The 57671-nt window shown below is 32.6% G+C and carries 64 protein-coding genes and 1 tRNA gene; 31 read left to right on the forward strand and 34 right to left on the reverse strand.

Going from position 1 to position 57671, the window contains the following annotated elements; genetic code table 11:
• Both ACRBBL_RS15055 and ACRBBL_RS15060 read left to right on the forward strand, forming a co-directional pair.
• The coding region (locus ACRBBL_RS15055) for a helix-turn-helix domain-containing protein (RefSeq protein ID WP_431369895.1) at positions 1–1599 on the forward strand (1599 nt) is incomplete at its 5' end.
• 104 nt (positions 1600–1703) lie between these two features.
• Positions 1704–1970, forward strand: coding sequence for a hypothetical protein (locus tag ACRBBL_RS15060; RefSeq protein ID WP_431369896.1), 267 nt, complete (start codon positions 1704–1706; stop codon positions 1968–1970).
• Positions 1971–2105: 135 nt separating this feature from the next.
• Here ACRBBL_RS15060 and ACRBBL_RS15065 read toward each other — a convergent pair whose 3' ends face one another.
• Entirely contained in the window at positions 2106–2276 is a 171-nt protein-coding gene (locus ACRBBL_RS15065; RefSeq protein WP_431369897.1) for a hypothetical protein, read from the reverse strand.
• A gap of 159 nt (positions 2277–2435) precedes the next feature.
• On the opposite strand from ACRBBL_RS15065, the gene ACRBBL_RS15070 reads away from it, so the two are divergent.
• The gene (locus ACRBBL_RS15070) at positions 2436–2687 is read left to right on the forward strand and encodes a hypothetical protein (RefSeq protein WP_431369898.1); all 252 of its coding nucleotides are present in this window, start codon (positions 2436–2438) and stop codon (positions 2685–2687) included.
• 73 nt (positions 2688–2760) lie between these two features.
• Here the strand turns inward: ACRBBL_RS15070 and ACRBBL_RS15075 are convergent, their stop codons facing one another.
• The 4 genes from ACRBBL_RS15075 to ACRBBL_RS15090 all read right to left on the reverse strand — a co-directional run bounded on the left by ACRBBL_RS15075 (position 2761) and on the right by ACRBBL_RS15090 (position 7202).
• Positions 2761–3012 (reverse strand): hypothetical protein, encoded by a 252-nt coding sequence (locus ACRBBL_RS15075; RefSeq protein ID WP_431369899.1) that lies wholly within the window; start codon positions 3010–3012, stop codon positions 2761–2763.
• 158 nt (positions 3013–3170) lie between these two features.
• On the reverse strand, positions 3171–3335 hold the full coding sequence (locus tag ACRBBL_RS15080; RefSeq protein ID WP_431369900.1) for a hypothetical protein: 165 nt from the start codon (positions 3333–3335) through the stop codon (positions 3171–3173).
• A 290-nt stretch (positions 3336–3625) separates the two neighbouring features.
• The gene (locus ACRBBL_RS15085; RefSeq protein WP_431369901.1) at positions 3626–6148 is read right to left on the reverse strand and encodes a DUF5686 family protein; all 2523 of its coding nucleotides are present in this window, start codon (positions 6146–6148) and stop codon (positions 3626–3628) included.
• A gap of 76 nt (positions 6149–6224) precedes the next feature.
• Positions 6225–7202, reverse strand: a complete 978-nt coding sequence (locus ACRBBL_RS15090) for a pyruvate dehydrogenase complex E1 component subunit beta (protein ID WP_431369902.1) — start codon at positions 7200–7202, stop codon at positions 6225–6227.
• 432 nt (positions 7203–7634) lie between these two features.
• Between ACRBBL_RS15090 and ACRBBL_RS15095 the strand changes: the two genes are divergently transcribed.
• From ACRBBL_RS15095 to lspA, 13 genes are all read left to right on the forward strand, one after another.
• Entirely contained in the window at positions 7635–8381 is a 747-nt protein-coding gene (locus ACRBBL_RS15095) for an electron transfer flavoprotein subunit beta/FixA family protein (protein ID WP_431369903.1), read from the forward strand.
• Between the two features lie 71 nt (positions 8382–8452).
• On the forward strand, positions 8453–9421 hold the full coding sequence (locus tag ACRBBL_RS15100; RefSeq protein ID WP_431369904.1) for an electron transfer flavoprotein subunit alpha/FixB family protein: 969 nt from the start codon (positions 8453–8455) through the stop codon (positions 9419–9421).
• A 92-nt stretch (positions 9422–9513) separates the two neighbouring features.
• Positions 9514–10164, forward strand: a complete 651-nt coding sequence (locus ACRBBL_RS15105) for a bifunctional nuclease domain-containing protein (protein ID WP_431369905.1) — start codon at positions 9514–9516, stop codon at positions 10162–10164.
• 13 nt (positions 10165–10177) lie between these two features.
• Entirely contained in the window at positions 10178–12214 is a 2037-nt protein-coding gene (locus ACRBBL_RS15110; RefSeq protein WP_431369906.1) for a NupC/NupG family nucleoside CNT transporter, read from the forward strand.
• Between the two features lie 137 nt (positions 12215–12351).
• Entirely contained in the window at positions 12352–13176 is an 825-nt protein-coding gene (locus ACRBBL_RS15115) for a thymidylate synthase (RefSeq protein WP_431369907.1), read from the forward strand.
• Between the two features lie 37 nt (positions 13177–13213).
• Complete coding sequence (locus ACRBBL_RS15120; protein WP_431369908.1) at positions 13214–14053, forward strand: energy transducer TonB; 840 nt, start codon at positions 13214–13216, stop codon at positions 14051–14053.
• Between the two features lie 155 nt (positions 14054–14208).
• Positions 14209–14952: a hypothetical protein gene (locus ACRBBL_RS15125; RefSeq protein WP_431369909.1), complete on the forward strand. Its 744-nt coding sequence runs from the start codon at positions 14209–14211 to the stop codon at positions 14950–14952.
• 111 nt (positions 14953–15063) lie between these two features.
• Entirely contained in the window at positions 15064–15657 is a 594-nt protein-coding gene (locus ACRBBL_RS15130; protein ID WP_431369910.1) for a GNAT family N-acetyltransferase, read from the forward strand.
• A 199-nt stretch (positions 15658–15856) separates the two neighbouring features.
• Positions 15857–16339, forward strand: a complete 483-nt coding sequence (locus ACRBBL_RS15135; RefSeq protein ID WP_431369911.1) for an energy transducer TonB — start codon at positions 15857–15859, stop codon at positions 16337–16339.
• 13 nt (positions 16340–16352) lie between these two features.
• Positions 16353–17285: a dihydrofolate reductase gene (locus ACRBBL_RS15140; protein WP_431369912.1), complete on the forward strand. Its 933-nt coding sequence runs from the start codon at positions 16353–16355 to the stop codon at positions 17283–17285.
• A 22-nt stretch (positions 17286–17307) separates the two neighbouring features.
• A complete protein-coding gene (locus tag ACRBBL_RS15145) occupies positions 17308–18459 on the forward strand; it encodes a DinB family protein (protein ID WP_431369913.1) in 1152 nt (383 codons plus the stop codon).
• A gap of 119 nt (positions 18460–18578) precedes the next feature.
• Positions 18579–19469, forward strand: coding sequence for an ACP S-malonyltransferase (gene fabD / locus ACRBBL_RS15150; RefSeq protein ID WP_431369914.1), 891 nt, complete (start codon positions 18579–18581; stop codon positions 19467–19469).
• A gap of 10 nt (positions 19470–19479) precedes the next feature.
• Positions 19480–19986 carry a signal peptidase II gene (gene lspA, locus ACRBBL_RS15155; protein ID WP_431369915.1) on the forward strand — a complete coding sequence of 169 codons (507 nt, stop codon included), beginning with the start codon at positions 19480–19482 and terminating at the stop codon, positions 19984–19986.
• 48 nt (positions 19987–20034) lie between these two features.
• On the opposite strand, the gene ACRBBL_RS15160 is transcribed toward lspA, so the two are convergent.
• Complete coding sequence (locus tag ACRBBL_RS15160) at positions 20035–20967, reverse strand: hypothetical protein (protein ID WP_431369916.1); 933 nt, start codon at positions 20965–20967, stop codon at positions 20035–20037.
• 168 nt (positions 20968–21135) lie between these two features.
• On the opposite strand from ACRBBL_RS15160, the gene ACRBBL_RS15165 reads away from it, so the two are divergent.
• Positions 21136–21336, forward strand: coding sequence for a hypothetical protein (locus ACRBBL_RS15165; RefSeq protein WP_431369917.1), 201 nt, complete (start codon positions 21136–21138; stop codon positions 21334–21336).
• Positions 21337–21366: 30 nt separating this feature from the next.
• Positions 21367–21624 (forward strand): hypothetical protein, encoded by a 258-nt coding sequence (locus ACRBBL_RS15170; protein WP_431369918.1) that lies wholly within the window; start codon positions 21367–21369, stop codon positions 21622–21624.
• 97 nt (positions 21625–21721) lie between these two features.
• Here ACRBBL_RS15170 and ACRBBL_RS15175 read toward each other — a convergent pair whose 3' ends face one another.
• From ACRBBL_RS15175 to ACRBBL_RS15185, 3 genes are all read right to left on the reverse strand, one after another.
• On the reverse strand, positions 21722–23002 hold the full coding sequence (locus ACRBBL_RS15175) for an amidohydrolase family protein (RefSeq protein ID WP_431369919.1): 1281 nt from the start codon (positions 23000–23002) through the stop codon (positions 21722–21724).
• A gap of 11 nt (positions 23003–23013) precedes the next feature.
• On the reverse strand, positions 23014–24039 hold the full coding sequence (gene galE / locus ACRBBL_RS15180) for a UDP-glucose 4-epimerase GalE (RefSeq protein ID WP_431369920.1): 1026 nt from the start codon (positions 24037–24039) through the stop codon (positions 23014–23016).
• 174 nt (positions 24040–24213) lie between these two features.
• Positions 24214–25371 (reverse strand): DegT/DnrJ/EryC1/StrS family aminotransferase, encoded by a 1158-nt coding sequence (locus tag ACRBBL_RS15185; RefSeq protein ID WP_431369921.1) that lies wholly within the window; start codon positions 25369–25371, stop codon positions 24214–24216.
• 98 nt (positions 25372–25469) lie between these two features.
• On the opposite strand from ACRBBL_RS15185, the gene ACRBBL_RS15190 reads away from it, so the two are divergent.
• Both ACRBBL_RS15190 and ACRBBL_RS15195 read left to right on the forward strand, forming a co-directional pair.
• Positions 25470–26708 carry a 3-deoxy-D-manno-octulosonic acid transferase gene (locus tag ACRBBL_RS15190; protein WP_431369922.1) on the forward strand — a complete coding sequence of 413 codons (1239 nt, stop codon included), beginning with the start codon at positions 25470–25472 and terminating at the stop codon, positions 26706–26708.
• 137 nt (positions 26709–26845) lie between these two features.
• Positions 26846–27280, forward strand: coding sequence for a hypothetical protein (locus ACRBBL_RS15195; protein ID WP_431369923.1), 435 nt, complete (start codon positions 26846–26848; stop codon positions 27278–27280).
• Between the two features lie 79 nt (positions 27281–27359).
• Here the strand turns inward: ACRBBL_RS15195 and ACRBBL_RS15200 are convergent, their stop codons facing one another.
• The 3 genes from ACRBBL_RS15200 to ACRBBL_RS15210 form a co-directional block, all read right to left on the reverse strand.
• On the reverse strand, positions 27360–27593 hold the full coding sequence (locus ACRBBL_RS15200; RefSeq protein ID WP_431369924.1) for a class I lanthipeptide: 234 nt from the start codon (positions 27591–27593) through the stop codon (positions 27360–27362).
• A gap of 357 nt (positions 27594–27950) precedes the next feature.
• Positions 27951–29447 (reverse strand): tail fiber domain-containing protein, encoded by a 1497-nt coding sequence (locus ACRBBL_RS15205; RefSeq protein ID WP_431369925.1) that lies wholly within the window; start codon positions 29445–29447, stop codon positions 27951–27953.
• A gap of 209 nt (positions 29448–29656) precedes the next feature.
• Positions 29657–29738 (reverse strand) — tRNA-Leu (locus ACRBBL_RS15210).
• Between the two features lie 108 nt (positions 29739–29846).
• Here ACRBBL_RS15210 and ACRBBL_RS15215 point away from each other — a divergent pair.
• Complete coding sequence (locus ACRBBL_RS15215) at positions 29847–31235, forward strand: dipeptidase (protein WP_431369926.1); 1389 nt, start codon at positions 29847–29849, stop codon at positions 31233–31235.
• Positions 31236–31284: 49 nt separating this feature from the next.
• Here the strand turns inward: ACRBBL_RS15215 and ACRBBL_RS15220 are convergent, their stop codons facing one another.
• On the reverse strand, positions 31285–32820 hold the full coding sequence (locus ACRBBL_RS15220; RefSeq protein ID WP_431369927.1) for a family 16 glycosylhydrolase: 1536 nt from the start codon (positions 32818–32820) through the stop codon (positions 31285–31287).
• 334 nt (positions 32821–33154) lie between these two features.
• On the opposite strand from ACRBBL_RS15220, the gene ACRBBL_RS15225 reads away from it, so the two are divergent.
• The 3 genes from ACRBBL_RS15225 to ACRBBL_RS15235 all read left to right on the forward strand — a co-directional run bounded on the left by ACRBBL_RS15225 (position 33155) and on the right by ACRBBL_RS15235 (position 36915).
• Positions 33155–33526, forward strand: a complete 372-nt coding sequence (locus tag ACRBBL_RS15225) for a BlaI/MecI/CopY family transcriptional regulator (protein ID WP_431369928.1) — start codon at positions 33155–33157, stop codon at positions 33524–33526.
• Positions 33523–35646 carry a M56 family metallopeptidase gene (locus tag ACRBBL_RS15230; protein WP_431369929.1) on the forward strand — a complete coding sequence of 708 codons (2124 nt, stop codon included), beginning with the start codon at positions 33523–33525 and terminating at the stop codon, positions 35644–35646. Before ACRBBL_RS15225 ends, ACRBBL_RS15230 begins: the two co-directional genes overlap by 4 nt.
• A 168-nt stretch (positions 35647–35814) precedes the next feature.
• Entirely contained in the window at positions 35815–36915 is a 1101-nt protein-coding gene (locus ACRBBL_RS15235) for a DUF4407 domain-containing protein (RefSeq protein ID WP_431369930.1), read from the forward strand.
• Here ACRBBL_RS15235 and ACRBBL_RS15240 read toward each other — a convergent pair.
• From ACRBBL_RS15240 to ACRBBL_RS15285, 10 genes are all read right to left on the reverse strand, one after another.
• Positions 36912–37136, reverse strand: a complete 225-nt coding sequence (locus tag ACRBBL_RS15240) for a hypothetical protein (RefSeq protein ID WP_431369931.1) — start codon at positions 37134–37136, stop codon at positions 36912–36914. The genes ACRBBL_RS15235 and ACRBBL_RS15240 overlap by 4 nt on opposite strands.
• Positions 37137–37261: 125 nt before the next feature.
• Complete coding sequence (locus tag ACRBBL_RS15245; RefSeq protein ID WP_431369932.1) at positions 37262–37984, reverse strand: LytR/AlgR family response regulator transcription factor; 723 nt, start codon at positions 37982–37984, stop codon at positions 37262–37264.
• A 12-nt stretch (positions 37985–37996) separates the two neighbouring features.
• Complete coding sequence (locus ACRBBL_RS15250) at positions 37997–38320, reverse strand: Hpt domain-containing protein (protein WP_431369933.1); 324 nt, start codon at positions 38318–38320, stop codon at positions 37997–37999.
• 1 nt (position 38321) lies between these two features.
• A complete protein-coding gene (locus tag ACRBBL_RS15255; protein ID WP_431369934.1) occupies positions 38322–40385 on the reverse strand; it encodes a PAS domain-containing sensor histidine kinase in 2064 nt (687 codons plus the stop codon).
• A gap of 138 nt (positions 40386–40523) precedes the next feature.
• Entirely contained in the window at positions 40524–40937 is a 414-nt protein-coding gene (locus tag ACRBBL_RS15260) for a response regulator (RefSeq protein WP_431369935.1), read from the reverse strand.
• A 118-nt stretch (positions 40938–41055) separates the two neighbouring features.
• Complete coding sequence (locus ACRBBL_RS15265) at positions 41056–41364, reverse strand: DUF1272 domain-containing protein (protein ID WP_431369936.1); 309 nt, start codon at positions 41362–41364, stop codon at positions 41056–41058.
• A 9-nt stretch (positions 41365–41373) separates the two neighbouring features.
• Positions 41374–41745 (reverse strand): MmcQ/YjbR family DNA-binding protein, encoded by a 372-nt coding sequence (locus tag ACRBBL_RS15270; protein WP_431369937.1) that lies wholly within the window; start codon positions 41743–41745, stop codon positions 41374–41376.
• A gap of 68 nt (positions 41746–41813) precedes the next feature.
• The gene (locus ACRBBL_RS15275) at positions 41814–41951 is read right to left on the reverse strand and encodes a hypothetical protein (RefSeq protein ID WP_431369938.1); all 138 of its coding nucleotides are present in this window, start codon (positions 41949–41951) and stop codon (positions 41814–41816) included.
• 192 nt (positions 41952–42143) lie between these two features.
• Complete coding sequence (locus tag ACRBBL_RS15280) at positions 42144–42758, reverse strand: DUF4230 domain-containing protein (protein ID WP_431369939.1); 615 nt, start codon at positions 42756–42758, stop codon at positions 42144–42146.
• 116 nt (positions 42759–42874) lie between these two features.
• The gene (locus ACRBBL_RS15285; RefSeq protein ID WP_431369940.1) at positions 42875–43135 is read right to left on the reverse strand and encodes a hypothetical protein; all 261 of its coding nucleotides are present in this window, start codon (positions 43133–43135) and stop codon (positions 42875–42877) included.
• A gap of 138 nt (positions 43136–43273) precedes the next feature.
• Between ACRBBL_RS15285 and ACRBBL_RS15290 the strand changes: the two genes are divergently transcribed.
• Positions 43274–43684, forward strand: coding sequence for a hypothetical protein (locus tag ACRBBL_RS15290; RefSeq protein WP_431369941.1), 411 nt, complete (start codon positions 43274–43276; stop codon positions 43682–43684).
• 248 nt (positions 43685–43932) lie between these two features.
• Positions 43933–44325: a hypothetical protein gene (locus tag ACRBBL_RS15295; RefSeq protein WP_431369942.1), complete on the forward strand. Its 393-nt coding sequence runs from the start codon at positions 43933–43935 to the stop codon at positions 44323–44325.
• On the opposite strand, the gene ACRBBL_RS15300 is transcribed toward ACRBBL_RS15295, so the two are convergent.
• Positions 44326–45078: a cyclase family protein gene (locus tag ACRBBL_RS15300; protein WP_431369943.1), complete on the reverse strand. Its 753-nt coding sequence runs from the start codon at positions 45076–45078 to the stop codon at positions 44326–44328.
• Positions 45079–45178: 100 nt separating this feature from the next.
• Here ACRBBL_RS15300 and ACRBBL_RS15305 point away from each other — a divergent pair, with 100 nt between their 5' ends.
• Positions 45179–45307, forward strand: coding sequence for a hypothetical protein (locus tag ACRBBL_RS15305; RefSeq protein ID WP_431369944.1), 129 nt, complete (start codon positions 45179–45181; stop codon positions 45305–45307).
• Here the strand turns inward: ACRBBL_RS15305 and hemW are convergent.
• The 4 genes from hemW to ruvC are packed head-to-tail and all read right to left on the reverse strand — an operon-like array spanning position 45304 to position 49011.
• A complete protein-coding gene (gene hemW / locus ACRBBL_RS15310) occupies positions 45304–46428 on the reverse strand; it encodes a radical SAM family heme chaperone HemW (protein ID WP_431369958.1) in 1125 nt (374 codons plus the stop codon). The two genes, ACRBBL_RS15305 and hemW, sit on opposite strands and share 4 nt — an antisense overlap.
• A gap of 12 nt (positions 46429–46440) precedes the next feature.
• The gene (locus tag ACRBBL_RS15315; protein WP_431369945.1) at positions 46441–46731 is read right to left on the reverse strand and encodes a hypothetical protein; all 291 of its coding nucleotides are present in this window, start codon (positions 46729–46731) and stop codon (positions 46441–46443) included.
• Positions 46732–46754: 23 nt separating this feature from the next.
• Positions 46755–48455, reverse strand: a complete 1701-nt coding sequence (locus ACRBBL_RS15320; protein WP_431369946.1) for a leucine-rich repeat domain-containing protein — start codon at positions 48453–48455, stop codon at positions 46755–46757.
• 1 nt (position 48456) lies between these two features.
• Positions 48457–49011, reverse strand: coding sequence for a crossover junction endodeoxyribonuclease RuvC (gene ruvC, locus ACRBBL_RS15325; RefSeq protein WP_431369959.1), 555 nt, complete (start codon positions 49009–49011; stop codon positions 48457–48459).
• Positions 49012–49108: 97 nt separating this feature from the next.
• Here ruvC and ACRBBL_RS15330 point away from each other — a divergent pair, with 97 nt between their 5' ends.
• The 3 genes from ACRBBL_RS15330 (at position 49109) to ACRBBL_RS15340 (ending at position 52581) form a co-directional block, all read left to right on the forward strand.
• The gene (locus tag ACRBBL_RS15330; protein ID WP_431369947.1) at positions 49109–50092 is read left to right on the forward strand and encodes a lysylphosphatidylglycerol synthase domain-containing protein; all 984 of its coding nucleotides are present in this window, start codon (positions 49109–49111) and stop codon (positions 50090–50092) included.
• Entirely contained in the window at positions 50089–51216 is a 1128-nt protein-coding gene (locus tag ACRBBL_RS15335) for a glycosyltransferase family 2 protein (RefSeq protein WP_431369948.1), read from the forward strand. The genes ACRBBL_RS15330 and ACRBBL_RS15335 overlap by 4 nt, the downstream gene beginning before the upstream one ends.
• An 84-nt stretch (positions 51217–51300) precedes the next feature.
• On the forward strand, positions 51301–52581 hold the full coding sequence (locus tag ACRBBL_RS15340) for a hypothetical protein (protein WP_431369949.1): 1281 nt from the start codon (positions 51301–51303) through the stop codon (positions 52579–52581).
• Positions 52582–52625: 44 nt separating this feature from the next.
• On the opposite strand, the gene ACRBBL_RS15345 is transcribed toward ACRBBL_RS15340, so the two are convergent.
• From ACRBBL_RS15345 to parS, 3 genes are all read right to left on the reverse strand, one after another.
• Positions 52626–52787, reverse strand: coding sequence for a hypothetical protein (locus tag ACRBBL_RS15345; RefSeq protein ID WP_431369950.1), 162 nt, complete (start codon positions 52785–52787; stop codon positions 52626–52628).
• 108 nt (positions 52788–52895) lie between these two features.
• Positions 52896–53360, reverse strand: coding sequence for an RES family NAD+ phosphorylase (locus tag ACRBBL_RS15350; RefSeq protein WP_431369951.1), 465 nt, complete (start codon positions 53358–53360; stop codon positions 52896–52898).
• The gene (gene parS / locus ACRBBL_RS15355; RefSeq protein ID WP_431369952.1) at positions 53360–53773 is read right to left on the reverse strand and encodes a type II RES/Xre toxin-antitoxin system antitoxin; all 414 of its coding nucleotides are present in this window, start codon (positions 53771–53773) and stop codon (positions 53360–53362) included. The genes ACRBBL_RS15350 and parS overlap by 1 nt, the downstream gene beginning before the upstream one ends.
• 102 nt (positions 53774–53875) lie before the next feature.
• Between parS and ACRBBL_RS15360 the strand changes: the two genes are divergently transcribed.
• Positions 53876–54622: a Bax inhibitor-1/YccA family protein gene (locus ACRBBL_RS15360; protein ID WP_431369953.1), complete on the forward strand. Its 747-nt coding sequence runs from the start codon at positions 53876–53878 to the stop codon at positions 54620–54622.
• A 6-nt stretch (positions 54623–54628) separates the two neighbouring features.
• Here the strand turns inward: ACRBBL_RS15360 and ACRBBL_RS15365 are convergent, their stop codons facing one another.
• From ACRBBL_RS15365 to ACRBBL_RS15375, 3 genes are read right to left on the reverse strand one after another with little or no spacing between them, the layout of a single operon-like run.
• A complete protein-coding gene (locus ACRBBL_RS15365) occupies positions 54629–55123 on the reverse strand; it encodes a hypothetical protein (protein ID WP_431369954.1) in 495 nt (164 codons plus the stop codon).
• A 59-nt stretch (positions 55124–55182) separates the two neighbouring features.
• Positions 55183–56325 (reverse strand): tetratricopeptide repeat protein, encoded by a 1143-nt coding sequence (locus ACRBBL_RS15370; RefSeq protein ID WP_431369955.1) that lies wholly within the window; start codon positions 56323–56325, stop codon positions 55183–55185.
• 6 nt (positions 56326–56331) lie between these two features.
• Positions 56332–57648: a M56 family metallopeptidase gene (locus ACRBBL_RS15375; RefSeq protein WP_431369956.1), complete on the reverse strand. Its 1317-nt coding sequence runs from the start codon at positions 57646–57648 to the stop codon at positions 56332–56334.
• Positions 57649–57671 lie beyond the last annotated feature (23 nt).

Genomic DNA, 57671 nt, shown 5'->3' on the forward strand with positions numbered 1-57671 from the left:
CGTTCTTCAGATATAAAAGAAACTAAAAAAATAGCAGCAGCATACTATAAAAAGGCTATTGCAGAGCAAAATGAGAAGGAAATAACACTTGGAGCATTTTTTAATGCTATTGTATATGATGCGATGAGTCAACAAGATAGCGCACACCATTTTATAGACACTTATATTTCAAAATCCGCTAAAATCAATGATTCTGCAAGTTATGCAAGCGGAATGTATAAGAAAGGTGTTATTTTTTATAATTCAAGAAAATTTCATCAAGCCATAGCTTGTTATACAAAAGCATATGAACTTATTAAAAACACTGATAAAAAATATAAATTAGTTGCTATTTCAAACGCTGTCGGATTAGTTAAAAATCAAATTGGACAACGAAAACAAGCGCTCGATCATTTTAAAGAAAATCATGCTTTTTTTGAACAAAATAATAATGCAAAAATCAAGCACAAACTTAATTATCTAAATACGCTTAACAATCTTGGCAGTGCGTATACACATCTATCAGAAGACTATCCCAAGTTTAAAGAAGCATATTTAGATTCTGCCACTTTTTATAATGAAAGAGGCTTAAAGGGAAGTACGAAAGAAAATGATTTAGAAATTAATACTTCTTTTTTAACAAGAAAAGGCATTATTCTTCAAAAGCAAGGAAATTACCATGAGGCTTATCAATATTTAACGATGGCCAAAAAGCAACTTAAGAAGTCTTCTTCCCTTAACCAATTGCCAATACTTCAAATATATACAGGGAAAAATTTTTATTTAACCAAAAAGTATGACAGAGCCATTGAATACTTACTTAAAGCAGATTCACTTGCTGAAAAAGAAAAAATATCAACTCCTTTTTTTGAAGAAACTTACATTTTACTAGCAAAATGCTATGAGGAAAAAAATGATCCGAAGAATGCTATAAAATATTATAATCGTCTTAGAGAAAAGAACATTAAAAACGATCAAACGGCTCGTGAAATTTTAGAAATATTATCCAAACAATACGACATTCCTTCTTTAAAAGATAAAATTAATCAACTTAAAAACCAATCAACAAAGCAGAAGCAATTATCAAAGACCTTACTTTTTATAAGTATAGGCTTAATTGCGTTATTGATTTTAAGCATTTTCTTGTATAGAAGACGCATCCAAAAAAACAAAAAGAGTTTCGATACTATTTTAGAAGAATTAAAAAAAGAAGAAAACACAGTTGAAGAAAAGCGTACTGCAAAACCTACTACTATTAATGACGAAACTGTTGAGAAAATTTTACTTGGTTTACAGAAGTTTGAAGAGAAAAAACTGTTTCTACATAAAAATTGCAATATTAATTTTGTTGCTAAGAAAACACACACAAACAAAACGTATTTATCCAAAACACTACAAGTTCATAAGAAGAAAAAGTTTGTACAATATATTACAGATCTAAGAATTGATTATGCCTTGGTACAATTAAAAAATGATTCTAAATTTAGAGCATACGATATTAAATCAATTGCAGAAGAGTTAGGATTCAATACTTCCGAATCTTTCGCTAAAGCTTTTAAAAAACGCACAGGCATTTACCCTTCTTTTTATATCAAAAACTTAAATAAATTAAATAGTTAACAACTTAGTTTACAAGTCGTATTTGCGCAATTACGACTTATAATATTTTGTGTCGCTTAATATTTAAAGCTAGTTTTAAAGTATATAAACTGTAAATATATTATATGAAAAAGCATAAAAAATTAAACCTTAAAAAACTAAGTATTGTCAAACTTACAGACACCGTACATCTTATAGGAGGCATTATAACAACAAATGTTAGTTGTGAATTTCTTAATACAGAAGGAACTCCATGTATAACTATTGGTTTGTATTCATGTGATAATGGAGTATGTAATAATCAAACTTACGAATTTGAGACTTGTCAAAATCAAGGTACTATAGAAACACGTACTGGTGATTCATTAATAAGATTCACTGATAATACGTAAAACAAAATCTCTATTAGTTAAGTTAGAATGAATAAATTCTACTCTTGTACACATATTACTAATTCTAATCTATTTTTCAAATTTGAAAAAAAGGTCGAAAAGAATTCCGACCTTAGTTAAGCTTTAATTTATTTTTTAACAAACTGGAAACATTGTACACCTTCCAAAACAATTCATTGTCATATTCCACGGGCATTCATCTCCCCAAGAATCTCCTGGATATGAAACCCAACCTCCGTTTACTTCTTTTTGTTCAGACTTGTCAAGTGTTTTTACACCTTTGATGTTCGAAATACTTTTTAACATAATGATTAAATTTTAGAATTAATAATGATTCAAATGAAGAAAAAAGCACTAATAAAAACAATGAAAGTAAGTCGTGATTGCGCAAAGACGATATAGAAACCTATGTATCACGCACTATTTAAAATTAATTTTTAATCACATAAATTATACATATCACTCATGAAAAAATATAAAAAATTAGATCTTAAAAAGTTTAAAGTTGCAAAATTGGCACATACACTTAGCATTAAAGGTGGTGTTATTACAAATGATAACGCTTGTGGAGTAGTTACTACTGAAATCAATGATGTAACTATAGGTCCTAATTCGTGTGCCAATACTGAATGTTATAATCGAACTGACGAATTTAACACTTGCACACCAACTAATACTGTAGAAACACGTACAGGCGATTCACTACAAAATAATTAGTAATATAAAATAAAGAGACTGAATCTAAATAGCAGTCATTAGATTCAGTCTCTTTTACTTTTTTATTGAGTTACTACTGACAAAACACACAAGTTTCTCCACAAGTGTTTTTTTGAGACGCTCCACATTGCCCTAATATATCTGTTGGACAAATGTTACTTGCACCTCCACATTCTACATCACAAGATTGTGAACCTGTATCACAATTTGTATCATTAGTTCCTGGGCAGAAATATGAAAACCAACCACCTGTTACTTCATTTCTACTTAAGTTAGAAACCATCTTCTTGTTTAACGACAATGCATTTACTTTTCTTTTCTTCATAATGTTTAAATTTCAAATTAATAATGATCCAAATGTATCAGTCAAATCATGCTTTTCCAACAATGAAAAGTCGTGATTGCGCAAAAACGACTTCTGTTTCAATAAAAAAACCATTTCAATGAGTTTTGAAATGGCTTCTTAAAATATGCAGGATTTTTTTACCCCCAACATTCAACATAACATACAGTTTGTATATCAAATCCGCTTACACATCCTCCTCCACATGAAGGAGCTTCATTTGTTTGTGCTAGAGGACGACCTCCTTTAAGGTTAGAAATCGGTTTCTTGTTAAGCTTTAAACTTTTAAGGTTTCTTTTCTTCATAATGTTTAAATTTTAAAATTAATAATGATCCAAATGTATCAGTCAAATCATGCTTTTCCAACAGTAAAAAGTCGTGATTGCGCAAAAACGACTTCAATCTAACCAAAAGAACACAACTCAAAACACTTAGTTTTCAATCAATTAAACCTCTATTCTTCTTTCCTAGTTTAAAATAGATCATTTGTAGTTTTCAGTCTCTTTAGTATGAAACGTTTCATACTAAAAACCAAAAAACGGTCATAATTTTACAATTATGACCGTTTAAATATTTTATAAATGTATTGTAGTATCTAAAAATGGAATCCGAATGCGCCTGTGACTCCAAATTGTCGCGCGTCTATATTATTTTTGTAGTTTCCTCTAAAGTTAAAATCAATTCTAAAGACTTTAAAAATATTTCCTATACCAAGTGAATATTCCCAATAGATTTCTTTATTAGGCGCAATTCCATTTGGTGTAATACTACTAAATGGCAGGCTTTGAAATGCGGGTACATTTAAAGCTACATTTTCATTAGAGATTTCTCCCCAAACACCACGAATTCCAACAATTTCTCTTAAATTAAGTTTACGTAATAATGGAATTCTTGAAAAGATCCGTCCGTTAAAATTATGTTCAATATGAAGTGATGCATACGTATCAGTAACAAACTCATAATAGTTTAATTGCGAGAATGCATTATAAATAGAAAAATACGCTTGATTTCCTGGTACTACACTCAATAAACTAAGAGGAACATCGCCATAAGTTTTTCCTGCTTCTAAGGTTGCAAATGTGCGTCCAAAACCACCTAACTGAAATGGTTGTCTGTAGAATAACTGAACTCTTGAATAATTGAAATCACTACTCAATAATCCTTCTACACCTCTACTGTATTTTAAGAAAATTCGAGGGAAATCATCATTTACAATTTTACGTTCTACACCATGGCGAATCGTTTTTCTACCTGGTGTAATATCAATTGCAAAATTTATTTCCGACTGTCGTAATTCATCTGCAATTCCTGTTGGAGATTCTGGATCAATATATGATAAACTAAATGTATTTGGAGAAGCAGATCTTGTTGTTTTATATGAACTTCCTAAACTTAAGGTTACATTTTTCCAAGGCTCCATTTGCAAGCCAAATGTGGTTAAGTTTATGTTTGTTAATCGATCACTATTTCCATTAGCAAATAATGCCGATGAAGCAAAACTTCTCCCTAAAACGTCATCATTGGTTGTTAAGCTTACACCTGTTTGTTCAACATCCCTACGGTTTCCTGCAGAGATAATTAATCTATTTTTGGGATTGAGTAACCACTTTCCAGAGATTCCATATTTGAACTTGTTGTCTTTAAAACCATATGCTCCATAACCTTCAACACGCCATTTATCGTTTGGTCCAAAATACGTTCTTCCACCTGCACGAAGTCTAATACCTTCTACATCATTAAATCCGAACGTAGAAAAAATTGGTCCGTAGTCAATATTGTATTTATCAAATTCTACATAACCAGAAGCCAAGATAGACGCTAAACTATACAAACGTTTAAACTTTGGAACCGTTTTAAGTGTATCCAACATTTTATAGACACCTTTCTCGTCCTTGTTCAGCTTTTCCATTCGGTTTGCATCCCAAAATTCATCGTCGCGTTCATAAATTTCTTCATTAAACGGATTGATCTCTTTGCTATAAAAATCAGAAGGTTTCTCTTCGTCAAATACATAATTATCATAAAGTGTTGTTCGTTTTCCGTAAACACCTTTCGATTTTTCTTTTTTGTTTAGAGCAAAATCAGATAACATATAATCACGTTTCAGCAAGAAAACTGAATCATTTAACACGTCAAACTCTTGTTCTATATAAATTTCTTTTACCCAGTTAATATTGGCGCTTTTACTAGCTTGAAGGTTTATTTTTTTAATAGCAAATGTAGAATCGTTCACCCAAAAATCACCTTTAAAAGTCAGTTCGTTTTTTCGCCTTGGGTAGTAAATAATATTATAACAAAGTTTGTTATCAATATAAGCTGTATCTGCTAAAACATAGTTGTATGTATTAATTCCTGTACGCGATAATGGACTTGTAAAACTCTTATCAAAGAACTTTAAATAGTTATCATAAATATCATACTCAGCATATAAATCTTTGATAAAAGAAGTAATGGTTTCGTTGCTACTAAAACCAGAATTTCTATTTCCTATTAAATCTTCTTTTTGCTTATTTCTGACGTTATCTCCGTATACTTTTGAAACTGCTTCATTGATAAAAATTGGCAAATACGTCTTTCCTGTAATTCTTGAAGTATCAATTTCTTTGAAGATGAATTCCATACCTCTAAATAGCCTACTTTTCATCATAGCGCTATCAATTGTATTTAAATCAAACTCTACTTTTTCGTACTTATCGTACGCATATTGTTTGAATTGTCGAACACCATTGAACCGCTTTCGTTTCCAAATTTTACGAAGAATATCGATTGCAGGATTGTTCTTTTTGGGTTGCTTCCCTGAAACAATTACAACAGCTTTCAACTTCTCACCTTCTTCTAAGGTGATTTCCATTTTATAATTGACCTTTTTGGTCAGATTCACTTCTTTTGTGGCATATCCTACAAAAGAAAAGACGACTACTTTATAAGTTTTGTCTGACTCTAAATAAAATCGACCGTCTTCATTACTTATAGTTCCTTCAATGGAATTTTTAAATACCACATTGGCGAAAGGTACTGGCTCGCCTGATGAATCTTTAATTACTCCGCTTACTTTAGTTTGGGCAAAACCTGTGTAACAGAATAAAATGGCTAAAAAACAATATACTGTAGTCTTCAAATTTTTATCTTTTTAAAAACAAAAACTTCATCAACAAACATGCCGATGAAGTTTTTATGATGTTAAATGTACAAATTTACTTGTACATAACTTTCTTTACAGCGTTGATAACATCATTTTTATTTGGCAACCATTCTTCCAATAATACTGGAGAATATGGCGCTGGTGTATCTGCTGTATTTATTTTTTGAATTGGTGCATCTAAGTAGTCAAACGCTTGCGCTTGTACTTGGTATACAATTTCTGTAGAAACATTTCCAAACGGCCATGCTTCTTCTAAGATTACCAATCTATTTGTTTTCTTTACTGAATTTATAATGGCGTCGTGATCCATTGGACGAATCGTACGTAAATCAATAACTTCACAAGAAATTCCTACTTTTGCTAATTCGTCTGCTGCTTTGTAAGCTTCTTTGATAATTTTCCCAAAAGAAACAACTGTTACATCTGTTCCTTCTCTCTTAATATCTGCAACACCTAATGGAATGGTATATTCTCCTTCTGGTACTTCACCTTTATCTCCATACATTTGCTCAGACTCCATAAAAATTACTGGATCGTCATCTCTAATTGCAGTTTTTAATAATCCTTTTGCATCGTATACATTTGAAGGAACAACAACTTTTAGACCTGGGCAATTTGCAAACCAGCTTTCAAATGCTTGTGAATGCGTTGCTGCTAATTGTCCAGCAGAAGCTGTAGGCCCACGAAATACAATTGGAATATTTAATTGTCCTCCAGACATTTGACGCATTTTCGCAGCATTATTTATGATTTGATCTATTCCTACCAATGCAAAGTTAAAGGTCATGAATTCAATAATTGGTCTGTTTCCTCCCATAGCAGAACCCACACCAATACCAGCAAAACCTAGCTCTGCAATTGGAGTATCGATAACTCTATCAGCTCCAAACTCATCAAGCATACCTTTTGAAGCTTTGTATGCTCCATTATATTCGGCAACTTCTTCTCCCATTAAGTAAATGCTTTCGTCTGTTCGCATTTCCTCGCTCATAGCTTCAGCTACCGCTTCTCTAAACTGTATTGTTTTCATACAATTATTATTATTTTAAAAAAGTGAAAAACAAAAATAACAATTAATTCTAAAAATGAGGTTTACAGTATCAAACATTTCATAAAGACGTCCTTTTTTATGATTTCTTTAGCAAAACCATGAACTCTTTGAAAATCTTCTATGTTTTCAACACGAAAAAAGTTATTGCTTTTCAACTTTTATTTATGGATAAAATTGAATCAAAATTATGTCTGAAAGAAATTTCAATCAAATTAAAAAAAGACATTAGCACTGTTTATTATAAAAATGTGAATAATTATACTTCAAAACGCTTTTAGATTATGAATAATTCAAGAAAATAATCAAAAAATAAAAAATAATTAAATTTTACTATGCATGCATAGTACTTTTATAGAAATTATATGTATCTTCGTAAAAAATTTAAAAAAACACTAAAAATATATAATACCGATGAAGATATTAGTATGTATTAGTCATGTTCCTGACACTACTTCAAAGATCAATTTTACTGAAGGAGATACTAAGTTTGATACCACTGGTGTACAATTTGTAATTAACCCAAATGATGAGTTTGGATTAACACGTGCTATGTGGTTCAAAGAAAAGCAAGGCGCATCTGTAGATGTAGTAAATGTAGGAGGCGCAGAAACTGAACCAACATTACGTAAAGCATTAGCTATTGGAGCTGATAAAGCAATCCGTGTGAACGCAGAAGCAACAGACGGATTTTTTGTTGCTAAACAATTGGCTGCTGTTGTAGAAAGTGGTGGATACGATTTAGTGATTGCAGGAAGAGAATCTATTGATTATAATGGAGGAATGGTTCCTGGAATGTTAGCAGAATTAACAAGCGCTAATTTTATTAATAATTGTATCGGTCTAGAAATTGAAGGAACTGCTGCAACCGCTATGCGAGAAATTGATGGTGGAAAAGAAACTTCAAAAACAGTACTTCCATTAGTGATTGCTGGACAAAAAGGTTTGGTAGAAGAAAGTGATCTTCGTATTCCAAACATGAGAGGAATTATGATGGCGCGTAAAAAACCGCTAAATGTAATTGACGCTGTAGATGCAGCTAAAGAAACTTCGGCTGTAAAATTTGAAAAACCTGCACCAAAAGGAGCTGTTAAGTTAGTAGATGCAGGAAATATTGATGAACTAGTTAACTTATTGCACAACGAAGCAAAAGTAATTTAATCATCTATTAATATTTCAATTATTTAATTCAGATCCTGAATCAAATTCAGGAAAAATTTTAAAGAAAAATTATGTCAGTTTTAGTATATACAGAATCAGATCAAGGAAAATTTAAAAAAACAGCTTTTGAAGTTGCTTCGTATGCAAAAGAAGTTGCAAATCAATTAGGAACAACAGTAACAGCTGTTGCTATTAACGCAGATGATACTGCCGAGTTAGGAAACTATGGAGTTGATAAGGTATTAAATGTATCTGCAGATTCTCTAAAAGATTTCAACGCAAAAGCGTATGCATCTACACTACATCAAGCAGCAACTAACGAAGAAGCTAAAGTTATTATTGTAAGCTCAAGCGCAGATAGCAAAACATTAGCGCCAATTTTGGCTGTAAACTTACAGGCAGGTTATGCTTCTAATGTTGTAACTGCTCCAACAAGCACAAGTCCTTTTACAGTAAAAAGAACAGCTTTTACAAACAAAGCATTCAATATGACAGAAATCAACTCAGACGTAAAAGTTGTGGGTGTTTCTAATAATGCATTCGGATTGGTTGAAAATTCTGGTGCCGCTGCTGCAGAAGCTTTTGCTCCAAATTTAGACGATTCATTATTTGGTGTAAAAGTAGATTCAGTTGATAAAGTAACTGGAAAAGTAACAATCGCCGATGCAGATGTAGTAGTTTCTGCTGGTAGAGGATTAAAAGGTCCAGAAAACTGGGGAATGGTAGAAGAGTTAGCAGATGTTTTAGGCGCTGCAACTGCATGTTCTAAACCAGTTTCTGACTTAGGGTGGAGACCACATGCAGAACACGTTGGACAAACAGGAAAGCCAGTAGCATCTAACTTATATATTGCTATCGGAATCTCTGGAGCTATTCAGCATTTAGCTGGAATCAACGCTTCTAAAGTAAAAGTTGTTATCAATACAGATCCAGAAGCTCCTTTCTTCAAAGCAGCAGATTACGGTGTTGTAGGAGACGCTTTTGAAGTAGTTCCACAGCTAATCGAAAAATTGAAAGAATTTAAAGCAAATAACGCATAATTTTTGCTAAATTGTGCCCAACTAAGGGCTGTCTAAAATCGGTAAACCCTTTTTAGACAGCCTTTTTTTATGTGAATGCATTTCAGAAACAAATGAGTTTAGTAAAACTAAATATAAAGGGGATTTCATACAGCCAAACACAAAACGGAGCCTACGCGTTGATTTTGAATGAAGTTGATGGAGACCGTAAATTACCAATAGTAATTGGCGCTTTTGAAGCACAATCAATTGCCATTGCACTCGAAAAAGAGATCAAACCACCAAGACCATTAACGCACGATCTTTTCAAAAATTTCGCCGATCGGTTTGATGTGGTTGTAAAACAAGTCATTATCCACAAACTTGTGGATGGCGTATTTTACTCAAGTATTATCTGCGAACGCGATAAAATAGAAGAAATTATTGATGCACGTACTTCCGATGCCATAGCTTTAGCACTTCGTTTTGACGCACCTATTTTTACGTATAAAACGATTCTAGACAAAGCAGGTATTTTCTTGAAATTGACTTCAAAAGAAGAGGAAGAAGAAACCGAAAAAGAAAGTATTGTAGTAGACGAATTGTTTACAGATGATACTGACGAAGATATGGACATGGTCGAAAGTCCTGCTGATAATACGTTAACATCGCTGTCGCTTCAAGAACTATACAATATGCTAGATGGTGCTGTGGCGGATGAAGATTACGAAAAAGCAGCCAGACTTCGAGATGAAATCTCTAACAGAGAGGAAGACAAAAAATAAAACACCTATTAAAATGCAGAAATTTGTAGCAAGTATTATCGCAGTATTTTGTGTGCTTTTTAGTTTAAGCGCTCAAGAGACTGGAATTGATGGACAATGGAATTTTAGCAGCATCCAAAATGCGCAAAGCAACAGTATTATTCCCATCACAAATGCTGACAAACTTACGTTACATGCAGGAGAGTTTCAATATCAACTTGCAGCAAAAAATAACTTAAACGCCAGCGGAGATTATATTCATCAAAACAATTTATTGGTTTTTTATTACAATCAGCCAACAGACACGATTCGTAAATACAAAATTACTTCGCTTACCGATTCTACATTAGTTTTTAAAGAAAAAGGTATTTCATATCATTTTACAAAAGAAACAGTCGAAAAAACTACAGGTGCTAATTGGCAACTTTCTAGCAATACAATTTATGAAGACCTTGCAAAGTTTCCTGACAGCATCAAGCAAGTAGTAGAATTTACCAAAGGAAAAGACTTTCTATCTTTAAATGATAATGGATCGTATGAGAATATCTTTGATGGTAATTACAACAAAGGATATTGGTTACGAAACAATAATTTAATTGTATTTAAACAAAAAGCTCCTCAAAATATTGATGTTTACTTTGAGGTTATTGAAGAAACACCTCAAGTACTCACACTAAAAAAAGGCGGAAATCAAATCTATAAATTCATCAACTCAACGCATCCAGACTACGTTTCGCTAGACAAAGTAAAAAGTGAAATTAAAGCCAGTCAAGGATTTTCATTTTCAAGTATTTGGCGTGGAATTTTAGGAATGCTTTCACTTATTTTAATTTCATTTTTATTTAGTAACAATAGAAAAGCCATCAATTGGAAAACCGTTGGTATTGGATTGGCGGTTCAATTATTAATTGCCATTGCGGTACTAAAAGTTGGTTTTGTACAAACCGTTTTTGAAAGTGTTGGACAAGTATTCATCAACATTCTCGACTATACAAGAGCTGGAAGTGAATTTCTATTCAGCGGTGTGATGGACGTAAGTTCGTACGGATTCATCTTTGCGTTTCAAGTATTGCCAACCATCATATTTTTCTCTGCTTTATCTTCTGTATTATTCTACTTAGGAATCATTCAAAAGATTGTAAAAGGAATGGCAATGGTGTTGACTAAAATCTTAGGAATTTCTGGTGCAGAAAGTTTATCCGTTGCCGGAAATATCTTTTTAGGACAAACAGAAGCTCCATTATTAATAAAAGCCTATTTAGAAAAAATGACGCGTTCGGAAATTTTACTCGTCATGGTTGGTGGAATGGCAACTGTTGCCGGTGCCGTATTAGCTGCGTATATTGGCTTTTTAGGTGGTGATGATCCTGTAGAACGACTTTTCTATGCAAAACACTTGTTGGCAGCTTCTGTAATGGCAGCACCAGGCGCGATTGTAATTTCTAAAATACTATATCCGCAAACAGAAAAAATTAACAATGACGTTGAAGTATCACAAGAAAAGATTGGTTCTAATATTTTAGATGCTATTTCTAACGGAACGACAGAAGGTTTAAAACTAGCTGTAAATGTTGGTGCCATGTTATTGGTATTTGTAGCGTTTATCGCTATGATTAATGGAATCTTTGGATGGATTGGCGATGTAACTTCATTGAATAGTTGGATGGCTGAACATACATCATACACACGATTTTCATTAGAAGCCATACTAGGAACTATATTTTCACCATTAATGTGGTTGATTGGTGTTGCTACGGAAGATATGATGCAAATGGGACAACTATTAGGTGTAAAACTAGCCGCAAGTGAATTTATAGGATACATTCAGTTATCTGGCATGATAAACCCTGAAAATGCAGGACACTTAGTATATAACAAATCTATTATTATGGCAACCTATATGTTATGTGGTTTTGCTAACTTTGCTTCTATTGGAATTCAAATTGGTGGAATTGGTTCGCTCGCTCCAGGGCAACGGAAAACATTGTCCGAATTTGGAATGAAAGCTTTAATTGGAGGAACAATTGCTTCACTAATTTCCGCAACAATAGCAGGAATGATTATTGGCTAAGTATAGTTAATAACCTATTGATAAAATACAAACGCTTTGGTGTAGAATCAAAGCGTTTTTTTTATTTTTACAATCCAAACTCGTTTACACGAGTTCACTACAAATTTGTATAGCATCACTATAAAACAGAAATCATCATGAGACAATATTTAGATCTTGTAAAGCACGTATTAGCAGAAGGAAATGAAAAAGGAGATCGTACAGGAACTGGAACAAAAAGTGTGTTTGGCTATCAAATGCGTTTCGACCTCAGCGAAGGTTTTCCTATGGTGACTACGAAGAAACTGCACTTAAAGTCAATCATTCATGAATTGTTATGGTTTATAAAAGGTGATACAAACATCAAATATCTTCAAGATAATGGCGTACGTATTTGGAATGAATGGGCAGATGAAAATGGCGATTTAGGTCCTGTATACGGGCATCAATGGCGTAATTGGAATAGTGAAAGTATCGATCAACTCTCAGAAGTGATTGAAACTTTAAAAAACAATCCAAATAGCAGACGTATGATGGTTTCTGCATGGAATCCAAGTGTGCTACCAAATACCAAAATTTCATTCAGTGAAAACGTAGCAAATGGAAAAGCAGCTTTGCCTCCATGTCATGCTTTTTTTCAATTTTATGTAGCTGACGGGAAATTATCATGTCAATTATACCAACGAAGTGCCGATGTATTTTTAGGTGTTCCTTTTAATATTGCTTCGTATGCGTTATTAACGATGATGATGGCAAAAGTTTGCGGATACGAATACGGAGACTTTATACATACGTTTGGTGATGCGCATATTTACAGCAATCATTTTGAGCAAGTAGAATTACAATTGACGCGTGAACCGCATCCGCTTCCGACCATGAAAATAAATCCAGAAATTAAGAGTATTTTCGACTTTACTTTTGAAGATTTCGAATTGGTGAATTATAAGCATCATCCGCGTATTAAAGGTGCCGTTGCGATTTAATTTTCATTCTCAAATTATACGAAAATCCATAAACAATATGAAAAAAGTTTTTTTCACAGCATTAGTATGTGTGACAACATTTATTTGTAAAGCCCAAGATGGCGAACTCATTTATACTCAACAATCAATGGCAACTCCAGATTCTGAGTATGCTGAAGGTTGCGAAGATGCCGAAAGTCGTTATAAATGTTCGAATGAAAAGCTACTAAATGCTGCTTTTGAAGCGTTATCAACTTCCGATATAGAAAAGGTAATGCAGCATACCAAACAAGATATTATCTTCATGGATACTAAATTATTTTTTCGAGATAGAAATCTGGACACAGAAAAATCTTTTTTAAAATTTCACGAAACAGAATTGAAGTTTTTTGAGATAGATTTGAGTTTTTCGTTGGAAGACTTACCTTTTAAACCAAGTCCAAAATTAACTCGTAATAAATCTATTTTCAATGACTATTTATATTTAAAGATTGACAGAGATAACAAAAAATTAATTCCCTTACCAAATTACGAACCTAAAAGAATTCCTTTTAGTGGTCCAGAAAAATATATTGTATATCCAGGGTGTGAATCTAAAACTACCAATAAAGACTTAAAAAAATGTATGTCAACCAACATCAGTAAGCATGTTGGCGAAAACTTTAACGCTGAACTTGCGACTACACTAAACTTACGTGGAGTTCAAAAAATTTATGTGGTATTTACTATTAGCAAAGATGGAAATGTTACCAAAACAAGAGTTAGAGCTCCACATCAAAAACTCACTGAAGAAGCAAAAAGAGTAATAAAATTACTTCCTAACATGAAACCTGGAGAAATAGAAAATACTCCGATAGATATAAATTACACGCTTCCTATTGTTTTTAAAGTTCGATAACTTATATTTCTATCTAAATACGATATTCTTTACAAGAATGATTTGTATTTTATAAAAAGTAATATATATCTATGATTATACTAAACTTCAAAAAGAATTACATTTTAATAAGCTTCATTTTGCTCGTTTGCAATGGCTTTTCTCAGAATGTAAACATGTCAAATGTAGTCGCTGTTGGTTGTCAAGATACTTCCGATAAGGAATGCACAAAAAAGAAAATACACGAAGCACTTTTAACCATATTAGATAAAACTGACATAGAAAAGTTTGTAAATGATGCTAAGAATGACTTGATTTTTGCACGTATTAGTTTAATATATCATCAAACAGGAAAACCAAAATTTTTAGCATCTTCTATTCGTTTTTACGAAGATGAAAACACTCCATTAAGACTAAATTTATATGGTAAAATTCCACAACTTGACTTTACAATAGAAAAGCCTACAAGAAAGAATACTTCACCAGCGCTTAAAGAAATTGTATACTTCAAAATTAATAGATCAAAAAAAACGCTAGAACCATTGTACAACCATGTTCCTAGTGTGTTACCATTTAGCAAACCTGATTCGTATGTTATTTTCCCAGGATGTGAAGAAATGACCACACGCCAAGATCAAATGCGTTGTTTTGAAAAAAAAATGATACTCCATCTTTCTAAATATTTTAATAGAGATAGACTAATCGATTTAGGTTTAAAAGAAAAGTTTAATATTAAAATTAACTTTTCAGTAGCAAAAAATGGTTCTATAAAAAATTTACGCATCACAACACCAAATCCACAGCTTGTAAAAAGCATAGAACATGCATTAAAATTAGTACCCAATTTAAAGCCTTCTATTGTAGACGGAATGCCAAAAAATACTCCAGTACGGATTCCTTTTAATTTCATTGTTGAATAACAATCTTATCGTAGCTATTTTCAATAAAATAGCTATACAAACTCTAATAGATTTGTGTACATTTACAGGAATAAATATTTGCTTGAAGCAGCAAGAAAGAGAGAATGGAATATGATTTTACTAGACTTCAAAAAAAATTACGTATTAGACAATGGATTTGTACAATTACGACCTTTACAAGCTGACGATTTTAAACATTTATTATCGTATTCAGTAAAAGAACCTGAATTGTGGAAATATTCGTTAACACCTGCAAATGGAGAAAATAATCTAAGAAAATATATTGCGCAAGCTACCGAAGGAAGAGTCGAAGAAACTGCTTATCCTTTTATTGTCTTTGACAAACGTTTTAACACCTACGCAGGTTCTACCCGATTTTACGATTTTAGTCAAACACATCAAACAGTTTCGCTAGGATATACTTGGTACGGAACAGATTTTCAAGGAACTGGTATAAATAAAAATTGCAAGTTTTTGATGCTTCAATTTGCTTTTGAACACATGAAAGTTCAACGTGTAGAGTTTAGAGCAGACAACAATAATAAACGAAGTATTGCCGCTATGAAAAGTATTGGTTGTACTGAGGAAGGTGTTTTACGTAGTAATTGCGCTGCCGTAGATGGTAGACGCGACAGTATTGTACTGAGCATACTACGCTATGAATGGTTTAGTCGTGTGAAACGTGAATTGATGAAGAAGTTGTAAAGAATTATTACCACCTTCTCATATCTTTCAAGCCTGATTATCAACTACATTCACTGCTATTTTTAAAAATTTCACATTACAAAACAAACTACATTCATCTAAAAAAAATGCATTTCATGGTAAAACTGTATTTTTTTTATGAACAGAATGTACTATTCAAAAAAGAAAAGTATCTTTAGGTCATTAAAATAATTTGAAAATGAAAAAAATTATTATACCTGCATTATTTTGCTTGATTGTACAGTTTGGTTTTTCTCAAAAAGCTACTGATACGTCTACTTTAAAAGTTTCTCCAAACGGAACAATTAACTTTGCTGTCATGGACAACGCACCACAATTTTCTGGTTGCGAAAATACTGGTACTATAAAGCAACAAAATAAATGTACTTCTGAGAAAATAGAAGCATTCATACAGCAAGCATTCAACAAAGATGTTGCACGCTCAATATCTAACAATAGTGCCAATAACTCAGTGTATATTCGTTTCATCGTAAATACTCAAGGAGCTATAGAAAATGTTGGTGTTCGTACAAACAATACTGCTATGAAAAAAGAAGTAGAGAGAATTGTAAAAACATTGCCTTCTTTTTCTCGTGGAACCTATCAAGGAACACCTGTAAATGTTTCGTATGCAGTAATGCTTCAAGCAGACAGATTACTTAGAAATGCTGTAAAGAACTAGAAAATTCGCATACATGTTCGGTAAAAAAAATCAACCTACTACACAAATCGACCAAGAACAATTAGCAATTATTGAAACTGCGCAAAAACGTATCAAACAAAAAAAACGTTTATACTATCATCTTGTAGTTTTCATAATTGGGTCTGCATTACTCGTGCTTATAAATGTTGTATTGGGTCTTGGAGAAGACGTTACCTTATTTGGCACAAAATGGTTTGTTTGGGCTGTATTCTTATGGTTATTCGCCTTTCTATTTCATGCCTTTGATGTATATGTTACAAACAAATTCATGGGCAAAGAATGGGAAGCCAAACAACTGGAAACCCTAGTTGCACAACAAGAAGAACGCATTGCTACATTAAAACAAAAATTTTTAGATCAGGAAACGAAAGTTGCTGAAGTAAAAGCCAAAGCAGAAATAGCAAATGAACCAGAACCTGAAGTTATTGATCGTAGTTGCTTAACAATTATTGTGGCTGCTTCAGAAAATAATGTGATTGGAAAAGACAACCAATTAATTTGGCATTTGAGTGATGACTTGAAACGCTTTAAAAAGCTTACCTCGGGACATCATATCATCATGGGACGTAAAACCTTTGAAAGCTTTCCAAAACCACTTCCAAACAGAACACATATTGTCATCACACGACAAAAAAATTACAAAGCACCTAGAGGTGTTATTGTGGTACACACAATGAAAGAAGCGGTAAGCGTTGCTACGATTGCTGATGCAGAACCGTATGTAATTGGTGGTGGCGAAATATACAAACAAGCCATTCCGTTTGCGACAAAAATTGAATTAACACGTGTGCATCACGAATTTGAAGGCGATACTCATTTTCCAGAAATTGAAATGAAAGACTGGAAAGAAATTGCGAATAAATTCCACAAAAAAGACGACAAACACGAATACGAGTTCTCTTTCCTTACGTATGAAAGAGTTTAAATTCACAGCAATAACCTAATCAATGAATTTCCTTAATTTCTTTTCAAGAAAGCATACAATGTGCTTTTTAATCATAGGCTTTCTTACAATCAACAACTTGTACTCACAAGATCAAAAATGGACATTATTCGCAAAGTCTATTAAAATGACTACAGATGTAAAATTAAAATTTAAACTCACTGCTTCGATGAAAACGGTGACGGATGATCAGTCTGCTTGGTCTGGTATATGGGTAAGAGTTGATAATAACAATGAAGAATATGGCTTTGTCGATAATATGGGAAATCGACCTGTGTTATCTGATGAATGGAAAACGTATGAAATCAATGGCTTTATTGATAAAAATACAGAATCAATAAATTTTGGTGGACTTTGCGTATATAATGGTAAATTTTATTTTGATAATATTAAATTATATGTTGAAAATAAGAACTCAAAAGAATTAGAAGAAATAGAACTAGAGAACTACGATTTTGAAAAAGAGATTGTAGATGGAAAGGTTCCAGGCTGGGATTATAATGGTCCTAATCTATATAATCCTGTAAATGATAAATATAATTTTAAACTAGTAAAAGACGATCCTTCTAAAAATCGTTCACTTTGTATTACAGGAAAAAATATTGAACTTGACAAAACCAATATTATAGGTGAGCGAGAAGACTATACATTACAAGTAGGAACTCTAGTTTCTATGCTAAACAATTTAAGTTCACGTGTAGAAAACGCTGTAAAATATTTAGACCAAAGAGAGCTAGACCATTTACACGATGAAAAAGCAAACTCTATTGGAGCACTTATTATGCACTTAGCTGCTGCTGAAAAATATTATCAATTATACACTTTTGAAAACAGAGGCTTTAACGAAGAAGAAGAAAAATATTGGGGACCAGCTCTGAATCTTGATGATGCTGGAAGAGAAACCTACAAAGGTCATGATGTCGAACACTATTTGAAGATTTATAAAGAAGTTAGAGCTAAAACACTTGAAGAGCTAAAAAAACGAGATGATAATTGGCTTGCTGAAATACGCCCAGGAACATCTGACAACAATCATTCTCACTGGTTTCATGTGATGGAACATCAATCAAGTCATTTGGGACAAATATTATTTCTTAAAAAGAGAATTCCACCAGAACCAAACATACAGCTAGAGAAGAAAAAGAAAATTGATTAAGTAAACAATACAGAAAATTTAGGAACAAATTCCTGTTCTCGGAAAATTCTTTACTTTTGCCAAACATTAATTTATAACACTTTTTCTTAATTTATAAGAAAGTTTTAAAGACTTATATAATGAAAGCATACATATTTCCAGGGCAAGGCGCTCAATTTACAGGAATGGGATTAGATCTTTACGAAAGTTCTGATGTAGCACAACACCTTTTTGAAGATGCCAATAGCATTCTAGGATTTCATATTACAGATGTAATGTTTGAAGGTTCTGCGGAAGATTTAAAACAAACGAAAGTAACGCAACCAGCCATCTTTTTACATTCTGTTATCTTAAGTAAGGTTCTTGGAGACAAATTTCAACCAGAAATGGTAGCAGGACACTCATTAGGAGAACTTTCTGCTTTAGTTGCCAATGGAACATTAACTTTTGAAGATGGTTTAAGATTGGTTTCACAACGTGCTTTAGCAATGCAAAAGGCATGTGAAATTCAACCAAGTACAATGGCTGCTGTTTTAGGGTTAGACAACGAAGTAGTTGAAAAAGTATGTAATGAAACTGCCGGAATTGTAGTTGCTGCTAATTATAACTGTCCAGGACAAATTGTAATTTCTGGAGAAGTTAAGGCAATTAATACTGCTTGTGAAACGTTAAAAGAAGCAGGTGCAAGACGCGCATTGGTATTACCTGTTGGTGGAGCTTTTCATTCTCCTTTGATGGAACCTGCACGTGAAGAATTGGCTGCTGCTATTGAAAGTACAGTATTTAGCACGCCAAATTGCCCAATTTATCAAAATGTAACAACTACTGCGGTAACAGATCCAAGTGAAATTAAAAAGAACTTAATTTCTCAATTGACTGCTCCAGTAAAATGGACGCAATCTGTACAACAAATGATTGCAGATGGTGCTACACATTTTACAGAAGTTGGACCTGGAAAAGTATTACAAGGATTGTTGCGTAAAATTGACCGTTCTGTAACTGCTGAAGGTGCTACTTTCGGAAACGAATAATAAACACAAAATGAAGATATCCAATTCACTGCGAATGCTATTAATCTTTGGGCTAATTTTGATAAACGTTGGTTGCGATCAAGTTTCAAAATCAGTTGCAAGGAATCATATTGATGAAACTGAACGTATTTCAGTAATTGGTGAATATGTAGTATTGATGAAGACTGAAAACAAAGGTGCTTTTTTAGGATTTATGTCTTCTATGGAAAATCCGATTTTAAAAAGTATCTTCTTAATCATACTTCCAATTGCTGTATTATTCTTTATTCTGCGAATGATTATTATAGATAAAAACCTAGATCGCTATATGATTTTTGGTTTATGCTGCATTATTGGTGGCGGAATTGGAAACCTATACGATCGTATCTTATATCGCTCTGTAACCGATTTTATGCATATAGATTTGGGCGGAGTATTTAAAACAGGAATTTTCAATATGGCAGATGTCTCCGTCATGCTCGGAACAGGATTGCTGATTCTATCCTTTATCAAGCGAAAAGAAATTTCTTTATCATAAATAAAAAACCTAGTGAACGCTAGGTTTTTTTTATTCAGCAAAAGTTTATTATGGTACAAATGTTAAAATCAGCACAGTATTTCCTTTAGGTATTATATTTTTTTCTAATATCCCTTTTTCTAATTCTCCTTTATTCACCCATTTAATCAAACTTGAATACTTTTTATTTCTATAATAAATTAAACTGATTTCATCCCATTTAGTATCCTCTGATACAACATAAGTTGTCAAAACTGGGCTGAATTCATATTCATTTTTGAAATAACTATTTAACTCTTCAAAGGCTTTGTCATTAAATTCACGCGATTCTGAATATTTAAGTAAGTACTCATATCCAGCGTTTAAATCATTTCCTCTAACTTGTACAAACTTCTCCTTTGAAGTATTTGGTGTATTATATTTTGATGCAATAAAATACTCTATAAAAACACCTGTCTTTAAAATCGTATTTTCAGAAATAGAGTCATAATTATAATAACCTCTACCCCTATTCACTAATGCTATTAACTGCCAATATTTTGGATTATTATAAAATTCTTCTGACAAACTTAACAAAGTCCTATCTGACTTCAACTGATACATCTTACTTTTCACATTATCATCTTCAAACAACTTGAAAACAATGTCTGTGTAATAATCAGATTTATTTATTTTTTTTACATTATCTAGCCATTTTTCTTCTATATTATTATTACTAGTTGTAGTAATTATTTCTTTTGACGATGCACCTGAGTTTAATGCCCAATAAATTATTAAGGCACCAATCATTATTACAATAGCTCCTGGTGCTACATTAACCATCTTTGCATTTATTTTATCATTTCCAATTTCGAAATCTATTTTCCCTCGTATTCCTTTTAGGAATAAAAGATAACCTATATAGATTGTACCTGCCCCTACGAGAGTTGCTAGTATCATTTGAATTAATTTTAAGGTCATTGGATCGCTCATTTCGCTAATAATAAGTTGAAAAATACTCATATAAATATAAGGATTTACTTTCTTTATTAAAAATATTTATATTAAACAACAATAATTAAGCTGAATACATTACATAATCATAAAAATGTTAACTACGGTATTCCCATACCAAAATTCTTTATTGTTTTTATAATTTAAGGTTATTCTTAACCAGAAAAACTTAAAATCATGAAAAAAAGAAACGTAAAATCATTGAAACTTCACAAAAGTTCTGTTTCAAATTTAAGTAATGAAAATGTGAAAGGTGGAGCAAATTCCTTCTTTAAATGTCCGACATTACAAAATCCACCATGCACATCATTTATTGATGCCTGTCCATCAGCTTGGGTATGTCCAACAGACGTTCCAACATTATGTGTGTTACCTTAATAATTTTCACAAACTAAAAAACCTAAAGTCATGAAAAAAAAGAATTTAAAATCATTGAAGCTTCGTAAGAGTTCAATTTCAAACTTAAGTGAAGGTACTAAAGGAGGAATCGCTATTCCAATTACAAGAATTAATCAGTGTGGCTCACAAATTGACGCATGTCCATCTGCACTAGCATGCACATTTCAAGCAAATTGCCCAATAACATTTGAAGTCAATTGTCAGACATTAAACAACAAATGCGAAACATTTAACTATCCTTGTCAATCATTAATTGGATGCGTATAATACCATTTATCATTTGAATTTATAACTAAAAAAAGCGGGATTTTATTCCCGCTTTTGAAAACTTATGTTTTTTTAAATCTAATTGTAAGAAATTCAATTATTGCTTGTATATCTTTCCGTTTTTCATCACAAACGTAACATTTTCCATCGTATTGATATTTTTTGTAGGATCTTGATCAACCGCTACAATATCTGCTAAGAAACCTTCTTTCAATTGTCCTAATTGATCTTCCATGCCTAAAATTTTAGCATTCGTTACTGTAGCAGCTTGAATGGTTTCCATCGCTGGCATTCCACCTTCTACCATAAAACCAAATTCTTTTCCGTTTTGACCATGTGCATACACTCCTGCGTCTGTTCCAAAAGCAATACCAACACCTTTTTTATATGCTCTTGCAAATGTTCCTTGAATTTTTGGTCCAACTGCTAATGCCTTTGGAACAATAATCTCTGGATAATATCCTTTAATTTTCGCTTTAGAAACTACTTCTTTTCCAGCTGTAATCGTTGGCACTAAATATGCATCGTGCTTTTTCATGAGTTCCATCGTTTCGTCACTCATATACGTTCCATGTTCAATGGTTTTTACACCACCAATTATAGCTCGTTGCATTCCTTCGTCACCATGTGCGTGCGCTGCTACATGCATTCCATAATCTTTAGCTGTCTCACAAATTACTTTTACTTCTTCAATCGTAAATTGTGGATTACTTCCACTTTTTGCAACACTCAAAACTCCACCAGTGGCTGTAATTTTAATTACATCTGCGCCATTTTTATAACGTTGACGTACTGCTTTTTTTGCATCGCTCACATTATTTACAACACCTTCTTTTGGTCCTGGATCGCCACTAATTTCTTTGCGATTTCCGTTTGTCGGATCGGCATGTCCGCCAGTAGTTGCCAATGCTTTCCCAGCTGTAAATATTCTTGGACCATCCACTTTTCCTTGATTAATAGCATTTCGCAAAGAGATATTTACACCAGATCCACCTAAATCGCGTACTGTTGTAAATCCTGCTTGCAAGGTTGCATCTGCAAAACCTACAGAACGAAAAGCAACATCAGCATCATTTAGTGTATATTTTTCTATATATGCTTTCGGATTGGTTTCACTTTCTATGTGAACGTGCATATCAATCAATCCTGGCATAACCGTTTTTGACTTTAAGTCAATCATGGTAATATTTGCTTTTTTTGGTTGTAAATAACCATTTGCAATACCAGTAATTTTATTTCCAGAAACAATAATTGTTTTTTCTGTAAGCACTTTTCCACTTTCAGTATCAATAATTTTTCCGCAATGCAAATAGGTATCTTGTGCCATCATAATGGTTGTACACAAAATACTCAAGCATAAGATGAGTAGTTTTTTCATTTGGTTGGTTTTTATTTGGTTTTTCTAACTTTCTGTTCCCATTCCCAAGCAGAAAGCATTGCTTCATCTAGCGTTGATGTTGCTTTCCAACCTAAAATAGTATTAGCCTTAGTCGTATCTGCATAGACAGAAATTACATCTCCTTCTCTCCTACCTACAATTTTATAGTTTAATGACTGCTTGCTAACACGTTCAAAACTTTCAATTACTTCCAGTACAGAACTTCCTTTTCCTGTACCAATATTGAATACTTCAAACGAAGTTTCATGCTTTTCATCAAGTAATCTTTTCAATGCGGTTACGTGCGCTTTCGCGAGATCAACTACATGAATATAATCTCGTATGCAAGTACCATCTTCCGTAGGATAATCATTCCCAAAAACGGCTAATTCTTGTCGCAATCCAATCGCTGTTTGCGTAATAAAAGGCACTAAGTTTTGCGGAACGCCATCTGGCAACTCACCAATTTCAGTACTTGAATGTGCGCCTATCGGATTAAAATATCGCAACGAGATTACTTGCAAACCTTCTGCTATTTTTGCAGTGTCTTGCAATATTTCTTCACCAATTTGTTTCGTGTTTCCATACGGTGAAATGGCTTGTTGTACTGGTGCTTTTTCAGAGATAGGCATTGTTTCTGCTTGACCGTACACCGTGCACGAAGAACTAAAAATAAACGAAATGTTTTCTTTGTGTTGAATTTGCTGTAAAATCGTAATTAACGTCGACAGATTGTTTTCATAATACAACAACGGATTCGTTACACTTTCTCCAACGGCTTTACTCGCTGCAAAGTGAATAATTCCGCTAATAGCTGAATGTTTTTTAAAGAATGAAATCGTTGCTTCTTTGTCGCGTAAATCTAGCTCTTCAAAAGTTGGTTCAACACCTGTAATATTTTTTATTCCGTGTATTACTTCTTTCGAAGAATTTGATAAATTATCAATAATTATAACTTCAAACCCTGCCAATTGCAACTCTACAACTGTGTGTGAGCCAATATAACCTAATCCGCCAGTTACTAATATTTTTTTCAAACTTATTTGTTTTGGGTTTTGGGTTTTGGGTTTTGGGTTTTGGGTTTTGGGTTAAATTCTTTACTGCCTTCGTCCTTTCAAAGTATAAACTCTTAAACTTATAAACCTTTAAACTTCATTGTTTTTGACTCTTAAAAGTATCTTTTTAGTCATTAACATTCTTTACCTACAAACTTATCCGTTTACAAAATCTAAAACAGTTTTCGTTATAAATGCAATTTGCTCATCATCCAATTCCGTGTGCATTGGCAATGAAATCACTTCTTTTACCAACTGATTTGTTATAGGGAAATCTGCTTCGTTGTATCGTTCGTCTTTGTATGCTTTTTGTAAGTGCAATGGAATTGGGTAATAGACTCCACAAGGAATTCCATTTTCATTTAAGTGTTTTGCCAATGCGTCTCTATCAACACCTACTACACGTAATGTGTATTGATGATATACATGACAATTGCAATTTCCTTCTCCTGGATTTCCACACAGCTTTGTTGTTTGTGGCGTAATAATTTTATCGCTTCCTTTTAAAGCTTCTGTGTATTTATGTGCGGCTATTTGACGTGCAGCATTGTATGCATCCAAATTTGGAAGTTTAGCTCTTAATACAGCAGCCTGAATAGAATCTAATCGAGAGTTTACACCAACAACATCATGGTGATACCGTTTGTACATTCCGTGGTTTACAATTCCTCTGATTGTATGTGCTAAATCGTCGTCGTTGGTAAAAATAGCGCCACCGTCTCCATAACATCCTAAGTTTTTTGACGGAAAGAAAGAAGTGGAAGCTACATGTCCAATTCCTCCTGCTTTTTTCGTACTTCCATCAGCAAATGTATAATCGGCTCCAATGGCTTGTGCGTTATCTTCAATTATATATAAATCGTGCTCCTTGGCAATTTCCATAATTGCGTCCATATTGGCACATTGTCCAAATAAATGCACAGGAACAATTGCTTTTGTTTTTGGTGTAATTGCTTTACGAACTGCTTCAGGGTCAATATTGAATGAATCTTTTTCTACATCAACTAATACAGGTGTTAATTGTAATAAGGCGATTACCTCAACGGTTGCTGCAAACGTAAAATCGGCAGTAATTACTTCGTCTCCTGGTTTCAAACCAAGTCCCATCATCGCAATTTGCAATGCATCTGTTCCGTTGGCACATGGAATTACATGTTTTACGTCTAAATATTCTTCTAGTTCTTTCTGAAATGCGTGTACTTCGGGTCCGTTTATGAATGCTGAAGATGCAATAACATCTAATACGGATTGATCAACTTGGTCTTTAATTTGTGCGTATTGACCTTTAAGGTCGACCATTTGGATTTTCTTCATTCGTATCTTTCTTTTGTTCTAACAATATTACAAAATTGTACAACGATACCCAATGAATTTAAGTGAAAGAATGTATTTTAGCATCAAACTCATTGCTTTTGTATTTTATCTACAACATATTGGTCTACATTGCGAGTTTCTTTCTTAGAATCATTGCAAAATTTAATCCCAAACTTGGACTTTTTGTACAGGGCAGAAAGACAGTTTTTCACACTTTATCTACTCAAATTTCGTCAACCGATAAAGTCATTTGGTTTCACACAGCATCTTTAGGAGAATATGAACAAGGCTTACCTGTGTTAGAAGCTTTAAAAGAGAAATACCCGAATCATAAATTTGTATTGACCTTTTTTTCGCCTTCAGGATATGAAGTTAAAAAAGATAGCGCTGTGGCGGATGTAATCACGTATTTACCTTTAGATACAAAAGCTAACGCTAGAAAATTTCTCAAACTTGTACATCCTGAGTTGGTTGTTTTTGTGAAATATGAGTTTTGGCCGAATTATTTAGCCGAACTAAAAAAACAACATATTCACACAATTTCTATTTCGACCATTTTTAGAAGTTCGCAAGTATTTTTTAAGTTTTATGGTGGATGGATGCGAAAGTCTCTCCATGCATTCAATCATATTTTTGTACAGGATGAAACGTCTCAACAACTATTAAAAGATATTAATTATACAGATGTAACCATAAGTGGCGATACGCGTTTTGATAGAGTCTTAGAAATTTTGGAACGAGACAATTCGCTTTCTTTCATAGAAGAATTTAAAAATAATGCCACCAGTATTGTCATTGGAAGTAGTTGGCCAGAAGATGAATCGATTTTTGTTCCATTCATTAATGCATCAATCAAAAACTGCAAATACATCATTGCGCCACACAATATTAAATCTCAAGAAATTGAAAAACTAAAAAAAAGCATCTCAAAATCGACTGTTTTATTTTCAGAATTAGAGCAACATACAGACCTAAGTAAGTTTGATGTTTTTATTGTAGATACTATTGGCATTTTGACCAAAGTGTATAGTTATGCAGACATTGCGTATGTTGGCGGCGGCATGGGAAACACAGGTTTACATAACACTTTAGAACCTGCTGTTTTTGGAATTCCTGTTGTGATTGGAAAAAGCTACGCTGGTTTTAAAGAAGCTCAAGATTTAGTAAAACTTGGCGGTGTACTTTCTGTAAAATCTAAAACAGAATTTGAGCATACAATAACACGCTTACTTGAAGATGCTAATTTTAAAGTTTCTGTCGGTAAAATAAATCACAATTACGTTCACGCCAATGGAAATGCAAGTAAAATCATTATAGAATATCTGTCTAAAATATAGCAGCTTGTAATGAAAATACCTTTTAACTATTAAATTGACAATTTTACAGAATGTTAAAAAGATGTTAAAACATTCTTTGTGAATCCGTAAAAGAAATCTTAACATTGTTGTACAATTAACAATAAATAGATAAAGAGATGAAAAAATTAGTTTTAAAAGCTTCATTAGTTGTTGCTTTAATGATTGGAATGACTTCTTGTGAAGAAGTAAAAAAAGAAGGTGAAAAGGCTAAAGAAACTGGAAAAGAAATGGTCAAAGACACCAAAGAAGCTGTAAAGAATACTGCTAATGATGTTAAGGAAGCTGGAACGGAAATGGCTAATGATGTAAAGGAAGGTGCAGAGAACGCTCTTGAAAATGCAAAAGAAGGTGTAAAAGACATGGCTAACGACGTAAAAGAAGGAGCTGAGAAAGCTGTTGAAGACGTAAAGGATGCTGCTAAAGGTAAAATGGACGCTGCTAAAGATGCTGCCAAAAGCAAGATGGATGAAGCAAAAGACGCTGCTAACAAGAAAATGGAAGACGCAAAGAAAGCGGCTGCTGATAAAATGAATAAAGTAGGAGGAAACTAAGAAAAAGTATCCCTTATATAAAATGAAAAGCTTCTCCCATTGGAGAAGCTTTTTCTTTAAGTACTAATTTGTGTACTTTTTAACAAATAGCCAATGTATTTGCATCTACTTCATTTGTGAATACACAACCTGGTTGCCATGTACGTTGGCAGTTAAAAACGGTTCTTAAACAAAGGTTGTTTCCATTTATATCTACAATAGTACGGATACAAACTTTAACTGAATTTTCTCCTCCGACAATTCCTTGACTTGCGTGTAAGTTAGAAATTGACTTTTTGTTTAGTGATAAATTTTTGATACTCTTTTTTTTCATGATAAAAGTGTGTTTTTGATGAATTTTAAAAGTAAGAAATAACACCTTGTATTTAAAGGTTTTTAACATTATTAACGTGAGTTCGATAGAACTTCTGTTTTATGTGTCTGATTTTTAATTTATTAATTAAATTATCAAATCGAGCACAGACTAGATTCAATTAAAAAGCATAGTTTTATAGTATTCTTGACTGTGCTTGAACTGACAAGTATTTAATTTTGAATGTTTCAGGTGTAATATTCGTGATTTTTATATCGAACTCACGTTTATTAACTGTTTGTAAAATAATTTTTCATAAAAAAAGGCAATCAATACATAACATATCAATTGCCTTTTTGGCATCTAAGCATCGTAGGTTTACTTCACAATCATTTTTTTAGAAACCATAATTTCTCCATTTGAAACTAAGCTGTAAATAAACATTCCTTTCCCAATTTCATTTGAGCTAATTACCACTTGCCCTTTATCACTTGATAAATTATAATCTCTTATAAACTTCCCAGACATATCAAAGACAGAAATTGTTGCTTTTGCATTGCTTGGTAATGTATAATTAATTGTAGTTTGATTGGTAAAAGGATTTGGTCTATTTTGATCCATTGAAAAACCAATTTCCTTAATATCGTCTTCTTTCTTAGCTAAATTTTCTCTTTTTAAATTTTCTATTTCGCTTTCTAAATATGTAACTTTCTCGTTCATTTCTTTTAAACTTGATGTAAGTACTGAAATCATTCCTACATAATTTACTGCTTTGTATTCATAACTACCATCTTCTTTGTTTTCTTTATCAAAAATTGGTTTATTAATTGTAGTTACCAACTCCGGAAAAACCTCCTCAAGATTCTGAGCTAAAAATCCATGCTGCAATCCTTGTGGTAAATTTAGTTCTTCACTTTCCTTAAACGTATACGTTACCGCATCTAACTGAGCTATCTTCTCCAATACATTTTCTTCCTCTTTAATGTTTTCTTTTAATTTTTTGTCGGAAACTGTAAAAGTTCCACTTACAAAAACGTTTCCATTAAAATATCCTGCATATCGATTTGAAGTTGTAGCTGAAGTACCGTGAATAGCTGCTCCAAAACCAGTTGGCGTAGTACCAGATGGCCCTACAATTGTTCCACGAACTCCGTATGCACTACCACTAGATGTACTTGTAACATACGAACTAACTCCAGTGCTATAATATCCCTCGCTAACACGAACGTTAACACCTGTATTTCCATAAGATGAACCGTTACTTTGAACATCGATTCCTGTTTTTACATATCCCGTTTGATTGTTAATAGCTTTGATACCCGTAAAATAACTTCCTGTATTCGTATTATTTTGAACAATAAGTCCCGTTTTTGTACTAGTTGGACTATCACTGTAATCAATACCAACTTTCGGTTCGTTAGACGTAAGCGGAGTTCCAAAATAAGTTTTCCCATCATTAGTCATAGTAGAAACTAATGTTGAAGATGTAGATATAAAACTATTAGATACTCTAAACTCTAAATCTGTGCTAGCAGCGAATCCATCACCGATCCACTGTATTCTTGGGTTGATATCACCAGTATCTTGATATCCCATAGTTAGCGCTCTATTCTTTAATTGAAAGCGTAAACCGAATACTTCTTGACTTCCTGTATTTAATTTACCAATAGAAAACCACTGACTCGCATTGAAGTCAAAAGCAGTTCCTGCATCTAGTTGTGTTATTAAACCTGGCTGAAATCTAAAAATTTCTTGTCCACCAAATTGTTGTGGTATTGGATTAAAAATTGAAGAAAAAACAGATCCTGAAGATTGGTTTTGCGCAAAAGTCATTGTCACAAAAAATAATGCTAGTAATAAAATATTTTTTTTCATGTTAAATAGTTTTAATTAGTTTTGTTTAAAGATATTGCAAAAAGATTAAACAAAATTACGGTATAACCGTAAAATACACTCTGTATCAAACATTTATAATTTATTTGACAAAGTACTCTTTGAAGTAATAGTTATGGGAAACTAGGAAAGCTATGTATTATATGGAAACAAAAAAGCCGAAGTCTTTCAACTTCGGCTTTTACTTATTGTGCGGGTGAAAGGACTCGAACCTTCACACCGTGAGGCACTAGATCCTAAGTCTAGCGTGTCTACCAATTTCACCACACCCGCAAATGTGGCTGCAAATATAAAGAACATTTTTAATATTCAAAGGATGTCAAACGTATTTTTCTTTCTTTTTTTAGTACATTTGAGTATCTAGAAAATTCAATACACTTCATGAATACTATAAAATCCTATATTGAAGCGCATAAAAATCGTTTCATTGATGAACTCATCGAACTTTTAAAAATACCCTCAATAAGCGCTGATCCAGCATATACACAAGATGTTATTGATACTTCAACTGCTGTAAAAGCTAGTTTAGAAAAAGCTGGCTGCGATCATGTAGAAATTTGTGAAACACCAGGATATCCTATTGTATACGGACACAAACATATTTCAGATGATTTGCCAACGGTTCTTGTTTATGGGCATTATGATGTACAACCACCAGATCCGTTAGATCTTTGGGAAAGCGGACCGTTTGAACCCATCATCAAAAAAACAGACATTCATCCAGAAGGTGCCATTTTTGCACGTGGTGCATGTGATGATAAAGGACAAATGTACATGCATGTAAAAGCATTAGAGTTGATGAACGAAACCGATCAATTACCATGCAATGTAAAATTCATGATTGAAGGTGAAGAAGAAGTCGGTTCTGAAAGTTTAGCTTGGTTTGTTGAACGCAATCAAGAAAAACTAGCAAATGATGTTATTTTGATTTCTGATACAGGAATGATTAGCAACACACAACCATCTATCACAACAGGTTTGCGTGGACTAAGTTATGTAGAAGTTGAAGTCACTGGACCAAATCGTGATTTACATTCAGGATTGTATGGTGGTGCTGTGGCGAATCCGATTAATATATTAGCAAAAATGATTGCTTCATTGCATGATGAAAACAATCATATTACCATTCCAGGGTTTTACGATAAAGTAGAAGAATTATCAAAAGAAGAACGCGCCGAAATGGCAAAAGCACCTTTTTCTTTAGAAGAATATAAAAATGCATTAGATATTGATGCAGTTTATGGTGAAGCAAGCTATACAACCAACGAACGCAATTCTATTCGTCCAACCTTAGACGTTAACGGAATTTGGGGCGGATATACTGGCGAAGGTGCCAAAACAGTTATTGCAAGCAAAGCGTATGCTAAAATTTCAATGCGTTTGGTTCCAAACCAAGAGTGGAGAGAAATTACAGAATTGTTTAAAACACATTTTGAAAATATCGTACCAGAAGGCGCAACCGTTAAAGTGACACCTCATCATGGAGGACAAGGATATGTAACTCCAATTGACAGTATTGGGTATAAAGCGGCTAGTAAAGCCTACGAAGATACATTTGGAAAAACACCGATTCCACAACGCTCTGGAGGTAGTATTCCAATTGTTTCTCTATTCGAAAAAGAATTGAAAAGTAAAACTATTTTAATGGGATTCGGACTTGATAGTGATGCTATTCATTCGCCAAACGAACATTTCGGTATCTTTAATTACCTCAAAGGAATTGAAACCATTCCATTGTTCTATAAGTACTTTACAGAACTTTCTAAGTAAAAAATATAACAACTTTAAAATCCGCTTCGTGCGGATTTTTTTATACTTATTATTTTACCACAAGTTTTTTTACTACTGATTTTTCTCCAGAATATACTTTCAACACATATAATCCTGCATTCAAACTTGAAACATCAATAGTATTTTTAATATTCTCAGTACTTAAAACTAATTGACCAATGGTATTATAAACTTCTACAGTATCAATTGTTATTTTAGAATCAATAAAAACACTATCTGAAGCGGGATTTGGATATATTCTGAAACTATTTTTATCAAACTCATCAGTACTTAATACGTTTTGATACACTCTCACATAATCAATAACCATAGAACTTTGAGTAAAGTTAGAATCAATAGATCCTGCAATACCGCCCATTGCTATGTTTAATATGAGATACTGTTCTAAATCAAATGGCCATGTACTAGCGTTTTTTACAGCCGGATTGTATGTATAGAAAGCTACTTCATCAACTAAAAATGTAATTTGATTTGGAGACCAGTTCACAGAATATACATGAAAATCATTTGCTACATCGCTAATTAATTGAGAAGCCACATTTACTGTATTTCCAAAGCTAGAAGGTGTATGTATGGCACTCGATGTATGATTTACAGCTCCAAGTCCGTGTTCCATAATATCTATTTCTCCACATGCTGGCCAAGTAGCTGTTCCAAAACCTTCATTATCCCAATACGCACCATCTTCGTTGATATTTTTACCCAAGGTCCAAATTGCTGGCCACGTACCATCTCCACTTGGCAATTTAGCTCTTACATCTACCCTTCCGTACATAAATGCAAACTTAGAATTTAATCGTGCAGAAGTATATTGTTTAGTTTCTCCTTGATCGGTAAATGCTTCTTTAATCGCTACAATATTTAAAAATCCATTTCCAACAAACGAATTTTCTATACGATTTGTATAATGTTGTTGTTCTCCATTAAACCAACTTCCGTTTCCGCCAGTAGGCAATTGTGTTTGATGATACCATTTCGCTGAATTTATCGGCCCACTTTCATTGAAATCATCAGACCAAACTAAATCTGTATAGATTACATCTAACACATTAGGATCTACTGGGATAGAACCATCATTTATATCATCAATTAAAAAAGTTCCTGGCACGGTACTGCCATCATCAATTCTTACGGTTAATCTGCTGTATTGTCCACTTCCGCTCACGGTAGAAAAATCAAAAGTTAATTCAGTCCAATTATTTTGTGAAGATGTACTTACACCTACTTCAATATTGGGATTTGTGCCATTTTCAAGCTTTACTACAATTGTATGTGAATTTGGATCAAACGCATAAAATTGTAACGTAATTTCATCTTCAACATCTAAATCAATCGCTTGGTTTAAATCTATATAATGTCCTTGTTCCGTTGAAGAGTTAGAACGAAAAAACTGTCCGACTTGATTATTTGAATCTGTTGGAGATGGTATGATAGCAAATGTACTTCCTCCCCAAACATTAAAATTATGTGAACTATATGAAAAATCAATTGGCAATTGCTGTGATAAAGCAGATTGTGAAATCAGTAATAATATTGCAAAAACTTTATAGTAATGATTTTTCATATAAGTCAAATTTCTTCAAATTTACATGTTACAACCTAAGAAAGCATTTTTTCCACCTATACAAAAACTATACAACTCAAGGAAATCAGGTGTTTTTCACACATAAATACTATGATATTCATACTTTGGTACAACATTGTGCAGATACCCGATTTCAATATGACTTTTAAAATTATTTTACCTCTACACTTGTAGAATTAAAATTTATCTTCTACATTTGTAGAGTAATATTACAGTGATTGGTATAAAATGAGCTGTTTTTATTTTGATGTCGACCGAAATAAAAACAATTCATTTTAAAAAAGCAATCAAACAATACTTAAAATTTTGACGTGTGAAACTATCAAAAACAGAAGAACAATTGATGCAACATTTATGGAAGCTTGAAAAAGCATTCATGAAAGATATTTTGGAACAATATAATGAGCCAAAACCTGCAACAACGACCATTGCAACTTTATTGAAACGTATGACTGATAAAGGGTATGTAGCGTATGCAACGTTTGGAAAATCGAGAGAATATTACCCACTCATTAAAAAAGCGGATTATTTCTCGAATCATTTAAATGGACTGATCAAGCATTTCTTTAATGATTCTGCTTCGCAATTTGCTTCTTTCTTTACAAAAGAGACGAATTTATCTGATAACGAATTAAAGGAATTACGAAAGATTATAGATCAACAAATAAAAGACAATAACAAATGATCGCATATCTTTTAAAATCTGGATTGTGCTTAGCATTGATACTTTTAGTTTATAAAGTATTTTTAGCGCGTGAACGCATGTACGTGTTCAATAGGTATTATTTACTTTTCGGATTGTGCTTTTCGCTCCTGGTTCCATTTGTAACAATGGAAACTATTGTAGAAGCTCCTATCGTGGAAAATCTGAATTCAGGAAATACTACTGATCATTTGCCCGCGTTTGATGCTGCATTACCAATGGAGAGCTCGCCTAGCGGCATTCCTGCATGGATGTATGTAACTATTAGTATGTACATTTTAGGGTATTTGCTTTTCTTCTTTCGTTTTACAAGAAACATCTACAGAATTTTTTACAAGATTATTAAAAGTGTACGTGTTCGTTATAAAACCGCATCGTTAGTTTTATTAAAAGAAAACATATTACCACATACATTTTTACATTACATTTTTTTAGAAAAAGATGCCTACGATACACATGACATCGCAGAAGAATTGTATACACATGAACTTGCGCATGTAACTCAAAAACATTCGTTAGATATTATTTTAATTGAGTTGATCCAGATTGTATTTTGGTTCAATCCATTACTAATTTATTATAAAAAGGCCATGCAGCTCAATCACGAATTTTTAGCAGATGATGCTGTATTAAAATCAAACACACAAATTCCTGCATATCAACATTTATTGTTAGAAAATGCACATTGGAACAACAACTTACATTTGGCCAGTAATTTGAATTTTTCCGTAACTAAAAAGAGATTACAAATGATGACAAAACATACAACTCGTGTACGCGTTTGGATTATTGCCACGCTCACGATTCCGATTTTTATAGGCGCACTGTTTTTATTTAGCACGAAAGTAGTAGCCCAAGAAACAAAAACAAATAAAGTTTCTAAGACACAAACGGTCTTGAAAGAAGTTCCAAAACAAAATACAAAAGCCGATTATTATAAAAATGCAACTATATACATTTCTACCAAAAATGGGAAGAGCATTTCTAAAAAGTATGATGAATTAACGCCTGAACAACAAGATGCACTGCTTCCTGTTCCTAAAATTCCTACTGCTACACGTCCAACAAATACACTTTTAAACAATTGGAAAGACAGTAGCAAATATGCTATTTGGATCGATGGAAAACACGTTCCTAACACCGCAATAGCAGGCAAAGAAATAGTACATTATACCGAAAGTTTTGTTCATAAAAATGCCAGAAGCAATTCGTTTCCGCAATCGTACCAAATGAGCTTATACACCCAAGAAGGATTCAATTCTTATAGAAATAATATTGGGAAAGAATTGCCTAAAGGTTCAAAATTAAGAATCAAAACGGCACATAAGAAAGGTAAAAAAGTGACGTACGAAAAAGATATTCCTAGAACTATTATTAAAGTGAAAGATATCAATAGGCTTCATGATATTATAATTCGTTTTGATAAAAAACATAGGATCTCCGTAAATGAAGTGGTTATTAAATCAATTAATGGACTTTCTCCTAGAATCAAAGCGATATTGTCTTCTATGAAAAATAAGAAGTCACCTGTAACTGCAGCGATTGTGTATGATACGAATGATGATAAAGCGAAAGATTTGATCGCTAAAATAAAACTAATTCTTGAGCGAAATAATATTACCGAAATCCGCACTATTTTTTCTTATGGACTTGAAATTCCACCGCCACCACCGCCACCACCAGCTCCACCGGTAAAAAAACCTATGCTTAAAGAAATAAGTGGAGATGATGCTTCTGGACCAAATGTATCAGAACAAGATGCGAAATATATTAACATTATGCACAAAATCATAAAAGGTAAGAAGTTGGAGACAATGATGATTAATGGTAAGAAGCATTATTATGTACTAAAGAATGGGCGAAAATATATTTTTAATGAAGATAGTCGATTGGTCAATGAAAAAGGAGAATTACTTCCACCTCCGCCACCACGAGCAAAAAAGCCACAAGTAAAAGAAATAAAGGTCAAAAACAAGAACAAGAATAAAGCAAAGAAAAAAGCTAAAGCTAAGAACAAGGCAAAAGATACTAAGAAAGTTGTACCGAAAGTGATTGAAGTAAAAGAAGTTCCTAAGAAAAAGTTGAAGGAGAAACAGCTATAATCTTATCAATAGAGAATTCAGATACATAACTGCCAATACTAAAACATTGTGGTATGTATGTTATGAAATATGAAAAAGCAGCTTATGAATTTAAAATAAGCTGCTTTTTTTGTAACATTTATAGGCGTTTTGCGTTCTTATAGACATCATCAATCAAAAAATAATTTTATGTTACAACAATTTTTTCTCGTCTGTTCGGGCGTTGATCGCGATCTTATACGCGAATGTAGCGCTGGCGAACAAACCAAGTACGCAAGTATTGGCGCCACCGTTTTTTTTACCGCATTAATGGCCTTTATTGCCAGTGCGTATGCTTTATACACCATTTTTGACACCGTTTATGCCGCTATAGGTTTTGGAATTATTTGGGGATTATTAATTTTTAATTTAGATCGATTCATTGTTTCAACACTTCGAAAAAAAGAATCCAAATTTTCTGAGTTTCTGCAAGCTACTCCAAGAATCATTTTAGCAGTAATAATTGCGGTTGTTATTTCGAAACCTTTGGAAATGAAAATTTTCGAAAAAGAAATCAATCAAGTTTTGCTAGAACAAAAAAATGACCTGACACTTTCAAACAAATCACAAATTGCTGCACAATACACCCCAGAAATTGAGCAAATCAATCAAGAAATCAATACTTTAAAAACTGAAGTTACTACTAAAGAAAGTGAGGTAAACGATTTATACGAAACTTATATTGCTGAAGCAGAAGGTAGGAAAGGAACTGAACTGATTGGAAAAGGACCTGTATACAAAGAGAAGCGCGAAAAACATGATACTGCATTGCAAGAATTACAAACACTGCGCACAACGAATGCAGAAAAGATTACAACCAAAGAAGCTGCAATTCAAAGTTTACTTACACAGCAAAAAACAAAAGAATCAGACACACAACCTATTATTGATGGCTTTGACGGCTTAATGGCACGTGTAAACGCATTAAACAAATTACCTTGGTTACCTTCGTTTTTTATCTTTTTATTGTTTCTAGCAATTGAAACTGCTCCAATATTCGCAAAATTATTTACGGCTAAAGGAGAATATGATTTTAAACTTCAGGATACAGAAGACGCTGTAAAAACGTGGGTTACACAGAAAGTTCATCAACGAAAAATAGTACTACAAACAGATATGTCTTTGAACAAGAAAGTATATTCGGATCTTGCTAAAGAAGAAGAATTATATAATTACAAACGCAAAAAAGCACGTGAGTCAATGCAATTGCAAGCAGATGCTTTTTTCAGTTTACAGAAAAAACAATTTTAGTTGGTTATACTTTTAAGGTGTTTAATCATGCGTTGTTGTGCTTTTGCTTGTGCTGTTTGCAAACTACTCGCAAATTCACTTTCGGTAATAGCTCTATATAGAACTTCACCATTTTTATAAACAATCCACCAATATTTGCTGTCTTGTATATATTCAGCCTTGAGGTGATAGCCATCTTCAGTGATGACTTCTTTGAATTTTTTATTTCCTTTCCATCTCATGAATCTAACTAGTATTTTTTTGAAATGAAAAAGTATGAAATTTATCTGAAATAATTTTAAATAATAATACGAAATGTTCTAAAGGTCAGGTGAGTGTATCTAAAAGCTTCGACGAATGTTCTAAACTATAATAAGTTTAAGCGTTGCATCAACTCTTTTCGGTTGGCTCTACTTACCGGAATTACGTCTTGTTTTATTAATACACTATTATCTTCTATATCTACAATTTTAGTTGTATTGATAATATACGATCTATGTACTTTTAAGAATAAATGACTTGGAAGTTTTTCTTCTATTTTTTTGAGTGTAGAGTGTACTACATAGTTTTTGTCTTCTGCTTTTATTTTAATGTAATCACCTTTGGCTTCAATTACACAAATATCGGGTACATTAATTTTTACCAAACGGCGATCAATGTTTACATATAAATCATTTCCAACAGTTGAAGTTTCTTCAGAATTTGATGTCACAGGCTCTTCTTCTACTTTACTAACAACAACTCTTTCTTTAATACGTGCTACTGCTTTTGCAAAACGCTCTGGCGTAATTGGTTTTACTAAGTAATCAACAACACAATCATACTCAAAAGCATCTAATGCAAAGTTTTTATCGGAAGTTGTAAGAATAATTAATGGTGGATTCTTTAAGGTTTGAATAAAGTCAAATCCAGAAAACGTAGGCATGTGAATATCTAAAAAGATCAAATCAACCGTGTTCCCATTTAGATATTTAATTGCATCAATAGCATTTTCAAATTCTTCAGCAATGGTCAATTCTTCAATCTTCTTGCTCAATTGTTTGGTTATAGCTCTTGCGGCTGCTTCATCGTCTACAATTATACATTTCATAAGTAGGTAGGCTTAAATAGTCATTAAAAATTCTTCCATGTTTTGCAAAATTTCAAGAAACGTTTCATAACGCTTGGGATTGTCATTTTTCAGTTCTTCCTCAAAAGCAATTGCAAAGTCATAACTTTTTTCGAGTCCCAAAATACTAATTTTATGTTTAATTTTATGTACATGTTCGGCGGAATTTTGATAGTTTTTCACGCGAACACTCTCTATAAAGGCTTCTTTTTCTTTGGGAAGCTCTTTTTTTAATATCGCAATTAAGTTTGCTTCAAACTCAGTATCTCCATCTGAAAGCTCTTTTATGTAGGATAAATTGGGACTGTCTAATTGCATATTATTTTTTTAATTTAAAGAAAAATGTTGTGCCTTTTCCTTCTTCTGATTCTAAAGTAATTGTGCCTTTATAAAGTTCTATAATTTTTTTCACAATTGATAATCCTATTCCTGTAGATTTTCCTTTTTTGTCTAAAGTTTGAAAGATTTTAAAGATTTTGTCGTGATATGCTTTTGCTATTCCGACACCATTATCGGAGATCGAAAATTTCCAATAGTGTTTCAATTCAGTGAATTTTACTTCTATTTTCCCTTCTTCTTTGTCAATATAATTAATAGCATTACTGATTAAATTTTGAAACAACTGTTTAATACGTGTTTTATCAGCATTAATCATAGGCATTTTATCGGGGAAGGTAAATTTGATATGTTCTGGTATATATAATATTGTTCCTATTTCTTCCAACACTTCCCTTACGCTTATTTTTTGAGTGGTAATAATGTTTCTATCATTCACACTCGAATAGCGTAAAATTCCATCAATTAGCGCATCCATTTGCTCTAATTTATTATTTAACTTATCAAAAGTATCGTTAGCACCTTCGTCCAAAACATGTTCATAATCTTCCTGAAACCAAGAGATTAAAGCATTTATACTTCGTAAAGGCGATTTTAAATCGTGTGAAACTATATGTGCAAAATCACGCAATTCTTTGTTACTGCGTTTTAAGTTTTCGAGGAGTTCTTTATTTTCACTTTCAGCAGCTATTCTTCGTTCTAAATTTACTGCATTTGTTAGCTGTATTGAAACTAAGTTTGCCACATTTTTTAGCAAGCGTAAATGTTCTTTGGTGAAAAAGTTTTTTGCTGAATTTTCAGAATCAATAACTCCTACTACTTCACCTTTAATAATGATTGGAACTGAAATTTCTGAATACCGTCTTATGTCATCTACGACATAACGTTCATCTTTTGAAGTGTCATGAATCAACTCTGCTTTTCCTGTTTGCGCTACATGACCAACAATTCCTTTACCAAATGGAATGTATAGTTTATCTATAATTTCTTTATTCTTATCTACTTTAGCTCCATATCCTGCAATCTGCTCCAACACATTTTCTTCTTTGTTGACCAAATACACTACGCAATCTTCAAACTCTAAATCGCGAGCAGTTACATTGGCAATTTCCCAAGCAATGTCATGAATGTTTAGTTTTCCAATAAAAGAGCGCGTTAAACTATTTAATGTATTAAGCATTAAACGTCTTTTATACTTTACAGAAACATCTTCTACAAATGCTAATTGATATTTTATTTTCCTTTCACTATCGCGAACACTGGTGACACTTGTTTTAGATAAAAATGTAGTTTCATCTTTTCGCTTATAACGTTCTGTTAAACTATAATGATCAATTTCGTTAGCAACCATTCGACCGTACAATTTTCTCGATTCTTCATGTGCATCTTCATAAGAAAGTGCTTCTACAGAAGTTCCAATAAGCTCTTCTTCAGTATACTGAGTGAGTTTCTGAAAAGCATTATTCGTTTTGATGATTTTTCGATCTTGCGCTAGTACAATTCCTAAGGTAGAATTATCGACAATTGCAGCCAGTTGTTCTTGCTGCTCTTCAAAATTGTTAGCATTTTCTTTGGCAGCCGTAATATCTCTTACAATACCTTGTGCAGCTATTATTTTTCCTTCTTCATTATAAATTAAGCTCGCGTTGATTTGAACCCATTTTATATCTCTATTTTTTGTAAAAACTCTGGCTTCATAATTTGAGAAAGAACCTTCTTCAATGAGTTTTGCAAAAGAATTCATTGCATATTCAAAGTCTTTACTATAAATCAGATTGACTACATTGATTGCTTCTTCTTTAATGTCATAACCTAATAATTTCACCGCAGCTTCATTCATCTTGATGACATTGCCCATGGTATCCATGACAATAAAAGAGTCGAGTATATTTTCGAAGAACACATTATATTCATGTGTTTTCGCTTTGAGAGCTTCACGGGTTTCTAGCAATTCGCTAGTGCGATTCAAGAGCAATTCTTCCGATTTTTCACGGGCTCTTTTTTCGTTCTGAAGGGCTAGTTCTAAGGTTTTAATCTTATCTTTCATTGAACGCAAATCTAGTTTCGAGGGATTTTTGCGTTTGAAGATAGTAAATTCCAAATAATTTTCGGTCAATAAACATAATTAACCGACGAACTGCACTTTTGAGTCTTTAAGTAGATAAGAGAAATTTGAGAGATATTGTTAGAATTCAATGACTTCGTTCACCATCCAATAATCAACCACACGTTGTATTTTTTTAATATAATCTTCGTAACGTAGTGGTTTAATGATGTAACCTGCAATACCTAATTTGTAACTTTCTAACATATCTTGGTGATTGTTTGAAGTTGTTACAATAATTGCTGGAATGTAACGTAAATATGGATCTTCCTTAAGTTCTTTAAGGAATTCAAGTCCGTTCATTTTTGGCATATTCAAATCTAACAAGATCACGTTGGGTAGCTCTTGTTTCTTTCTCAAGACATCAAGTGCTTCCTCACCGTTCTTAGCTTCGAGTATTCGATGTGTAAATCCTAGCTTTTTTAAGGATTTTTTAAATTTCAACACCTCTATCTCGTCATCTTCGATAAATAAAAATGAAAGATTTTCTATCATTTGATATATACTTATATTTTCAGCAATTAAAACGTAAATTTCCTCTTTATATGCGAGATAGTGTAGTTCTTTCGACTAAAGGGATTTCTATGTAGGTTGAATGGTCTTTTTGAATAGATTAACGGTTTTGATTTTTCGGCTTTTTTTCAGCTGCTTCCTTCTCTCTATCAACTATTTTCTTATAATGTACTTTCAAATCTGTAGGGTTGTGTACGCGTTTATTACTTATAGGATATTTTTCTAATAGCTTTTTTGGTCGAATAGGACGTTTGCTAAAGTTTCCGCCACAATTAGGACATATACTTTTTAAAACATTTGTTACGCAATTTTCACAATACGTACATTCAAAAGTACAAATCATTGCATCTTGAGCATCAAAAGGTAAATCTGTATTACAATGCTCGCAATTTGGACGAATTTCTAACATTGTATTTTTTTATTGATATGTTGCCAATTCAGCTTGTTGTTTTTTTGTCATTCCTTTTATTACCAACTGATATGAATCATCAATCATTTTTTGAATAAAGTCATTTGACAATTCATTTTGAAATAATTCAATAGTATTCCAATGTTTTTTACTCATGTGAAAACCTGGCTTGATGCTTTCATATTCACCACGAAGCTCTTCTGCTTTTTCTGGATCGCATTTTAGGTTGACTGAAGGATTACCTTCTTCCCATCTTTTTAAGGAAGTTAATGCAAACATTTTACCCAATACTTTAAAAACTAATGTATCTTGATCAAAAGGAAATTCTTCTGTGACAGCAGGTTTTTTTATACAATATTCGCGAAGTAATTCTATATTCATAAACTCTATTTGCTAACAAGATATAAAAATCTTGGCAATAGATTGCTGTATAGGAAATGATGAAAAGTTTATGCGCTGATATCAGTACGATCAGACACTTCTTTTGTTTTACTTTTTTGCTTAGCTATAGTCTTTTGAATAGGCGCAATATCTAAGCTTACAAGAACATCATTTAGATAATAAACTACTTTATCAATTAGTGACATCTTATTGTTATTTTTAGGTTGGTACAAATATACAGTAAGAATGTTTAAAAACAGGTTAGCTTTTCTTTAAATCAATACAAAATTTCGATAAAATGCATTATTCTCTGGTTGATAGCCTACAAAAATACTAGACAAATAGGATTTTTACTTCAAAAACATGAATTTCAAACACTTACAAGATAGATTATATTTTTAGCTTTCTTTTAAATGATTACTATCATTTTCTAGAAGTGTAATTTGTGAATAGTCCAATTCCCAACCTATCGTTTCTACAATTTTTTCTATGACCAAAATAGCATTTAAAGCTTCTTGTTTTGCAGTTGTTAGCAAACCACTTTCAGGTACTTTATCCATAATGTGTTGCTTAGCATCTTTGTTGAGTTTTGTTAAATCGTCTGCATTAAATTTATTGAGTAAACCATCTTTTATATCATAATATGTAAAATCGGTTTCTACAGTTAAAATTTCAGGCTTCGGAAAATGAACAATTTGTATTTTTTTATTGTCTTTATCGGCTTGTAATTGCATTTTTTTCAAGTCGTACCCAACACTTGCTTTTGCCTTGACAACAATAAGCGCTCGTTTTTTACTAGAAATCATACGTAAAAAATGTTCTGATTTGTCTTCGTAATGGTAAATTTCGCTAAAATCACCTTCGACAGTTGTAAGCTTACAAACACTTTTAATTTTGTCGAGTAGTAAATGTGATTGGTGCGTTATACGTTTCTCTGACTGTCTTTTCCCGATGAAATCATATACAAAATACGACACTATACCTCCTATCAATACTGCTAATACTATATCCATATACAAGCGATTTACAAAAACCATTCCTGATTTTCATGTGCGTGTAAATGTACTGTAATTTTTAATGATCGTGTTTTCAAAAACAGCGACTATATGTAAAATATGACAAAAAGAACTTACGATATACCTAATATTCTATTTCTAGTTTCTTCTGTTTCTCTGATATCTTCTTGCGTTCGAATAAATAACTCTATAATAGCATTTTCAATATCCTCATTTTCGTTTAAACCATTGAATACATTTCGAATCATTGATGAGCCATAAGGCTTTCCATTTCTACTTGTAACCTTGTTTTCCTTTAAAATTTTTAGCACACCATCTGTGTAATGATATCCCAACACTTCTTTAATTTTTTCACGTTGTTTCTTTCGTATCATACGTATACCTATGTTTATATAATTAGTAAATTGCTATATTTGTGTCGATTTTATGACACAGGTTATAGAACTGACAGTATAATATTACAAACTATTTTCTATATAAAGAAGTTTTATGTAGAAATATTTCATAAAACAATGAAAATAATCGACAGAATAATCCTCTTCATTAAGCGCAAAAATCTAAGCATGCGCGCGTTTGATAAGTCAATAAACGTAGGAAATGGCTATACTAGCAAGCAATCTAAATCAAGTGCTTCTGTAGGCAGTGATGTTCTAGAGAAAATAATCGACGTATATCCAGAATTGAGTCCGCTTTGGTTACTTACAGGAAAAGGCGATATGATTATTGAATTGCATACTGACGAAGAGAAAGATAAAATCAACGAACCTCAACCTGAGTATAACAATTCTATTGACGAAATTATTGAGTTTAAAATTGAACGTATAGTCAAACAACAACTGAAAGCCTTTGGTGATAAACTTGAAAATTTTCCAACCATCGAAGAAATCAGTAAAGAGATTAAGAAAAATTTAAAAGGTAATTAATGTATTTAGAATTTCATTAAAACCTGCAATTCTACAAAAAAAATAAGTTCCGTTTTTACAATTATTGAGAATCAACAGTATACAATTCCTGTCTTTTCCGAAAAATTTCTATATCTCACACAAAATTGTGTATATTTACTAGTTCACATATTTGTGCTGATTTACTGTCAGTTTAAGTGACGTTTTTTTAATTTAAAATAACTATTCTCTATGAAAAATGATTTTTCATAGTTCAATTTCTATATAAAATGAAAATAATCGATAGAATCATTGAATTCATTAAGCATAAAAATATGAGCATGCGTGCTTTTGACATCTCAATAAAAGTAGGTAATGGCTATACAAGTAAACAATCAAAATCGGGTGCTTCCATCGGAAGTGATGTTTTAGAGAGAATAATTGATACGTATCCAGACTTAAATCCGCTTTGGCTAATTACTGGGAAAGGTGACATGACTATTCCTATTCGAAAATCTGATGAGCCACTTCCCGATTACGGAGAAACCATTGATGAAATTCTAGAGAATAAAATTAAGCGCATTGTACAAGATCAATTGAAAGAATTCAGCGATAAACTAGAGTCTTTTCCAACCTTAGATCAAATTAGCAAAGAGATTCAGAAGAATCTTCGCGGTGATTGATTACTTCATTATTTTATACAAAACTGGCTTACTCGGAGAAGCATCATTTTCAAAAGGTGCAATTTGAATGTTTACATAATACGCGCCATCTTCAATAGCATTTGCCACATATATAAACTCTGTAATTGTTGCATCCATGCGAATATCTCCTGCGGTATTCCAAAAAGCATTGTGCGCTAACAATTCCCCACCATCCTTTTCCTTGTCTACACTTGGCAAATCAATTAGTAAATGTTTTATTCCTTTTTCACGAAGATAAATTGCCGCTTCTTCTTCTATGTATGGCGGATTTGTATGCGAATATTGTCTTTGACGTTTTTCTTCAAAATTTGGCAACGTACGTATCACAATTGCTTCTCGTTTTTTATTTCCGATACTATGTTGTAATTGCTTTTTTGAAATGATATAATCATTTTCTCCCTTTTTCTCAGGAACTACTGTGACGAGTTCTGCATGAAAGAAAAATTGTTTTAGGTTTTCATTTATAGAATGTACTTCTTCCGTAATATGTCCAACACATTCTGTATGCGTTCCGTGTGAATGCGGATTGAAAAAAATATTATTAAAGTTAACATCACCGCCTTCTTTTACAGAACCAACCCAATCATCTGCGCGAACAGGTTCTATTTTTGGCTCTTCTAAATACCATGCGTTTACGTTATCTTTGGCAGCACGTAACGGAATGGAAATGTCTAGCGGTTTTGATAAATCTATTTGGTGTTTGGTTGTTTTACGTTGAATGGTACAAATCATAGCGCAAAAATACGAATTGATTTTTCATATCTTTATAATGATTATGAAAAACCGCCTTTTCCATAAAAAAAGTTTTCTCTTTACATTCATTCTTTTTGTTATGTCATTGGTATTTTCCATTTGGCTACTACAAGAAAACGGAACTTGGGACTTATATGTCTTTCTTTTTATTGGCTTACCACTGAATGTTATTTTATTGATTGCCGTTTTATATACAGGGCAAGATTAAACCTTAAAGAAATCTGCAGCGATTCCGTCGCATAAAAATTTTCCCTTTTGTGTAGTTTTTATTGTGTTTTCAACAACTTGAATTGTTTTTTCTTGTAAATGTGTTGCTGCTATTTTTTTTGTGTGATGCAGATAGCTTTCGCCGAATTTATCCTGAATATATACCATTGAAATTCCCCAAATGGTACGCAAGCCTGTCATAACATATTCGTTGTATTGATCGTCCTTAGAAAGTTGCTCTGTGGTGATTGGAAGTATGTTTTCTTCTATACTTTTTATGTATTTTATATTGTTTGAAACATTCCAGCTTCTACTGCCTTTTTGAAACGAATGTGCGCTTGGTCCAATACCAAGATAGCTTGCGCCTTTCCAATACGAAGTGTTGTGCTTGGAAAAGTAGTCAGGTTTGCCAAAATTAGAAATTTCGTAATGTATGAATCCTTGTTTTTGAGTTGCTTCCACCAATACGTTAAAATGCGCCAGTGATTCTTCTTCAGAAATGGCTGCAAACTTTCCTTGTCGGATGAATTTTTCCAACGCAGTTTTCGGTTCTACCGTAAGGGCATAACTTGAGATGTGATTGATTCCAAAGTTAAAAACAGTTTCCAAATTGGTTTCCCATTGTTCCATTGTCATATTTGGCACACCGTAAATCAAATCAATCGTAATGTTGTCAAAATACTGCGTGGCAAATTCTAGGCATTTTTTAGCTTCTGTGCTATTATGCGCGCGATTCATCATCGATAAATGTTCATCATAAAACGACTGAATTCCAATACTTAATCGATTTATTTGCGACTTGGATAATTCTAGAATTTTAGCTTCCGTTAAATCATCTGGATTGGCTTCTAAGGTAATTTCTGGGGTTTCGGAAACTGTATAATTCACATGAACCGTTTCTAAAATTTGATTGATTTCTTCTAACGAAAGTACACTTGGTGTTCCGCCTCCAAAGTAAATAGTTTCAATGGTTGTATGAGACAATTCCGCTTGACGTAGTTGCAATTCTTTCTGTATAGCACTAATCATGGTATCTTTCTTCGCTAAAGACGTAGAAAAATGAAAATCGCAATAGTGACATGCTTGCTTACAAAACGGGATATGTATATAAATTCCAGCGATAACTTTGACATTTTAGAGTTTAGAACAACGCATTGCAAGACGCGCTATAACTATAAGAAAAATGATTACACTCAACACAATTCGCCATGTTGGCATCGGTTTTCCTTTATCATCATATATTTCTCCTGCATCTATTATTGCCTGACGATCCGCAATTTTCTTTTCTTCTTTGATATCTCTTTCATAATCGGAACAACTCAATACAAAGTTCGGCTTTTCATTTGTTAAACCACAGACAATTCCTTTCGATGAGGAAAATGATCTGTTCGTACAGGTTTTACAAAATTCTATTTTATCATTCATAAAAATGGTTGTTTTTGTGATGATTACCTTTGCGGAATCACATATAATTCAGGATTGATTGCTTTAAGCGAATCTATATTTTTTTGTGAAATGTATTTCGGATTTATAATGAGGCGTTCTAAACTTGGCTTGTTCGCAATTGTATACGGAATGCTTTTTATTGGTGTATTATGCACAATAATACTGAATACACTTTGCAAAGATTCCAATTCTTTCGGGAAGATTTCAAAACGATTTCCATCTAAAGATATGCGCCCTAAATTGTCTAAGTTTTTAAACGATTTTGGCAAGCCTTTCAGTCGATTTGAACTCAAATTAAAGTATTTTATAGCCTCCAATTTTCCGGTAGATTGCGGTAGTTTTTCAATTTTATTGTTATGAAGGCTAAAATTTTTAAGATTGATTAGGTCTCCAATATTTTCAGGCAAGGTTTCAATATGACTGCGATTTGCCTCCAAAATAACAAGCTGTGAACAGAGTGCAACCTCAGCTGGCAAATGTGTTAATTTTATTTGCGAAATTTTTAATATTTGCAGACATTGTAAATTTTGAATGCTTTTTGGAAGTGTTGTCAATTTTCTGTTATTACCAACATCTAACATTTTTAAGTTTCGCAATTCTCCAATAGATTCTGGCAATTTTGCAAAACCATTTCTATACAAACTTAAAATCAGTAATTGATCTAAGAGTTGTATGTTTTCTGGTAATTTCTTAATTCCGCAACTATTCAATATGAGTATTCTTAAATTTGGAAGTTGACTTAGGTTTTCTATCGTTTTTTCTATATCTGTAAATTGATTTGCTGATAGATTTAAGATTTGTACATTTTTAAATTTTAATAGCGTTTTTGGAAGTTCTTTGTATCCATTCGCTGCAAGATTTAATATGTACACTTCCTCTTTTTTTGGTAATAATGCTTCTAAATCTTCAGTTCTTGGCTCTCTAGCAATTTCATTCATTATTTCCGCACGACGATAGTCTTTATCGGGAAACAAATCGAATTCATGACACTCATTTTTAATTACATTTTCCAATTCTTCAACGCTTAATTTTGGTAATTTAAAATTCGCGACTTCTTCAAGTTTTATTTGATTTTTCATCAATTTTCTCATTAGAATGGAATCTTGCTCAAACCCACGATTATCCAAAAAAGCAGTATCCCAAATAGCGCCTTCTTTATTGTTTCCAAAATGTTTTGAGAAAATCATGTAATAATAGTTGTTTCGAATGTCTTCATACGTTCCTGGCATTTTAGTACGTTGTTCATACACTTTTGCCGCTACATCAAACTTTTTAGCTAAAAAGGCAGCATTTCCTTTCCAGGACAATAAAAAAGGATTTTTTCCATGTTTCTGAATTATGGTTTCAATATCTGTCAATGCTTTTTCAAATTCACCAGCTTGCAAATAGGCTTGAAATCGAAACATAATGGCTACTGAGTTTTCTGGAGCTTTATCGATATACGTATTTAAATCAGCAATAATACCTTTTGCATCTAACGGAGTAACATTTGTAGCAATTCTGGCTCTTGAAAAATAGGCTTCAATATCTTCTGGTTTTCGTTCCAGATATTCATCTAATAAGTCTTTTGAAGCTTTCCAGTTTTTAGCTTCTACCGCTTTTTGAAATCGTTCTTGAAGTTCTTCATCACTGAGGAAATTCCCGCAGGAAACCATCAAAATTGAAAAAAATCCAACTACAAGTGTCTTGAAAAAATGTGCCATTTTACTTTTTAACTCGCTTTTCATTTTGTTTTACAAAACTTGCCCAACCAGAATATCCTTTCCCTACTTCTACTTTACCCGAATTGTAAAAGTGACAAACTGCCGCCGCCAAACCATCTGTAGAATCTAGGTTTTTGGGAAGTGTTTTTAAATTTAATAAGCTTTGCAACATTCTAGCAACTTGCTCTTTGCTAGCATTTCCATTTCCAGTAATTGCCATTTTAATTTTTTTGGGAGCATATTCTGTAATTGGTATTTCACGTGATAAACCTGCTGCCATTGCAACACCTTGAGCGCGCCCAAGCTTTAACATCGATTGTACGTTTTTACCAAAAAATGGTGCTTCAATCGCAATTTCATCTGGATTATACGTATCAATTAATTCGATGGTACGTTCAAAGATCAGTTTCAATTTTAAGTAATGATCTTTGTATTTTTGAAGCTGCAATTCGTTGAGCTGTAAAAAGTGCATTTTTTTCCCCACCACTTTTATCAATCCAAAACCCATAATCGTAGTTCCAGGATCAATTCCTAATATGATTTTTTCTGTTTTTATCGGCTTTTTCTCTTGATTCATATCATTCAATGGCTGTCGCTAGCATGAAAACAAACTCCATGATAGATTTGTATTCCGAAATGCTTTACTTTGTAGCATGCAGATTTCGGCATCACACAAAACTAAGCAATTCTTAACGTTCGCAATAAAAGTAGCGATACTTATTGGCGCTGCCTATTTTATTTATGACAAATTAGCGCACAATACACAATTAGATTTTGATGCTTTTTGGAATCAGCTTGAAACTTCTCAGCTTTTAGAACCCTTAGTCATTTTTGGACTTGTGCTAACTACTTTTTTGAATTGGTTTTTAGAAATTGTAAAATGGAAAACATTGGTGAGCTCTATTAAATCAATTTCACTTTTGGAAAGTACCGCACATACTTTAGGCGGATTGACAGCTTCACTATTTACACCAAATCGTGTGGGCGAATATGGCGCAAAAGCTTTGTATTTTTCGAAGTTTGAACGAAAACGCGTTGTAGGTTTAAATTTTCTCGGGAATATAGCACAGTTGATTGCTACCGTAGTTTTTGGGCTCATCGGATTTGTCTTTTTTGTGATTCAATTTGGAATTGAATTGCCTTGGTATAGAATTGCACGAATTAGCGCTTTTGTATTGGTTTTAGGCATTTTTTTTCTTGTTGGAGCTAAACAAAAACGATTTCAGATAAAAGGTTTTTCATGGAAGCGTGCTCGTGGTTTTATGCGGAATGTTTCTGGGAGAATTCATTTGAAAAATCTTAGTTTGTCAATACTTCGTTATGCCATTTTTTCACATCAGTTTTATGTGTTATTGCTGTTTTTCGGATTGAACACATCCTATATAACTGCCATGAGTGCTATAACATCCATGTATTTAATTACTTCTTTGATTCCGATGTTGTTTATTTTTGATGTGGTTGTCAAAGGAAGCGTTGCCGTTTGGCTGTTTGGTTATCTAGGTCTTTCAGAATTAAACATTCTTTCGGTTGTTTCTCTGATGTGGATTCTCAATTTTGTGTTGCCAAGTATTGTAGGAAGTTATTTTGTGTTGAATTTTACACCTGTACGAACCAAAGAAAAATCGATTGTTTCATGATACTGATTCTTCTTTGTTGCATTTGTATAAGTTACGCTTTGTTAATTCTAAGTTTGGTGTATGGTTTTTGGAAGTTACCAACGATCAAGCTACAAAACACAGCAGCATCTACCGAATTTTCAGTAATTATTCCTTTTCGGGATGAAGCAGAGAATTTACCTAATCTATTAGCTTCAATTGCCGCGCTTCAATATCCGAAATCGAAAGTTTCGTTTTGGCTTGTCAATGATGCTTCTGAAGATGATTCAATCAAAATCATAGAAAAATTCTGCAAGGAACATCCAACACACATCATACATATTTTACAAAACAAGCGTGTTTCCAATTCGCCAAAAAAAGACGCTATAACAACCGCAATTTCACAAATACAGAGCGATTGGATTGTAACAACTGACGCCGATTGTATACTTCCAAAAGATTGGCTCACACTTTTGAATCAAGAAATTATACAACAACAACCTAAAATGATTGCTGCGCCAGTTACATATAAAGAAGAAACTTCATTTTTTAGTGCGTTTCAATTGCTCGATTTCTTGAGTTTGCAAGGAACAACAATTGGAAGTTTTGGGTTGCGAATTCCTTTTATGTGCAACGGCGCCAATTTAGCTTATGGGAAAGAAGCATTTATAGACGTGCAAGGTTTTTCAGGAAATAATCGTATTGCCAGTGGCGATGATGTTTTTTTATTAGAAAAATTCATTCAAAAATGGCCAAAAAAAGTAATCTATCTTAAATCAAAAAATGCTTTAGTGAGAACATTTTCAGTCAATTCATTTCAAGAATTCGTTTCACAACGTGTTCGCTGGGCTTCTAAAAGCGCAAATTACAACTTGCACACAGGAAAACTAATTGGCATTATTGTTCTACTGATGAATTTACTTTTTTGTTTGCTTCCTGCGTTATTGCTAACATCACTTTCGTGGAAACTACTACTGAGTATCTTCATTTCAAAAATTGCAATTGATAGCATCTTATTGCTTCAAACATTGCATTTTACACAGCAAAAAGTAAATCTACTTTATTTAATTTTAAGTGGAATTGTATATCCATACGTTACCGTTTTTATTTTCTTTACGTCGTTATTTTCAACTTATACTTGGAAAAATAGAACATTTAAAAAGTAATAGAATTATCTTAATTTTCTCAAAAAAAAGCTTGTTACGCACTATTTTTTTCTAACTTTAAATTCATAACCAACATACCGCCACATGCAAACCGATAGTTCTTGGAATATTTTCCAAAAAATAGGATTTCGTTTTTTCTTTATTTATGTTTTACTATATGTATTTCCATTCCCACTAGATGCTCTTCAGTATTTACAAGTGAATATAGTTACTGTTTTACCTGAATTTGTTTGGGGAAATATACTTCCGTTTTTCGGAGATCTGTTTTTTGATATTGAAGTGCCAAGTCAACGAACTTCCACTGGAAGCGGTGATATGACATACGATTATATACATTTATTTGCTTGTGTATTCATTGCTACTTTTGGGGCTGTAATTTGGAGTATAATTGACCGTAAGCGTAAAAACTATGTAAAACTACTTCGGTTATTGGTTATATACATGGCGTATTATGTCCTTTATTCAATGTTTTTATATGGTTTTTATAAAATATATCCGCTTCAATTTTCTTCACCATCTTTAGGGCGATTAATACAACCTTATGGACATTCGTCTCCTATGGGAATTGCCTGGACATTTATGGGCGCCTCTAAAGCATATACAGTTTTTTCAGGTTTTGCAGAAGTAATTGCTGGTGTATTATTGATATTTAGACGCACACGCACTTTAGGTGGATTAGTCGCTTTTGGTGTAATGTTGAATGTTTTTATGATGAATATGTGTTATGATATTCCTGTAAAAACCTATTCGTTTCATTTACTATTTTTTGCATTCTTTATTTTTATGCAAGATTGGAAACGAATTTTTGCTGTATTCTTAACAAAAGCCTCCACAACTCCAAGAAGCTTTCCTAAGTATTTTAAAAACCAAAAATTCACTATTTCTGCTATTGTTTTAAAGCTTGTAATTCTTGGTGTTTTTTTATATGCAAGTTTGTTTGACGCTATAAGTAGTTATGCTCAGTATGGACCGCACTTACCAAAACCACACATGTATGGAATTTATGACATTACTCATATTGAAAAAAATAAAGATACTATTCCATTATTGATTACAGATACCGATATATGGAAACGAATTTTGATACAACGAAAAAATTCTCTTCGAATTTATAAAATGGACGATGCGCGTACTATTTTTAGAGCAAAGTTAGATACTATAGAAAAATCTATAAAGTTGACTAATAGACGTGATTCAACTGACATTTACAATTTTAAATATACTTTAAGAGATAGTATTCTCACTTTAAATGGCACGCATTTATCGGATACTTTATTGATAAAAGCGAAACAATATGATTTAAAAAAGTTTAAACTAATTAATAGAGGGTTTCATTGGATTAATGAACGACCTTATAATCGTTAAAATGCTAACAAAAAAAAGCGAACTTTAAAGTTCGCTAGTCATATTTATAAATCACCATCAGTGCCTGAATTAACACCTCCAGTGTTATCACAACTGCCGCAAAATGATTTACATGTACATAAATTACCTCCTTTTATATTATGGGTTTTAAAAATAGAGATTGACTTTTTTTCCAATTTTAAGATTCTAAGATTTCTTTTTTTCATAATAAATGGTTTTAAATTAATAGTGATAAAAAATATCTCAAAAATTAAACCAAAACACACTCATGCATTCATGAATAGTAATCAATTAACTTTTATAAAAAACCTGTGTTACCTTTCGTGATACAAACGAGAATCAAAACTGAATTTTTGAATTTTGACAACGCTTATTTTGTGAAAGTCAAGGTGCATTGGGTTCAAAATATAATTGAATTCATCTTTTACAATGGCAGAAGGTACTTTTAAAACTGCGCATTTGTTTTCTTCTACAAATCGGGTAAATATTTCTTGTGTTTTACTGTTGTATGGAAAGGTATTCCAATTTTTGGGGAGTTTTTGAAGTTCGTGAATCTTAACTTCATCTGGTATGTCAACATGTACTAAAATACGATCACTAGGTAAATCTTCTGTAATGTCTAAGTGCATTACAACTTCCAAATAAGATAATGAAATGTGTTGTGAAGTGTATACGGCGCGTGTTCCGATTTCGTTCCAACGGCCACCGATTTTTTCCGCACCAATTCCCGAAAGTAAGTTATTCTTTCGTTTGGCTCTGTCAATTCTGTAAACAATCATCAAGCAAAAATTCCGTAATCAATACGTCTTATTTCGTCAATAACTAATTTTACACCATAACTTGTATCAAGAAGAGAAAAAGGTGTTTGTCCTCCTAAAACTTTGCTTCTTTTGTTGAGCCATCGAGTAAATTTTTTTTCATCTCCAAAAACCTCAAAGCCTTTTGAATATACTTCAGCAATTTCAAACAAGCGTTCACTAACTTCTTTGTCGTAGCTGTTTTTTTTTGATAATGTAGAGTAAGAAGCTGGAACTATTTCTGATATTTTTGTCAGCGGCAACGCAATGCGCATGCTAAACTTTTTTAATTGTGAACGTGTTACGCCGCTTCTTGTGGCGTGGATAATTTTTAGTTTATTTTGTGGCGAGTCGTTTCGGTTATCGATATAGCTCGTTAGGGTTAAAGCTTCCATATTTTAGTATTTTTACCTAGTACATTGTGTAAAATTACAAATATTATACGAGATAGCCTTATTAAAGTGTCTTTTTTTATTATTTTTAACAAAAATCAACAAATGAGCTTATTCGGATTAAATACCTCAAATCCAGCGTTTACCAATTATTTTTGGAATCGTTCTAATGCCAAGCAAACTCATAATAAGATGACACTAAGTGGCGTTATTTTAAAGTCTATTTTTTGTTTGATATTAGTTACATTGAGTGCTGCTTATACTTGGAAGTTATTTTTTGACGGTGCAGACATTCAATGGTATACTACAGGCGGAATTATTGTAGCACTTGTGTGTAGCATTGTTATTTCTGTAAGACGCGAATGGACTATGCCACTTACTTTAATTTATGCGATAGCAAAAGGGCTTTTTGTTGGTGGATTTAGTGCGTATATTCATAAAACCTTTCCGTATTTACCTTTTCAAGCAGTTATAGTCACTTTGATTACTTTTTTAGTGATGTTATTATTCTATATGACAGGAATAATAAAGGTTACTAAAAAATTTAGAAGCATTGTAATTACAGTCATTTCTGTTATTTTCTTGATTTATATTACGGCTTTTATTCTGCGCTTTTTTGATATTCACTTTTCCTTTCTTTGGGATAGTTCATGGTATGCGATTGCTTTTAATGTTGTTGTGGCCATTTTTGCTTCATTGAGTTTATTGCTCGATTTTGATTTTATGGATCGCTATATTGGTCGCGCCAAAAAACAGTACGAATGGTTTGCCACTTGGGGATTGTTAGTGACAATTATTTGGCTGTATGTAGAAGTGTTGCGATTGCTAAAAAAGTTAGCGATACGATTTTAAACACTTCTAATCATCAAGCTTCTGCTCTTCTACATTTAAAATGATTGGTAAGATAAACTTCGTTTTTACCGGAATGCCTCTTTTGTAGGCTGGTGAAGCTTTTGGCAAGTTCTCTGCACTCACTCTTATTAAACTGTCTAAAGTTGGAATATATTTGGCTGTATCAGCGTTTTTTTGAATTTGAAAGACTTTAATAATTCCTAAAGTGTCAATATGTAATTCTACCTGAATTGTATCTTGAATGGTTTTTGTAACAAGTAAATTATTTTGAGTTAACTGATTGTAAATTTGATCTGTTAAGGTTTGAAAGAAGCATGTTTTTTGCAATTCTTTTTCCAATGTATCACAGTTTGAAAATGATGGAAATATATCTACTGTATTCAAATTGATACTTTCTTTTTCTTGTGCTACAAGCACTTCTTCCGTGACTACAGGTTTTTTAAAAAAGTCACAAGACACGCATATAAAAAAAATAAGGCAATATGTCCAAAGTTGTTTCATCAATACAAATATCATGAAAAATACAACTTTTCGACATTTTGCCGTAGTTTTTGATTCTTTTATTCTGATTTTAAGTGAATTTCCTCTTTTAATTCACGAATTCGTGTGTTTACAATCTTTTTAATTTCGATTTTGGCTTTTGGAAATTTTTTCGAGAAACGCTCGTACATTTTCAGTTTTTCTTTCGGATTAGAATAGTAATTGTCTGCACATTGTGCCAATCGTAATTGTGCCAATTCATAGTCTGGATTTTCTTCCAATGCCATGTTAAAGAGTTTCATAGCTTTTCGGTGTTCTTTCCGATCCAAATGAACCATTCCAAGAATATAGTAATCACCCGATGGATCTGTCATTTTTCCCACAATAGCTTGCGATGCATGATGCTCAGCTTTGTCATTAACTCCATCTTGATAATATAGTTTTGCCAATTGCGAATGGTAAAAATAGTTTCCTTTATCGCGCTTTAACGCTTCTTCATAATAATCAATTGCTTTTAAAATTCGCCCTACACGATACGCAGAAAAAGCAGCTTTTTCATATATATATCGTGTTGCTTTTTTTCGATTGATTAGCTTTTCAAACCACAACAAAGCTTTTCTGTGTTGTTTATTCGCATAAAAAAGTTGCGCATTAAAACTGATGATTTTCACATCGTCTTCATTGTTTTTTAAACCGACTTTAATTACACTTTCTGCCTTCTCAAAATCTTTGGTTTCTATGTAATTTTTAATGAGTTTGTAAATACTTTTTTGATGTTGCGCATCTAAGGTAAAAGCTGTTTTGTATGATTGTATATAGTTTTCATCTTGCAAAGCTTCTTTAGACAAACCTATTTGATAATGAAAGTTTGGATTGAGTGTATCTTTTGCTTTTAGTTTTTCAAAAATTACAAGCGATTTTTCAAACTTTCCAGTCGTAAATAATAGTTTTCCATAATCATACAATACAAGTACATTTAATGAATCTACTTTTAACACATTTTCATAGCTTTCTATGGCTTTTTTACTATTTCCGAGCGCTTTGTGTGCTTTTGCAATTTGCGTGTTTACATAGCTGCTCTTTTTGAGTTCTTGATAGATTTTTATTGCTTTTGAGTAGTTTCCGAAAGTATACAAACTATCTGCAACAGCCAAAGTCGAAGATTGCGCTCCGACTTTGTGTATAGCAATTAGAAATATGCAGATATTGATAATTTTATTCATGAAAATTTATTCTTGTATTTGGAATGCAATTGGCAGTACATAACTTACTCTTACTGGTTTTCCATCTTTTTGACCTGGAGTAAATGTTGGCAATGATTTTAAAACACGTTTTGTTTCTTTTGATAAAACTGCATTTGGTGCTTTTGCCTCAGGCACTGTTACTTTTCCATTTTTTTCTATAATAAATCTTGCCTCAATTTTTTGTCTACCTACCAATCCAGATTCCTCTGCCAACTTCATATTAAAGTTATGCGCCACATGTTTCTGTATATTTATCGTAAGGCATTTTTTTATTTCTTCTTCACCTTCTAAAGTCTTACATTCTGGATGTATTGGTAATTTATCTACATCAGCAAAAAGATAAACTTTATCTGAATCAACAATATCCTTTAACAAGAAAGATGCAAAATCATACTTAATTCCGCTCTCTTGTAAAAGATCTTCTTTATCAAGATTCTTTACAGTATCCTTATCACTGTCTGTAAGTGTAGCACTTTCCCAAGAAGTACATACTAATGAAATAATTACTAAAGGAACAAATACTAAGTATTTTAGTTTTAAAGTTTGACGGGATTTTTGTTTTGTTAACATAATGATTCGTTTTTTAATTAGTGAGTGTTTAAAAAATTGATTGGTAAACGAAAATTGTTGTGTTTGAAAGACTTCAGCTAACAATTTTTCATAATAATCGGATTTATTTTTGTCTTGTACAATTGCTGCATCAGCAATGTATTCGTGTACTTCTGAAATTCGTTTTTGATAGATGTATACAAGCGGATTGAACCAGCATAAGATGCGTAAAAGCTCAAAATACAGCAAGTCTAGCGAATGCTTTTCGCGAATGTGTACCAATTCGTGCGAAAGAATATCTTCTAGTTTTTCTTCATGAATATCTTCTCCCATAAAGACATACCTAAAAATAGAAAATGCCACTGTACTTTTTGGTATGATAACCATGGTATAATTTTCACGTTTTACAAAGCGTCCTTTGAAACGGAGTTTTACTAATTGTGTAATTTTATAGATAAAAAGCAAACTACTGATGGTGATTCCAATAATTAAAAACCAATTCCAAGTAGGTTCAATACCAGCAACTGCTTTTTGTGGAGTTAGCATAATTTCTGGCAACAGTACAATATATTCTTGTGGTACTGCATTCTGAAAGCTTTCAATTGTAATAAATGGTATTACAAACGAGATTAAGGAAGAAAATATAAGGTATACTCTATTCCAATTGAAGAAGGTTTCTTTTTTGAGAAATAAATCATAACTCAATAAAAATAAAAGCTGAAAAGCAACGACTTCAATAAAGTATACAATCATGATTTCTAGTTATTTTTTTATTA

It is taken from the genome of Kordia sp. (genome assembly GCF_050633145.1).
Classification (GTDB): domain Bacteria; phylum Bacteroidota; class Bacteroidia; order Flavobacteriales; family Flavobacteriaceae; genus Kordia.

Excerpts from the sequence above, each read along its gene's own strand:
- ACRBBL_RS15060 (WP_431369896.1), top strand. The coding sequence starts at position 1,704 with ATGAAAAAGCATAAAAAATTAAACCTTAAAAAACTAAGTATTGTCAAA.
- ACRBBL_RS15065 (WP_431369897.1), bottom strand. The coding sequence starts at position 2,276 with ATGTTAAAAAGTATTTCGAACATCAAAGGTGTAAAAACACTTGACAAG.
- ACRBBL_RS15070 (WP_431369898.1), top strand. The coding sequence starts at position 2,436 with ATGAAAAAATATAAAAAATTAGATCTTAAAAAGTTTAAAGTTGCAAAA.
- ACRBBL_RS15075 (WP_431369899.1), bottom strand. The coding sequence starts at position 3,012 with ATGAAGAAAAGAAAAGTAAATGCATTGTCGTTAAACAAGAAGATGGTT.
- ACRBBL_RS15080 (WP_431369900.1), bottom strand. The coding sequence starts at position 3,335 with ATGAAGAAAAGAAACCTTAAAAGTTTAAAGCTTAACAAGAAACCGATT.
- ACRBBL_RS15090 (WP_431369902.1), bottom strand. The coding sequence starts at position 7,202 with ATGAAAACAATACAGTTTAGAGAAGCGGTAGCTGAAGCTATGAGCGAG.
- ACRBBL_RS15095 (WP_431369903.1), top strand. The coding sequence starts at position 7,635 with ATGAAGATATTAGTATGTATTAGTCATGTTCCTGACACTACTTCAAAG.
- ACRBBL_RS15100 (WP_431369904.1), top strand. The coding sequence starts at position 8,453 with ATGTCAGTTTTAGTATATACAGAATCAGATCAAGGAAAATTTAAAAAA.
- ACRBBL_RS15105 (WP_431369905.1), top strand. The coding sequence starts at position 9,514 with ATGAGTTTAGTAAAACTAAATATAAAGGGGATTTCATACAGCCAAACA.
- ACRBBL_RS15110 (WP_431369906.1), top strand. The coding sequence starts at position 10,178 with ATGCAGAAATTTGTAGCAAGTATTATCGCAGTATTTTGTGTGCTTTTT.
- ACRBBL_RS15115 (WP_431369907.1), top strand. The coding sequence starts at position 12,352 with ATGAGACAATATTTAGATCTTGTAAAGCACGTATTAGCAGAAGGAAAT.
- ACRBBL_RS15120 (WP_431369908.1), top strand. The coding sequence starts at position 13,214 with ATGAAAAAAGTTTTTTTCACAGCATTAGTATGTGTGACAACATTTATT.
- ACRBBL_RS15125 (WP_431369909.1), top strand. The coding sequence starts at position 14,209 with ATGTCAAATGTAGTCGCTGTTGGTTGTCAAGATACTTCCGATAAGGAA.
- ACRBBL_RS15130 (WP_431369910.1), top strand. The coding sequence starts at position 15,064 with ATGATTTTACTAGACTTCAAAAAAAATTACGTATTAGACAATGGATTT.
- ACRBBL_RS15135 (WP_431369911.1), top strand. The coding sequence starts at position 15,857 with ATGAAAAAAATTATTATACCTGCATTATTTTGCTTGATTGTACAGTTT.
- ACRBBL_RS15140 (WP_431369912.1), top strand. The coding sequence starts at position 16,353 with ATGTTCGGTAAAAAAAATCAACCTACTACACAAATCGACCAAGAACAA.
- ACRBBL_RS15145 (WP_431369913.1), top strand. The coding sequence starts at position 17,308 with ATGAATTTCCTTAATTTCTTTTCAAGAAAGCATACAATGTGCTTTTTA.
- fabD (WP_431369914.1), top strand. The coding sequence starts at position 18,579 with ATGAAAGCATACATATTTCCAGGGCAAGGCGCTCAATTTACAGGAATG.
- lspA (WP_431369915.1), top strand. The coding sequence starts at position 19,480 with ATGAAGATATCCAATTCACTGCGAATGCTATTAATCTTTGGGCTAATT.
- ACRBBL_RS15160 (WP_431369916.1), bottom strand. The coding sequence starts at position 20,967 with ATGAGTATTTTTCAACTTATTATTAGCGAAATGAGCGATCCAATGACC.
- ACRBBL_RS15165 (WP_431369917.1), top strand. The coding sequence starts at position 21,136 with ATGAAAAAAAGAAACGTAAAATCATTGAAACTTCACAAAAGTTCTGTT.
- ACRBBL_RS15170 (WP_431369918.1), top strand. The coding sequence starts at position 21,367 with ATGAAAAAAAAGAATTTAAAATCATTGAAGCTTCGTAAGAGTTCAATT.
- ACRBBL_RS15175 (WP_431369919.1), bottom strand. The coding sequence starts at position 23,002 with ATGAAAAAACTACTCATCTTATGCTTGAGTATTTTGTGTACAACCATT.
- ACRBBL_RS15185 (WP_431369921.1), bottom strand. The coding sequence starts at position 25,371 with ATGAAGAAAATCCAAATGGTCGACCTTAAAGGTCAATACGCACAAATT.
- ACRBBL_RS15195 (WP_431369923.1), top strand. The coding sequence starts at position 26,846 with ATGAAAAAATTAGTTTTAAAAGCTTCATTAGTTGTTGCTTTAATGATT.
- ACRBBL_RS15200 (WP_431369924.1), bottom strand. The coding sequence starts at position 27,593 with ATGAAAAAAAAGAGTATCAAAAATTTATCACTAAACAAAAAGTCAATT.
- ACRBBL_RS15205 (WP_431369925.1), bottom strand. The coding sequence starts at position 29,447 with ATGAAAAAAAATATTTTATTACTAGCATTATTTTTTGTGACAATGACT.
- ACRBBL_RS15215 (WP_431369926.1), top strand. The coding sequence starts at position 29,847 with ATGAATACTATAAAATCCTATATTGAAGCGCATAAAAATCGTTTCATT.
- ACRBBL_RS15220 (WP_431369927.1), bottom strand. The coding sequence starts at position 32,820 with ATGAAAAATCATTACTATAAAGTTTTTGCAATATTATTACTGATTTCA.
- ACRBBL_RS15230 (WP_431369929.1), top strand. The coding sequence starts at position 33,523 with ATGATCGCATATCTTTTAAAATCTGGATTGTGCTTAGCATTGATACTT.
- ACRBBL_RS15235 (WP_431369930.1), top strand. The coding sequence starts at position 35,815 with ATGTTACAACAATTTTTTCTCGTCTGTTCGGGCGTTGATCGCGATCTT.
- ACRBBL_RS15240 (WP_431369931.1), bottom strand. The coding sequence starts at position 37,136 with ATGAGATGGAAAGGAAATAAAAAATTCAAAGAAGTCATCACTGAAGAT.
- ACRBBL_RS15245 (WP_431369932.1), bottom strand. The coding sequence starts at position 37,984 with ATGAAATGTATAATTGTAGACGATGAAGCAGCCGCAAGAGCTATAACC.
- ACRBBL_RS15250 (WP_431369933.1), bottom strand. The coding sequence starts at position 38,320 with ATGCAATTAGACAGTCCCAATTTATCCTACATAAAAGAGCTTTCAGAT.
- ACRBBL_RS15255 (WP_431369934.1), bottom strand. The coding sequence starts at position 40,385 with ATGAAAGATAAGATTAAAACCTTAGAACTAGCCCTTCAGAACGAAAAA.
- ACRBBL_RS15260 (WP_431369935.1), bottom strand. The coding sequence starts at position 40,937 with ATGATAGAAAATCTTTCATTTTTATTTATCGAAGATGACGAGATAGAG.
- ACRBBL_RS15265 (WP_431369936.1), bottom strand. The coding sequence starts at position 41,364 with ATGTTAGAAATTCGTCCAAATTGCGAGCATTGTAATACAGATTTACCT.
- ACRBBL_RS15270 (WP_431369937.1), bottom strand. The coding sequence starts at position 41,745 with ATGAATATAGAATTACTTCGCGAATATTGTATAAAAAAACCTGCTGTC.
- ACRBBL_RS15275 (WP_431369938.1), bottom strand. The coding sequence starts at position 41,951 with ATGTCACTAATTGATAAAGTAGTTTATTATCTAAATGATGTTCTTGTA.
- ACRBBL_RS15280 (WP_431369939.1), bottom strand. The coding sequence starts at position 42,758 with ATGGATATAGTATTAGCAGTATTGATAGGAGGTATAGTGTCGTATTTT.
- ACRBBL_RS15285 (WP_431369940.1), bottom strand. The coding sequence starts at position 43,135 with ATGATACGAAAGAAACAACGTGAAAAAATTAAAGAAGTGTTGGGATAT.
- ACRBBL_RS15290 (WP_431369941.1), top strand. The coding sequence starts at position 43,274 with ATGAAAATAATCGACAGAATAATCCTCTTCATTAAGCGCAAAAATCTA.
- ACRBBL_RS15295 (WP_431369942.1), top strand. The coding sequence starts at position 43,933 with ATGAAAATAATCGATAGAATCATTGAATTCATTAAGCATAAAAATATG.
- ACRBBL_RS15300 (WP_431369943.1), bottom strand. The coding sequence starts at position 45,078 with ATGATTTGTACCATTCAACGTAAAACAACCAAACACCAAATAGATTTA.
- ACRBBL_RS15305 (WP_431369944.1), top strand. The coding sequence starts at position 45,179 with ATGTCATTGGTATTTTCCATTTGGCTACTACAAGAAAACGGAACTTGG.
- ACRBBL_RS15315 (WP_431369945.1), bottom strand. The coding sequence starts at position 46,731 with ATGAATGATAAAATAGAATTTTGTAAAACCTGTACGAACAGATCATTT.
- ACRBBL_RS15320 (WP_431369946.1), bottom strand. The coding sequence starts at position 48,455 with ATGGCACATTTTTTCAAGACACTTGTAGTTGGATTTTTTTCAATTTTG.
- ACRBBL_RS15330 (WP_431369947.1), top strand. The coding sequence starts at position 49,109 with ATGCAGATTTCGGCATCACACAAAACTAAGCAATTCTTAACGTTCGCA.
- ACRBBL_RS15335 (WP_431369948.1), top strand. The coding sequence starts at position 50,089 with ATGATACTGATTCTTCTTTGTTGCATTTGTATAAGTTACGCTTTGTTA.
- ACRBBL_RS15340 (WP_431369949.1), top strand. The coding sequence starts at position 51,301 with ATGCAAACCGATAGTTCTTGGAATATTTTCCAAAAAATAGGATTTCGT.
- ACRBBL_RS15345 (WP_431369950.1), bottom strand. The coding sequence starts at position 52,787 with ATGAAAAAAAGAAATCTTAGAATCTTAAAATTGGAAAAAAAGTCAATC.
- ACRBBL_RS15350 (WP_431369951.1), bottom strand. The coding sequence starts at position 53,360 with ATGATTGTTTACAGAATTGACAGAGCCAAACGAAAGAATAACTTACTT.
- parS (WP_431369952.1), bottom strand. The coding sequence starts at position 53,773 with ATGGAAGCTTTAACCCTAACGAGCTATATCGATAACCGAAACGACTCG.
- ACRBBL_RS15360 (WP_431369953.1), top strand. The coding sequence starts at position 53,876 with ATGAGCTTATTCGGATTAAATACCTCAAATCCAGCGTTTACCAATTAT.
- ACRBBL_RS15365 (WP_431369954.1), bottom strand. The coding sequence starts at position 55,123 with ATGAAACAACTTTGGACATATTGCCTTATTTTTTTTATATGCGTGTCT.
- ACRBBL_RS15370 (WP_431369955.1), bottom strand. The coding sequence starts at position 56,325 with ATGAATAAAATTATCAATATCTGCATATTTCTAATTGCTATACACAAA.
- ACRBBL_RS15375 (WP_431369956.1), bottom strand. The coding sequence starts at position 57,648 with ATGATTGTATACTTTATTGAAGTCGTTGCTTTTCAGCTTTTATTTTTA.